37 protein-coding genes and 2 pseudogenes (2 of these 39 cut by a window edge) are annotated in these 57671 nt (G+C 61.9%); 11 read left to right on the top strand and 28 right to left on the bottom strand.

Features of this window, described 5'->3' with window-relative positions; translation table 11 throughout:
• Both WKV53_RS28715 and WKV53_RS28710 read right to left on the bottom strand, forming a co-directional pair.
• Positions 1 to 1111: pseudogene (locus WKV53_RS28715) on the bottom strand (LamG-like jellyroll fold domain-containing protein); its annotated part reaches 191 nt to the left of the window's first position; the annotation flags it as partial.
• Positions 1112 to 1159: 48 nt separating this feature from the next.
• Positions 1160 to 3394, bottom strand: a pseudogene (locus tag WKV53_RS28710) (LamG-like jellyroll fold domain-containing protein); the annotation flags it as partial.
• 981 nt (positions 3395 to 4375) lie between these two features.
• Here WKV53_RS28710 and WKV53_RS12965 point away from each other — a divergent pair.
• Positions 4376 to 7903: a LamG-like jellyroll fold domain-containing protein gene (locus WKV53_RS12965; RefSeq protein WP_341405025.1), complete on the top strand. Its 3528-nt coding sequence runs from the start codon at positions 4376 to 4378 to the stop codon at positions 7901 to 7903.
• Positions 7904 to 8045: 142 nt separating this feature from the next.
• Here the strand turns inward: WKV53_RS12965 and WKV53_RS12960 are convergent, their stop codons facing one another.
• Positions 8046 to 10172, bottom strand: coding sequence for a serine/threonine protein kinase (locus WKV53_RS12960; RefSeq protein WP_341405024.1), 2127 nt, complete (start codon positions 10170 to 10172; stop codon positions 8046 to 8048).
• A gap of 222 nt (positions 10173 to 10394) precedes the next feature.
• Positions 10395 to 10952 (bottom strand): ECF-type sigma factor, encoded by a 558-nt coding sequence (locus tag WKV53_RS12955; protein ID WP_341405023.1) that lies wholly within the window; start codon positions 10950 to 10952, stop codon positions 10395 to 10397.
• Positions 10953 to 11541: 589 nt separating this feature from the next.
• On the opposite strand from WKV53_RS12955, the gene WKV53_RS12950 reads away from it, so the two are divergent.
• The 5 genes from WKV53_RS12950 (at position 11542) to WKV53_RS12930 (ending at position 26793) form a co-directional block, all read left to right on the top strand.
• Complete coding sequence (locus WKV53_RS12950) at positions 11542 to 14406, top strand: RICIN domain-containing protein (protein ID WP_341405022.1); 2865 nt, start codon at positions 11542 to 11544, stop codon at positions 14404 to 14406.
• 5 nt (positions 14407 to 14411) lie between these two features.
• Positions 14412 to 17015 carry a LamG-like jellyroll fold domain-containing protein gene (locus WKV53_RS12945; RefSeq protein ID WP_341405021.1) on the top strand — a complete coding sequence of 868 codons (2604 nt, stop codon included), beginning with the start codon at positions 14412 to 14414 and terminating at the stop codon, positions 17013 to 17015.
• 430 nt (positions 17016 to 17445) lie between these two features.
• Entirely contained in the window at positions 17446 to 18159 is a 714-nt protein-coding gene (locus WKV53_RS12940) for a hypothetical protein (RefSeq protein WP_341405020.1), read from the top strand.
• Positions 18156 to 22052, top strand: coding sequence for an autotransporter-associated beta strand repeat-containing protein (locus WKV53_RS12935; RefSeq protein WP_341405019.1), 3897 nt, complete (start codon positions 18156 to 18158; stop codon positions 22050 to 22052). Before WKV53_RS12940 ends, WKV53_RS12935 begins: the two co-directional genes overlap by 4 nt.
• 493 nt (positions 22053 to 22545) lie before the next feature.
• On the top strand, positions 22546 to 26793 hold the full coding sequence (locus WKV53_RS12930; RefSeq protein WP_341405018.1) for a beta strand repeat-containing protein: 4248 nt from the start codon (positions 22546 to 22548) through the stop codon (positions 26791 to 26793).
• 971 nt (positions 26794 to 27764) lie between these two features.
• Here the strand turns inward: WKV53_RS12930 and WKV53_RS12925 are convergent.
• The 3 genes from WKV53_RS12925 to WKV53_RS12915 form a co-directional block, all read right to left on the bottom strand.
• Positions 27765 to 29339 carry a glycosyl hydrolase gene (locus tag WKV53_RS12925; RefSeq protein WP_341405017.1) on the bottom strand — a complete coding sequence of 525 codons (1575 nt, stop codon included), beginning with the start codon at positions 29337 to 29339 and terminating at the stop codon, positions 27765 to 27767.
• A gap of 248 nt (positions 29340 to 29587) precedes the next feature.
• Positions 29588 to 30337 carry a primase 1D-like protein gene (locus tag WKV53_RS12920; protein WP_341405016.1) on the bottom strand — a complete coding sequence of 250 codons (750 nt, stop codon included), beginning with the start codon at positions 30335 to 30337 and terminating at the stop codon, positions 29588 to 29590.
• A 4-nt stretch (positions 30338 to 30341) separates the two neighbouring features.
• On the bottom strand, positions 30342 to 32315 hold the full coding sequence (locus tag WKV53_RS12915) for a patatin-like phospholipase family protein (protein ID WP_341405015.1): 1974 nt from the start codon (positions 32313 to 32315) through the stop codon (positions 30342 to 30344).
• Positions 32316 to 32750: 435 nt separating this feature from the next.
• On the opposite strand from WKV53_RS12915, the gene ypfJ reads away from it, so the two are divergent.
• On the top strand, positions 32751 to 33647 hold the full coding sequence (gene ypfJ, locus WKV53_RS12910; protein WP_341405014.1) for a KPN_02809 family neutral zinc metallopeptidase: 897 nt from the start codon (positions 32751 to 32753) through the stop codon (positions 33645 to 33647).
• A gap of 385 nt (positions 33648 to 34032) precedes the next feature.
• Here ypfJ and WKV53_RS12905 read toward each other — a convergent pair whose 3' ends face one another.
• The 6 genes from WKV53_RS12905 to WKV53_RS12880 form a co-directional block, all read right to left on the bottom strand.
• Positions 34033 to 34755 (bottom strand): EI24 domain-containing protein, encoded by a 723-nt coding sequence (locus WKV53_RS12905; protein ID WP_341405013.1) that lies wholly within the window; start codon positions 34753 to 34755, stop codon positions 34033 to 34035.
• A gap of 316 nt (positions 34756 to 35071) precedes the next feature.
• Positions 35072 to 36211 carry a glycoside hydrolase family 43 protein gene (locus WKV53_RS12900; RefSeq protein WP_341405012.1) on the bottom strand — a complete coding sequence of 380 codons (1140 nt, stop codon included), beginning with the start codon at positions 36209 to 36211 and terminating at the stop codon, positions 35072 to 35074.
• Between the two features lie 81 nt (positions 36212 to 36292).
• Positions 36293 to 36763 (bottom strand): hypothetical protein, encoded by a 471-nt coding sequence (locus tag WKV53_RS12895; RefSeq protein WP_341405011.1) that lies wholly within the window; start codon positions 36761 to 36763, stop codon positions 36293 to 36295.
• A 70-nt stretch (positions 36764 to 36833) separates the two neighbouring features.
• On the bottom strand, positions 36834 to 40439 hold the full coding sequence (locus WKV53_RS28785) for a rhamnogalacturonan lyase (protein ID WP_445974771.1): 3606 nt from the start codon (positions 40437 to 40439) through the stop codon (positions 36834 to 36836).
• A gap of 59 nt (positions 40440 to 40498) precedes the next feature.
• A complete protein-coding gene (locus tag WKV53_RS12885) occupies positions 40499 to 41137 on the bottom strand; it encodes a DUF2625 family protein (protein ID WP_341405009.1) in 639 nt (212 codons plus the stop codon).
• Positions 41138 to 41208: 71 nt separating this feature from the next.
• Positions 41209 to 42972, bottom strand: a complete 1764-nt coding sequence (locus tag WKV53_RS12880) for a sodium:solute symporter family transporter (RefSeq protein WP_341405008.1) — start codon at positions 42970 to 42972, stop codon at positions 41209 to 41211.
• A 256-nt stretch (positions 42973 to 43228) separates the two neighbouring features.
• Here WKV53_RS12880 and WKV53_RS12875 point away from each other — a divergent pair, with 256 nt between their 5' ends.
• Positions 43229 to 43870 (top strand): hypothetical protein, encoded by a 642-nt coding sequence (locus WKV53_RS12875; RefSeq protein WP_341405007.1) that lies wholly within the window; start codon positions 43229 to 43231, stop codon positions 43868 to 43870.
• 430 nt (positions 43871 to 44300) lie between these two features.
• Complete coding sequence (locus WKV53_RS12870; protein WP_341405006.1) at positions 44301 to 45188, top strand: ADP-ribosylglycohydrolase family protein; 888 nt, start codon at positions 44301 to 44303, stop codon at positions 45186 to 45188.
• 11 nt (positions 45189 to 45199) lie between these two features.
• Here WKV53_RS12870 and WKV53_RS12865 read toward each other — a convergent pair whose 3' ends face one another.
• From WKV53_RS12865 to WKV53_RS12815, 11 genes are all read right to left on the bottom strand, one after another.
• On the bottom strand, positions 45200 to 45970 hold the full coding sequence (locus WKV53_RS12865; protein WP_341405005.1) for an SDR family oxidoreductase: 771 nt from the start codon (positions 45968 to 45970) through the stop codon (positions 45200 to 45202).
• Positions 45967 to 46797, bottom strand: coding sequence for a 5-dehydro-4-deoxy-D-glucuronate isomerase (gene kduI / locus WKV53_RS12860; RefSeq protein ID WP_341405004.1), 831 nt, complete (start codon positions 46795 to 46797; stop codon positions 45967 to 45969). Before kduI ends, WKV53_RS12865 begins: the two co-directional genes overlap by 4 nt.
• A 141-nt stretch (positions 46798 to 46938) precedes the next feature.
• Complete coding sequence (locus WKV53_RS12855; RefSeq protein WP_341405003.1) at positions 46939 to 47205, bottom strand: hypothetical protein; 267 nt, start codon at positions 47203 to 47205, stop codon at positions 46939 to 46941.
• Between the two features lie 183 nt (positions 47206 to 47388).
• Positions 47389 to 48087, bottom strand: coding sequence for a prolipoprotein diacylglyceryl transferase (locus WKV53_RS12850; RefSeq protein WP_341405002.1), 699 nt, complete (start codon positions 48085 to 48087; stop codon positions 47389 to 47391).
• Between the two features lie 7 nt (positions 48088 to 48094).
• Positions 48095 to 48430, bottom strand: coding sequence for a hypothetical protein (locus tag WKV53_RS12845; RefSeq protein ID WP_341405001.1), 336 nt, complete (start codon positions 48428 to 48430; stop codon positions 48095 to 48097).
• The gene (locus WKV53_RS12840) at positions 48427 to 48783 is read right to left on the bottom strand and encodes a hypothetical protein (protein WP_341405000.1); all 357 of its coding nucleotides are present in this window, start codon (positions 48781 to 48783) and stop codon (positions 48427 to 48429) included. Before WKV53_RS12840 ends, WKV53_RS12845 begins: the two co-directional genes overlap by 4 nt.
• Before the next feature lie 24 nt (positions 48784 to 48807).
• Entirely contained in the window at positions 48808 to 49170 is a 363-nt protein-coding gene (locus tag WKV53_RS12835; RefSeq protein WP_341404999.1) for a hypothetical protein, read from the bottom strand.
• A gap of 33 nt (positions 49171 to 49203) precedes the next feature.
• Positions 49204 to 49515: a hypothetical protein gene (locus WKV53_RS12830; RefSeq protein ID WP_341404998.1), complete on the bottom strand. Its 312-nt coding sequence runs from the start codon at positions 49513 to 49515 to the stop codon at positions 49204 to 49206.
• 79 nt (positions 49516 to 49594) lie between these two features.
• Entirely contained in the window at positions 49595 to 49948 is a 354-nt protein-coding gene (locus WKV53_RS12825; protein WP_341404997.1) for a hypothetical protein, read from the bottom strand.
• Positions 49945 to 51297 (bottom strand): radical SAM protein, encoded by a 1353-nt coding sequence (locus WKV53_RS12820; protein WP_341404996.1) that lies wholly within the window; start codon positions 51295 to 51297, stop codon positions 49945 to 49947. Before WKV53_RS12820 ends, WKV53_RS12825 begins: the two co-directional genes overlap by 4 nt.
• A gap of 9 nt (positions 51298 to 51306) precedes the next feature.
• Positions 51307 to 51639, bottom strand: a complete 333-nt coding sequence (locus WKV53_RS12815; RefSeq protein ID WP_341404995.1) for a hypothetical protein — start codon at positions 51637 to 51639, stop codon at positions 51307 to 51309.
• A 150-nt stretch (positions 51640 to 51789) separates the two neighbouring features.
• On the opposite strand from WKV53_RS12815, the gene WKV53_RS12810 reads away from it, so the two are divergent.
• Both WKV53_RS12810 and WKV53_RS12805 read left to right on the top strand, forming a co-directional pair.
• A complete protein-coding gene (locus tag WKV53_RS12810; RefSeq protein WP_341404994.1) occupies positions 51790 to 52767 on the top strand; it encodes a thioredoxin family protein in 978 nt (325 codons plus the stop codon).
• 327 nt (positions 52768 to 53094) lie between these two features.
• A complete protein-coding gene (locus WKV53_RS12805; protein WP_341404993.1) occupies positions 53095 to 55830 on the top strand; it encodes a helicase-related protein in 2736 nt (911 codons plus the stop codon).
• 87 nt (positions 55831 to 55917) lie between these two features.
• On the opposite strand, the gene WKV53_RS12800 is transcribed toward WKV53_RS12805, so the two are convergent.
• From WKV53_RS12800 to WKV53_RS12785, 4 genes are all read right to left on the bottom strand, one after another.
• Positions 55918 to 56508 carry a hypothetical protein gene (locus WKV53_RS12800; protein WP_341404992.1) on the bottom strand — a complete coding sequence of 197 codons (591 nt, stop codon included), beginning with the start codon at positions 56506 to 56508 and terminating at the stop codon, positions 55918 to 55920.
• Position 56509: 1 nt separating this feature from the next.
• Entirely contained in the window at positions 56510 to 57199 is a 690-nt protein-coding gene (locus WKV53_RS12795) for a hypothetical protein (RefSeq protein WP_341404991.1), read from the bottom strand.
• A gap of 29 nt (positions 57200 to 57228) precedes the next feature.
• Positions 57229 to 57354, bottom strand: a complete 126-nt coding sequence (locus WKV53_RS12790; RefSeq protein ID WP_341404990.1) for a hypothetical protein — start codon at positions 57352 to 57354, stop codon at positions 57229 to 57231.
• Between the two features lie 72 nt (positions 57355 to 57426).
• A protein-coding gene (locus WKV53_RS12785; protein ID WP_341404989.1) for a DUF3857 domain-containing protein crosses the window boundary here: on the bottom strand, positions 57427 to 57671 show its final stretch. 5824 nt of this gene lie beyond the right edge of the window; 245 of the gene's 6069 nt are visible here — the last part of the coding sequence; its start codon lies off the right edge, out of view — the gene reads right to left on this strand; its stop codon occupies positions 57427 to 57429.

Genomic DNA, 57671 nt, shown 5'->3' with positions numbered 1-57671 from the left:
GCCGGTCCTTGCGAATGCGCATGCTGAAGCCCAGGTAACTCTTGCTACCCGCCAGCCCCACCGCCGCCGCCGAAAGCCGGCTCGCCTGAGGCATCTGCCCGCTCCCTCCCGCTAGCGGATTCGAACCCTGCAGCCACTCGATCGCGTTGCTCAGCCCGTCCCCATCCGCATCCACCTCCGCACCGCTCTGCCCCGCGGTGAAGGCCTGGTTGATCGCCCACCAGTTGTAACCACGCGGCACCACCGTCGCGGCAGGCGGCACCGCCATCGCCTTCACCTCGTTCGCATTGAGCGCCCGCGTATAGATGCGGAAGTCATCGATCGCCCCGTTGAAAAGCGGATCCGGCCACTGGCTCTTGCCCAGGTAGTTCAGCGTCGGCGCCATGTTCGCCGGATCGATCGTGATCGCACCCGTCACCGCCGCCACGCCATTCACATACAGCGTGCCCGTATTGCCGGAAAGCACCACCACCACATGCGTCCACTCGCCCACCGCCGGCGACGCGGTCTCCAGCGTCTGCGGACTGGTATTCCCCGTCGTCGTGATCGTGAACCGCATCGTTCCATTGCCCGATCCCGGCGTCAGGAAGAAATTCTGCGTCGTGTTGTTGCCGAAGTCGAACACCCGCTGCCACGCATTCCCCCCATCCCACCGGAACCGCGCCACGAACGTGCAATCCGTTAGATCCGAGGCAATCCCCGACGGCAGTTGCAGGAAATCATCGGTCCCATCCAGATCCACCGCTTGGTCAAACACCCCCACCGTATAAACCGGCCCTCCCGTCGCCGTCGCGTTGATCCCGCCGACCGTCCCGCTCGCATTCCCATCCAGCTCCAGGTGCGCCCGCAGATCCGCCGGCGGCTGCACATTGAGCGTCAGATCCAGATCCGTCGAAATCACCCCGCCCGTCGTGGCCCGCACGCGGAAGGGCAGCGTCCCGCTGTCCGAACTACTAGGAACACCGGAGATCCGCCCATCCGCCTCCACCGTCAGCCACGCCGGCCCGCCCACCTTCGACCACGTCAGCGTCCCCGGCGAAACCGTCGCCGCGTTCGCAATCGAAGCCTCATAAGCCACCCCCGGCGTCGCCGTGGCCAGCACCAGCGGATTCACCGCCACCACCGGCGCATTGCCCGTCCGCAGCGTGTTGATCTCCGTCGCGGACAGCACCCGTTGGAAGACATTGAAGTCATCGATGCGCCCGCTGAAGTACGGATCCGCCGCATACATGCTCCGCCCCAGGTAATTCAACGTCGGCTTGATGTCAGACGGCTTGATTGTGATCCCCGTCTCGGTGTCCGCGAGGTTGCCATTCACGTAGAGCTTTCCCGTCCCCCCACCCAGCGTCACCGCCAGATGCGTCCATGTCCCGGTCGGCAGCACCGACGTCTCCAGCGCGCTCTCGGTGCCATTCTGATAGATCACGAAGCGCAGCGTGTTCGACCCCGACTTCGGCGTCAGGAAGAGATAGCTGCCCGTCCCATTCCCGAAATCAAAGATCCGCTGCCAATTGTTTCCACCACCCCACAGCACCCACGTCGCAATCGTGATCTCGTCCCCGGACGCGATCCCCTTCGGCAGCACCACATGGTCATCCGTGCCATCCAGTTGGATCGCCTGCCCTTTCTGCCCCGGCGCGTAAACCGGCCCTCCGACAAGCGTGGCATTCGCCGTGCCCGCCGCAGCCAGTGCATTGCTATTGAAAGCATACCTCGCCAGCGGATTGCCCGCACCCACCGCCACCGGAATCACGGCATCAGCAATCGCCCCACCACTGGAAGTCGCACGCACCAGCAACTGCCCCAAACCCGCATCCCCGATACGAGGCACCCCTGTGATCGAGCCATCCGCCGAAACCGAAATCCACCCCGGCCCGCTCAATTTGCTAAACGTCGCCGCCGGGCTACCTACCGCCAACTGCGACGCCAGCGCACCGCTGAAAAACTGATCCACCACCGGACTCCCGATCACCGGCGACGCCACGAACTGCGGCGCCATCGATACCGCCAGCGCGCTCACCTGCGCATCCGTCAGCGCATAGCTGTAGAAGCGCGCATCGTCTAACAAACCCGCAAACAGCGGATCCGGATACTGGCTCTTGCCCAGGTAATTCAGCTCGGTGCCGATCTGCGAGGGATTGTAAGTCATCGCCGCATTCGTGTTCACCAGCGCGCCGTTCACGAAGAGCTTCCCGGTATCGCCGGAAATCGTCACCGCCACATGCGTCCACACGCCCACGGGGAGCGTGGTGCCATTGAGCTGCTGCTCCGCACCGTTGTTATACTTGATTACGAATCGCAACGTGTTGTTCCCCGACCTCGGCGTCAGCATCAGGTTGTTCGCCTGCCCATTCCCCAAGTCGAAGATCCGCTGCCAATCATTCCCGCCGTTCCACTTCACCCACCCCGCGAAGGAGAAATCAGTGCTATCCCCCAGCTTCCCCGGCAGCATGAGGTAGTCATCCGTACCATCGAACGAAAGCGCCTTGCCATGCTTGCCCGCCACCAGCTTGGGCGTCCCATACACCACCGCGTTGTTACCGCTCTGCGTGTCGCGCACGTTGCCTTCAAAAAGATACGTGGCATTGCCCGAGTTCCCCGTGTTCGGCACCGCCTGCTGGTACGCCATCGGAGCCACGTGGTCGCGATACATGATGCCCATCGGCGTCAGCGCTCCCGAGTTGTTGTAAATCTGCCGGACCTCTTCCACCGCACTGTAGACCGAGTAGCGCTCGATCCACGGCGTGCTGTCCATCATGTTGACCATCGCCTCGATGACACTCTTGTTCTGATCGAAGGTCGGATCCGCATCCCCCGTCCAGTTCGCGCCGTTGTTGAACTCTGTCACCCAGATCGGCTTCCCGGTCGCGTCGTAGATGCTCTTCAGGTAATTGTAGAGATTCGTAGCCGCTCCCGAGGGATTATTGTTGTTGGGATAAGAGCGATAGTAGTGCACCGGCACATAATCCACCCGCTTCCCCGCAGCGTTCGCCTGGTTCATGAAATCCACGATCCACGAGTAGCCACCATCCGTGACCGCCGGCGCACCCACGCGCAGCCCCGTCCCTAACAACTCATCCCACTTCGCCACCGCATCGGTAGTCGACCCCTGCGGCGAGAGGTTCTTGTAGGCGTCCTCCACCGAGTTGTTAGGCTCGTTGAAACCCAGCACGTGATCCACCTGCTGCGTCTTGTAGACTCCCGCATTGCCAAGCCCCGGCCAATACGGCTGCTGCTTGATCAGCACATACTCCCAGTTCCGCGTGGAGTTCTGATTGTTGTTCCAGTTGTAGCGCCACGCCGCGTTCATCGCCACGGCATCCGTGTCACAAGTGCCCTTCTTGCTCACCCACCGCCACGGATAGACCCGCACGAAGCTCACCGTGCCATCCATGCCGCTCGGCATGAAGGACACCTCCAGATCACTATCCTGCGCCACGAAGTTCCGGCTCGCACCCGTGCCATTCTCATTCTCCGCAAAGGTCGCCGTGTAACCCCGCTTCAAAACAAAGGACCGCACGTTGTCGGCAAAAACTCCGAGCGCCTGATTGTTGTACTCCGTATAGGTGCTCAGCTTCGCCGAGGCCCCCGTCATCTGCGTGCCGGTGAAGACCTCCAGCGGCTTGAATGCGGCTCCCTGCGCCACCACCACCGCGCCATTGACGTACTGCACCACTCGCACATTCGTGTCCGCCACCGCCGTCGCCCCGTTCACCCGCAGCCGCGAGAGCAGCGTCGAGACCACGGTGGTCGGCGACACATTCTGGAAAAACACCCACGAGTCCTCCGAGTTCAGGTGGATTGTGCAGCCCGGAATCGGATCCCCGCTGCCGGTGATCGTCAGCTCGGAATGCCCCGTCATCGTCACCGTCGCCGAGGTCAGCGTCGCGTAGCTGGCTTTCTCATTGTCGAGCGTCTGCGCCCCTGCGCGACCGGCGAACACGAGGAACGCGGCCAGAAGGATCCGGCGCGGAAGGAGAAAAAAAGCGGACATTGAGTCTGGATTGGAGGTCGCCCGGGCGACCCGGAATTTGGGTTTCGGCCGGCTCGCGAGTCCGGCTTTTGACTGATTATCGTATTTTAGCTCAAGAACCCGACAAAGACGCACAATTTCACTGGCCCCCCTTTCTTCCGGAATTCCGTCGGGAACTGATGCTCCGAGGGTTGTGCGATTCTCACGAAAGAAAACACGTTTGACCCGTGGTATAAATTTCACACTGATGTCGGATTTCCGACCGGAATACCGCTCCTATCCGGAGAGGTGACCCGGGCCGTCTGCCGTTTCGGTGTTACCTTACCCAAGAACCCAAGCCCCATGTTGAAAACCCACCGGTCGAGCACTCGGCCCCAGCTTCGTATGCCCTCGTGCCCGGCCATGCCCGCGTCGCGAAAGGTCGCCGCATCGCTCGCCCTCGCGTTGGCCGCCGTCTCCCCGGCCAAGGCCGACATCACCTACTCCCTCAATATCGGTAATTCGGGGGAAGAGCAGCAGGTCGGCGCCTCCGTCACGACCGTCGCCGCCTTCCTCAATCAGGTCGGCTCCTTCAACAAGCACTGGAACGTCTACTACAGCTCCGGCATTCCCACCGCCCAGGCCAACTACAATGGCGACATGGGCTTCGGCGGCATCCGCAATGAACGCGTCGTTTTCCACGAAGGTTCCCACACCTTCGGCATGGGCACCCACGGGAACTACCCGGGCCTGATCGCCGGCGGCGTATGGAAGGGCAAGTATGGCAACCAAGCCGAGCTCGATACCTACCACGACTTCGGCGATGGCCTCCACGGCGACGGCCACGCCATCTGGCCCGGCGGCTTCAATTACGACAACGAGGACGGCTTCATCCAGCGCTACTGGCAGGCCCGCATCATGGCCGGCATCCGCACCGACATGGGCATCCTCTCCTACACCCGCGAGGCGCGGAATGAAGCCGTGGTGGTCGGCGATACCGCCGAGTTCCGCGTCGAGTCACCGTTGGCCGTCTCATGGCAGTGGTCTCGCAATGGCGTGAATCTCACCAATGGCGGCGACATCTCCGGCGCGAACACCGCCAAGCTGCGCATCGCCAATGCCAAGGCCACCGACGCCGGCACCTACCGCTGCACCGTCACCGGCGCGAATGAAACACTCATCAACCGCCCCCGCGAACTCTGGGTCTATCCCTCGTCGCAACTCGGCCAATGGAGTTTCAATGGCAATGCCACCGATAGCCTGAACTCGAATCACGGCACCGCCTTCGGCTCCCCCGCCTACGTCGCCGGACAAGTCGGCCAAGCCGTCGATCTCGATGGCACCGACGACTACATCGACCTGCCGGACGCGATGGGCCGCACCGCCGGCACCACCATCGCCACTTGGGTGAATTGGGACGGCGGCGGCGATTGGCAGCGCATCTTCGACTTCGGCACCGGGACCTACCAAAACTTCTTCCTCACCCCCAGGGCCGGCGGCGCAGGCATGCGGCTGTCGATCAAGGACGTCATCAATGGCAAAAACCAGGAGTATCAGGTCAATACCACTGCCCTGCCCACCGGCCAGTGGGTCCATCTCGCCGCCGTGATCAAGGGCGACTACATGACCCTCTACATGAACGGCAAGCCCGTCGGCTCCGCCTTCAATCTCGACGCCACTCCCGCCCACTTCCCCGCGACTAACAACTACATCGGCAAGAGCCAGTACGCAGACCCTCTCTTCAATGGCCGCGTCGATGACTTCCGCCTCTATGCCAAGGCTCTGAGCGGCGCGGAAATCTGGACCCTCTGGGGACAGAGCGCGAACCAGGCACCCGTCTTCACTTCAGACCCCATCACCCTGCCTTCGGGCAGTTCGCTGTCACCTTACACCGGGCAGACGCTCGCATCCTATGCCAGCGATCCGGATTCGAATCCCCTCACCTTCTCGAAGCTGAGTGGACCCGCATGGCTCACCGTCGCTGCGAATGGCACCCTCTCCGGCCAACCCACTTCGGCCGACGGCGGCACGAACAGCTTCGTCGTTCGCGTAACCGATCCCTCGGGCGCGACCTCGGACGCCACCGTACAAATCCCTGTCACCGCGCTTCTCCCCGCCCCCGTCACCACCAGCCTGACCGGCCCCGTCACCGATGCGGATGACGTCTACTACTTCTCTGGTAGTATTGCCGAGCCCGACACCATCAACGGCACCACCACCGCCACCGATAACGACGAGTCCACCTTCCTCGCCGAAAATCGCACGAGCAAAGGACAGACCTTCACCACCAAGTCGAATCCCCAGGGCTACTTCCTCCAGTCCTTCACCTTCCAGAATGTGAAGTGGCCGTCCGTCACCGCCCCCGGCACCGCCTATGACATCCAGCCGGGCGACCAGTGGGAGTTCCAGGTCGGCACCATGAGCGGCAATGTGAAAACGCCCATGCTGAGATACGCCGCCGCCTACGACGGCGCGGCTATCGTTGGCAGCGGCGATGCCGGCACCGGACGTTGGTTCACCTTCAATCTCTCCGGCCTCGGCATCCAGTTGGCCCCGAATACCACCTACTATTTCGAGGCCGCCCCGTTGTCCGGCGACCCCTTCTTCGAGCTGAATAGCTCGCGAACCGGCACCTACACCGGTGGCGCAGCCTTCCGCGGGAATGTCACCGGCACTCTCGGCACCAGCGTCATCCCGCTCACCGGTGACTACATCTTCCACGCGAATCTGGAAGCCAAGCCCAACCCGAATCCCTCCACTGTCGCCTACTGGAACTTCGAGGAAGGCACTTCCAACAGCTACGTCGCCTACAACCGCACCGCCGCCAACCAGTATGAAGGCAGCATCTTCGACCAGTCTGGTAACGCCAACAACCTCTCCGTCTGGACCAACAGCTGGGCCTGGTATCGCCCGCAGATCGCAGCACCCACCACGCCACAGACCGGCGTTGCGAATACCCTCAGCATGCAGAATGCCGGTGCCTATCCATCGCTCACCGCCATCAGCACCAGCCTGACAAGTTGGAGCCCGCAGCAGTGGACCATCGAGGCCGCCATCCGTCCCGATGACGCCACCAATGGCTACCAGACCTTCATCGGACGCGACAGCGTCGGCGCCTTCGCCGGAGAAACCGGCTTGGCCGCTTTCTATTTCCAGCTCACTCCCACCGGCGCCCTGCAAGTCTCCTTCAACGACGCCGCAGGCAACAACTGGAAGGCCACCTCCTCTGCCAATGCCATCCAGGACGCGAAGTGGCACGCCGTCGCCGCCACCTCCGATGGCCAGACGCTGAAGCTTTACTCGAAGAACATCACCAACGGCGACGCCAACTACACGCTTCTCGCCAGCACCAACATCTCCGCCAGCACCAACCCCGCACTCTCCACCGGTGCCGGCGATGGCGGCGACTGGGATCCCGGCGTCTTCACCGTCGGACGCGGCCTCTACAATGGCGGCCACACCGACCGCTACTTCGGCCACATCGATGACATTCGCATGAGCAATGGCGCGCTCGCCCCGGCTTACCTCCTCTACAGCCCGCTCATTCCCACCTTCGCGAATTGGATCATCGGCTATCCCGCCGTCGGAGCCCAGAACGGCTTCGATGACGACCCCGATCGCGACGGCCTCGCCAATGGCATCGAAGCCTTCCTCGGCAGCAGTCCCACCTCCAGAAACCAAGGCCTCCGCAACCTCGCCCGCACCGGTGCCACCACCCTCACCTTCCAGCATTCGCAGAATGCGTCGCTCCCCACCGACCTCACCGCGACCTATCGCTGGTCCACCGACCTCCAGAACTGGAACACCTCCGGTGCCACCCAAGGCGGAACCACCATCACCCTCACCCCCGCCCTCAATACCCCTCTAACAGGCACCACCACCGTCACCGCCAACATCACCGGCACCCAGCCTGCCAAGCTCTTCATCCAGCTCCAGGCCACCCAGCCGTGATGGATTGATTTAACGTAGGCGCGCTGGTGACAGCGCGGAACGGTCCCTCAAGCCCGGCCCACCCACAAGGTGCGCCGGGCTTCCCCTTAAGGGGTATCGACGTCCCGTCGACACCGCACGACCACATGTCCGCACTCCACCATCAAGGCCCCAGCGCCACCCCCGCCTCATCCACCAGCAGCTTCGCATTCACCCAATCAAACCAATACCCCCCAAACCCATCCCGGATCGCCCCGCTTCCCGCGATCGCCTTGTCAATCGGCTCATGCGCCATCTGGATCCCAAGCAACGCGTTCGCCTTCCGACCCTCCAGGCTATCGATCATCGCCAGGATCGACCGCACCGAAGCATCCTTCGGAAAATTCTCCCGCGGATACGATAGGCTTTGATGAAGCCACTTCGTCGCCTTCTGGAAATCCCCGTCGCGATAGCTCTTCAGCCCGAGCACGAAGCAACTCCAACCAGCGAGGTAAGGATCATTCGCGATCCATCCATTCGGATCGTTCACCGCCGATTCCACAAAGCTCGCCACTCTCGTCAGCTTCCGCAGCGTCTCCGGACTCGCCGGTTTCAAAAGCGATGCCTTCAACAATTGTTCCGCCACCTGCGGATTCTTCGTCCCGCCAAACCGCTGGATCGCAAAGTCCCGGAACGCATCATACTCCGCCATCTTGCCAGCGTAGCACAGCGCCGACGCCGCAGGCATGATGTGAAACGACACGCTGTTGTCATCCGAGTCATCCACCGATGTCCTCGCGTGAACAAACGACACAAAGCGATCCGCCGCAGGACCTGGCCGCCCCTCGCTCCAATGCCAATCCGCGACCTTGCGGAAACACTCGGCCGCCTCCAGCGACACCGGGGTGCGATCGATCGGAATCTCCGACAGCAGCCTGTCCGCCTCCGCGATATTACCGCGACCGAGTTGCACGGCAGCCGCCGCCACCTGCGCACGGAATTCCGCCGTTTCCCGGAGCTTCGTTTCCACCACCCGCGCTTCCTCGGCGACCCCGCTCAGCCGCATCTGCTCCTCACGCGCCGCCTTTTCCAAGAAGAACATCCGCATCGAAACCCCGAAGCCCGCCACCAGCGCCAACACCGATACGCTGCCAGCCGCGAATACCAGCTTGTTCCGCCGCACCAGCTTGCCCAGACGATAGCTGCGGCTCGGCGGACGCGCCATCACCGGCTCATCATTGAGCACCCGGATCACATCCGCCGCCAGACCATTCGCGGTATCATAGCGACGCCGGCGTTCCTTCGCCATCGCCTTCATCACGATCCAATCGAGATCACCCACCTTGTCACCGCCGTTACCTGACACCGTCGATGGCGGCGGCGGATCTTCTTCACGCAGGATGCGCCGCATTTCCTCGATCCCCGCCTGCGTCAGCCGCTTCGACTCGAATGGCGGCCGACACGCGACCAATTCATAAAGCAAGACGCCCAAGCTATAAATATCACTGCGCGTATCGATGTCCACCCCACCTTCCGCCTGCTCCGGACTCATGTAAGCCGGCGTCCCCACAAACTGCCCCACCACCGTGAATGTCGCATCTCCCGACGGACTCGCCGCCGTCGCCTTCGCAATGCCGAAGTCGATCACCTTCGGCTCCGCCACCCCGTCACGCGATCGCACTAGCACATTGGATGGCTTGATGTCGCGATGGATCACGCCCTTCTGGTGGGCATGTTGGATCGCCTGGCAAACCTTCACGAAAAGCTCCAGCCGTTGCCGCAGATCCATACCCTGCGCCGTGCACAGCTCCGTGATCCGCTCGCCATCCACCAGCTCCATCACAAAGTACGGCCGCCCCGATCCCGTCGCCCCCGCATCCAACACGCGGGCAATGTTAGGATGATCCATCAGCGCCAGCGCCTGCCGCTCCGCCCGGAAGCGCGCGATCACATTCTCCGTGTCCATCCCCAGCCGGATGATCTTCAGCGCCACCTTCCGCTTCACCGGCTCCAGCTGCTCTGCGAGATAAACCACCCCACAGCCACCTTCCCCGATCCGCTCGATCAAACGATAGCGCCCGATCGTCCCGCCAATCCCCTCGCTGCTGCCATCGGCCACAGCCTCGGGCCCCACCTCCGGCTGCAGGTCGAAGAAACTCTCCGCCGACGTTTCCAACCCTAACAGATCCTCCAGCTGCTTCCGCACCCCCGGATCCGCCGTCGCGATGAACTCCAGAAAGCGCTGCCGCTCCTCCGGCCGGGAAAACCCGGCCGCGGCGGAAAACAGCACCTTCTCGAGAAACGGTTCCATCAGCTCGTAACGTGACGAACGCCGCAAGCCGGAGCCATTGGCAATCCCCAAGTGTGGCCTCTCCTGCCGCCCCGGTCTCTCGGAAAATGAAGTCCCCATGCTGCTTGGTTCCTGCGCCATTGGTTCGCTGCCGGTCACCCCGGCCACTCCCTCATCGCATACCAGCGGATTTCCCTGCGCCGATCCGACAGCCCTTTCTCAACTTTCCGCAAAAAAAGAGGATCACCCCTCATCCCGGATCATCTGCAGCAGCTTCGTCCGCGCATACGCCCACTGCCTCTCAATCGTCCGCTCGGTCACCCCATCCATCTCCGCGATCTCCTTGTTCGTCAGCCCCCCGAAAAACTTCAGCGTGATCACCCGTGCGCTGTCCGGATCCCGCTCCTCCATCCGGTCCATCATCTCATCCACCAGCAGCACCCGCTCGTCCACCGACGGCCCCTCGATGTCCAGGTCCTGGATATCCAGCACCTCCTTCCCCTCTCCACGCTTCAGGCTCCCCTTCGCCCGCGCCCGGTCCACCAGGATTCGCCGCATCGCCTGCGCCGCCGCACGGAAGAAATGCGCGCGATCATTCCACTTCATCTCCTCATCACCGGACAGCCGCAGGTAGGCCTCGTGCACCAGCGCCGTCGCCTGAAGGGTCTGCCCCTCCCGTTCGGATGCCAGGCCGCGCGCCGCCAAAGCCCGCAGCTCGTCATACACGAGCGGGAGCAGCTCGGATGAAACTTGGCCGCCATGCTGGCTGGCGGCTTCGAGAATACGGCGGATGTCGTTCAAGCGAGGGTTTCCCCGTCTACTAAGGCTCAACGCGAAAGCTGTCCACTGGCAGTCACCTTTATCACTGCCATCACATTTTCCTGTCGGCTTTCGCGTCGCGATCTCGCCTCTTGGTATGGAATGGGCGGACCTTTCGATGGGTCGGGGTGTCCGTCCTACACTCTCCGGATACCGAGCTCGGGCTTTGCAAGGTACTCCGGTCGCTGCGCCCGGGTCGGGGATTGGGTTTCTCCCTCCGGGCGCAGCACCTCTTTCACCGGGAGCGCGGGATTCATTCCGCCCAATGAGGTTGTCTGACAAACATCAGATCACCCCTGAAGCGGCCTTATCTTTCGCCCTTCCACGCATCTCGTTGTCCTCAAGGGCACTCCGCAATCCCCACAAAAAGTCGGCGGATTTCCGAAATTTCGTAGTTCCCCGCGTCGGGTTTTCAAACCGGTTGGCGCTTCTTCAAACAGAAGGTCCTTAAAACGGTCCCTTCAAACCCAACCCGAACCCAAGAACCCAACCCTGCACTCCCGCGTGGGAGCGCCAACCGGATCGCATTCCCCTCCTTCACGGCGGATGCCTTCACGTCCCCTTGATCCGAATGAAAAAGGAAAAAGCCACTCTTCCGGCAATCATCCTCGCCCTTGGCGTGGTGGTGACGGCGTCCTACTTCGGGATCGCCCACCGCCAGGCACAGGCGTCCCGTGACTCCCTCACCCGCACCGCCGAGGCCACCTCACCCGCCGCCAATCCCGCGCCATCCGGCCCCATCATTTCGCAAGGCGCTCCCGCCAAGCACGTCCCGGACCGCGAACTCTTCGCCAGCACTTGGCAAAGCTCGCCGCGCGAATCCTTCGCTGCCTTTGCCACCTGGACCCGCGACTACCTCGACGCCTCGCCGGACGCACGCACCGCGATGCGCTCGCACGGCATCGAACTCGCCAAAGCCCGCCGCACCGTTATGGCCGGCCTGATCCAGACCGACCCGCGCGAAGCCATCGCCAACACCCTGCCCGTCGTCGTCCGCCAGCAACTCCCGCAGGAAATCCAGGCTCTGTTAGAAGACCGCATCTCCGACCGCGGCGACCTCTTCCGCGTGATGGGCGTCGCCAATCCCGGCGACAACCGCGTCATTCCCACCGTCGACCAAGCCGTCATCGCGGGAAAAACCTGGCAAGCCCATCGCTATGGCGACCGCGAGCTCACGCCCTCGCTGAAGGACATCTCCATCCACGGCATCTCGCTCGATGGCCACCTCGCCATCCTCGATAGCCCCGTCCGCAAGATGGAAACCGGCGAGACCGCTGCCGAAACCACCAGCGAATGCGTCGTCACCGGCGGCACCGTCGTCGCACCCGCCGACCCCGTCACGGAGAAAGCGCCACCCGCCGAGGTCACCACCATGCTCGTCGGCAATCACGGCTACGAGCTCTGCTGCCCCTTCTGCTCGGAAGACTTCGAGACCCGCATGGAGCGCTTCGAGCGCCAGCAGATGTCCGCGCTCCAGTCGGTCAATGCCATCGCAGGAGATGCCAGCCAGCCACGCTCGCTTTCCTCCAGCGGCGTCAATGGCAGCGCCGACTATCCCGGCAAACCGCCCTACGGCCTCACCCATGGCACCAATACCATGATCATGATGCGGGTCGATTTCCCGGACCACACCGGCAACCGCTTCACCGAGGCCGAGCTCAAGGGCAACGTCGATGACTGGGGCGGCGTCGATTGGATGGTGGACCGCTTCTCCTACGGCGTTTCTCAAGTCGCTTCGCCCACCATCACGCCGGTGCTGCGCATGCCGCACGACATGGCCTACTACAACAACGGGCCTTACTGGGGAGACATTCTCAACGACGCCGCCAATGCCGCGATCGCCCAAGGCTTCGATCCCTGGGCCGCATCCTGCCGCGTGATCATCCACGACGTGGTGCTGAAGGACTCCGGTGCCGCCGGCTGGGGCGGTGGCGGCGCCATCTGGTGCAACAACAACGTCGACAAGCGCCTGCTCATTCACGAGTACGGCCACGTCTTCTGGCTCCCTCACGCCAACTCCTGGCAGTCCAGCGATGGCAATCCTCTCTCCGCCGGACGTTGGCATGTCGAATACGGCGATGCCAGTGACCCGATGGGCAATGCCTGGGGAACCAACCCCTTCAACGACTACAACGCCTACTACAAGAACATGCTCGGCTGGCTGCCGGACACCGCGGTAGTGCCCGTCACCCACTCCGGCACCTATCGCGTCAATCAATTCGACGGCTGGGGCGATTGGACCAAGCCCGTGGTCCTCAAGATCACCCGCGACAATGACCTCGACCTCTGGCTCATGTTCCGCGGCGATGGCGTCCCACAGGGCAACTACAATACCGGTGCCTATATCGTTGCCGGCAATGGCGAGCGCTTCGGCGATTCCCACGTCCTCGACTTCAACAACACCAACGACGGCACCGACAACGCCCCTCTCGCCCAAGGCCAGACCTGGACCGATCCCACCACCGGCATCTCCATCACCACCGCCGGCCGCATGATGACCGACTGGCCCCACCACATGTATGTGAAGGTCGATTTCCCGGCGAACTACAACCAAGGCTACCGCGCCCTCGTGAATGGCGGCATCTACGCCCTCCGCAACAAGAGCTTCGATCAGGTCCTCACCTCGCCGAATCTCACCAACGGCGTGGAGCCCACCATCTCCGCCTTCACCGGCGCCACCAATCAGCAATGGATCGCCCAGCGCAACAGCGATGGCACCTATAGCTTCAAGCGCAATGGCTCCACCGACCTCTTCCTCGACATCGCTGGCAACGGCAGCGGCAACTACAACGAGGTCCTCCAGTGGACCTGGAACGGCGGCGATGCCCAGCGCTACGACGTCCTCAACTCTTGGGACGGCTACCTCAAGCTCCGCCACAAGGGCACCAACTCCCTCGTCACCGCCGACACCGCCGGTGGCAACTACGGCGACGTCATCCAGTATGAGGACTTCTCCGGCGATGAGGAAAAGTGGGAGCCCTACCTGTTAGGCATCAACGATGGTAACTACCGCCTCGTTCCCCGCCACGCACCGACCCGCATCATGGGCCTCCGAGGGCGAGCCACCACGGCCGGGACCCGCATCGAGCAACAGTACTGGGCCAACGGCAATTGGCAGCGCTGGACCACCCAGAACCTCGGCAGCGGCCAATTCCGCATCTACCCACAGGGCCAGCCCACCCTCTCGCTTACCATCCAGGGAGCCAGCACCACCGATGGCGCGAAGGCCGTCCTCGAAACCTACACCGGAGCCAGCCACCAGAAGTTCACCTTCACCTCCACCGGCATGGGCTTCGTTCGCGTGAGTCCCGTCCACGCGCCGGCCATGGCACTCGATGTCGACGCCTCCAGCAGCGCGGCCGGAGGAGACATCCAGCAGTTCACCTACTCAGGCGGCAACAATCAGCAATGGCGCTTCATCGACTCCGACCTCTGAAACCCATGAAAACCCTTTCCCTCATCGCCGCTGCTACCCTCGCGACTCTCCTCGCGCCCGCGGCCAACGCCCAACAGGCGATCACCATCGGTCCGAAGCACCGTTATCGCTTCGACAATGCCAGCGGCACCCTCGCCACCGGCACCCAGATCAATGACTCGATCGGCACCGCCCACGCCTTCGTCCGCGGCACCGGTGCCTCGGCCAATGGCACCGGCGTCCGCATCACCGGCGGCTCATCCGCCACCGCCGCCTACATCGACTTGCCGAATGCCACCGTCTCCGGCTCCGCGGAAATGTATCCCGGCTTCAGCGAAGCGACCTACGAAGTCTGGGTCACCGTCAACAGCAACCAGAACTGGTCGCGCATCCTCGACTTCGGAAACAACGCCATCGACGACGTTACCGCTCCCGGCGGCACCTTCAATGGCGCCGACTACCTGATGGTCTCCGCCAATATCGGCACGGCCAACAACATCCGCTTCGAGCGCGGCGGCCAATACCTCACCGGCGGCGCCCAGCAGGACATCACCGGTGCCACCACCCTCGGCACCCGCATGCACCTGGTGGCGACCTACGACACCACCTCGTCCGCATGGAAGCTCTACAAGAACGGCACCCAGATCGCCTCGATCGCCACCTTGCTCGGACCCAGCACCATCGATGACCTGAATGTCTGGCTCGGCCGCTCCAACTGGGCCGGCGACAACAATGCCGATGCCACCTACGATGAGTTCCGTAGTTACGACTACGCACTCAGCGCCCAGCAGGTGCTCGCCAACTACCAGGCCGGCCCCGAGGTCGTCCTGTCCGATTCGACAAATCAAGCGCCTGCCTTCACCTCGAATCCCTTCACCAAGCCAGCCGGCACCCTCGGCGTCGCTTACTCCGGCAGCATCGCCTCCGACGCGACCGACCCGAATGCAGGGGACACGCTCACCTTCAGCAAGACCTCCGGCCCCGCGTGGCTCTCGGTAGCCTCGAACGGCGCCCTCACCGGCACCCCGCCGAATGGCACCAGCGGCACGAATGCCTTCGTCGTTCGCGTCACGGACCAAGCCAACCTGTTTACCGAAGCCACGCTCAATATCACCGTCGGCGGCACCCTCCCCTCCGGCTGGACCGCCGCCGGCATCGGCGGCCCCGGCATCCCCGGAGGTGCTTCCGAAAGCAGCGGCACCTACACCGTCAGCGGCTCCGGCGCCGACATCAGCGGCACGGTCGACTCGTTCCAGTTCGTCTCGAAGACCCTGACCGGGGATGGCGAAATCCGCGCCCGCGTCACTTCGCAATCTAACACCAATGCCTCGGCCAAGGCCGGCGTGATGCTTCGCGATGGCAGCGGCGGCGGCTCGATCAATGCCTTCGTCGCCGTCACGCCCTCGAATGGCTTCACCTTCCAATCCCGCTCCGCCGTCGCAGGTGCCACCACCACCGTCGCCGGACCCGCCACGAATGCCGCACCTAACAACTGGGTCCGCCTCGTCCGCAGTGGCACCTTGCTCACCAGCTACGTCTCCGCCAATGGCACCACCTGGACCCAGGTCGGCACCGCCACCCTCACCATGTCGAGCAGCGTCTCCGCCGGCCTCGCCGTCACCAGCCACAACAACAGCGTGCTCGGCACCGCCACCTTCGACAACGTGGTCGTCACGCCATTCCCATCCCCATGGGTCAGTGCCGACATCGGCACCACCGGCTTGCAAGGCAGCGCCGAATACTACCCCTCCGCCTTCACCGTGAAAGGCGCCGGCACCTTCGGCGGCACCAGCGATGCCTTCCGCTACGTCTATCAGACGCTCACCAACAACGGCACCGTCATCGCCCGCGTCAGCACCTTGCAAAACACCGGTGCCAATGCCCGCGTCGGCATCATGATGCGCGATACCCTAGCCGCAAATTCCGCCATGGCCGCCCTAACAGTTACCGGCACCGGCGACTGGCGCTGGCAGCGCCGCACCCTCGCCGGAGGCTCCGTGTCCACCACCAACAGCAGCACCGGCACCGCGCCGAATATCTGGGTGCGCCTCGCCCGCAGCGGCTCCACCATCACCGCCTCGCGCAGCACCAATGGCACCACCTGGACCACCATCAGCAGCTCCACGGTGGTCATGTCCACCACCTGCTACGTCGGCATCGCCGTCGCCAGCGGCAGCACCACCACGCTGAATACCTCCGTCATCGACAACGTCTCGGTCACTCCGACCTCGCCACTCCTCCAGCCATCCCAGGACCTCGACTCAGATGGCCTCGCCGATTCGTGGGAAAGCCTTTACTACACTCCGGCTCAATACAGCCCCTCCGATGACCCCGATGGTGACGGCCAGACCAACGCCGACGAATACGCCGCCGGCACCAGCCCGATGAGCGGCACCGACGCCACCCGCCTCCGCATCCTCACCGCATCGCCCGCCGTCTTCCAATTCAATGGCAAGGCCGGCCGCTCCTACGCCCTCGAACGCATGGTCACCACCAGCGGCTCCGAATGGACCCAGGTCCAAACCACCGGCACCTTCGCCGTCGATGGCACCCAGCAAATCACCGATCCATCGCCCCCGGCAGGCCGCGGCATCTATCGCCTCCAGATCAATCTCATAGGTTCGCCATAACGAGATCACATACCTCAAGGGCCGGCCGGGATCTCCCCGCCGGCCCTTTTCTTTCCCACGTAGCGACACCTCCTCCCATGTAGCGGCGCGTCTACGACCGTCGCTGACTAGCGGCAACAAGCCGCATCGTGAGACCCTCGCCCAACGTTCGCAAAACGTAGCGGAAGGACTGCGTCCTTCCGGCTTCTCGCGCCCCGCCAAATGTCGCCACTCCGATCCGCCCATCCGCCCATCCCACTGGGACCGCGGGATTCATCCCGCTTGGACAGTAGGCTCACCAATCAGGCGACGCCTTGTTTGCAAACCCCCTTCCCCAAAACCCTTCATCCCCCTGTCGGGTTACGCCGCGAAAATTCGATTCTACTAAAGAGCCTCCGCCTCGCCCACGCGCCAGCTCCCCGCAAGACAAACCCATGTCCTGCCCAAACCCATGTCTTCCACATCCTCATCCGATCGCCGTGCCCTGCCCCTTGCACTCTGCGCGCTCCTGCTCGTCGCGGTAGCAGTCAAAGTCACGAGCCATCACTCGGAAGCACCACCTTCACCCACGACCGCAGCTTCATCGAAGACCCAGGCTCCTTCCACCCAAGCCCCTTCAGCCCCCGAGCAAGTCACCCTCCGCCCGCTCCCCGTCTCCCGCACCACCGCCGCCCACCAGTGGACCGATGCCGACGCCACCCAGCCGCCCGTTATCGAAAAGATCGCCCACAACTCCGACGAGTTCGTCCGCCTCGTCGAAGAGAACGACCGCATCAAGCGCCGCCAGCTCGTCTATCGCTCCCAACCCGCGTGGCAACTCGTCGAGCAATCACGCGCCACCGGTGAGCCCATCCGCACTCTCACGCTCCCATCCCTCGATGGCCAGGAAGTGCAAGTCGAAGTCACCAGCACCGACCTCGATCCCTCCGGCCTGAGCGGCTCCTTCAGCGGCCACGTCGCCGGCCACCAGAAGTCTCTCGCCACCCTCGCCTTCATCCGCGGCCGCGAAGCCTTCACCGTCGTCTCGCCGGACGATGGCCTCTACCTGCAAGGCCACCCGCGCGAACCCGGCGAGCTCCTCGTCGCCAGCTTCGACCCGGACAAATACCTCAACGTCCCCGGAGCCGAATCCATCAAGGACCTGCCGACCATCCCTTCCAAATGAAGCCCTCCTTCCTTCTCCTCGCTTCTCTAACAGGCTCCCTCTTGGCCGGCCATGTCGAGGCTGCCGCCGAAGCGGACCTCTTAGTCGCCTATGATCAAAGCCACTCCTCATCCGTCGGCGGCCAGGACAATGCAAACGTGCTCGCCTTGAACGCCGTCGCTGGCAGCAACGCGGTCAATGAACGCAGCGGCACCGGCGCACGCGTGCGAGTGGTCGGCTACTACCAAGCCGCCCAAGCCAGCTACCAGCGCACCTCGAAGGGTGGCTTCGTCAGCTGGATGTCGACCTACGACTCCCGCCTCTCCGATGTTGTTGACGCCGGCAATGCCCGCGGTGCCGACTTGGTCACCTTCCTCTGCGTCTCCACCGCCGACGGAGCTGCCGCCGTCGCCGAGCAGCCGGGTCGCTATTCATGCTTCGATCCCGGACAATTCTGGGCCGCCGTCGTCGCCCACGAACTCGCCGGCCACAACTACGGCTGCGACCACCGCGGCGGCCGTGCCGTCCCCGGATCGAAGACCGTGATGATGCACAACTACTGCGATGGCGGTGGTGCCACGCCACCCTACTTCTATTCGAACCCTAACATCTGGCTGAACAGCAACCGGCTCGTCGGCGATACCAGCTGCCTCGGTGCCACCGTGAATGGCGGCGACAATGCCTACCTCATCAGCACCACCTGCCAAGGCGTGGCGGATCGCAATGCTCGCGTGATCACCTCGCCGAATCTCGGCAGCGTCACCCGCCGCTGGTCCTTCAATCAAGCCGCAGCAAACGCACCCACCGGCACCACCGTCACTGACTCCGTCTCCGGCACCGCGCTCGCCACCGTGCAAGGCAGCGGCGCCACCTTCACCGGCACCGGACTGAAGATTCCCGGCGGTGCCTCCGGCAGCGGCGCAGCTTACCTGCAACTTCCCGCCGGCGTCCTCTCGACCTACACCAATGCCACCATCGAAATCTGGGCCAAGACGATCTCGGTTCAGAACTGGGCACGCCTTCTCGACTTCAACAACGGCACCGCGAACTACCTCACGCTGACCGCCGCTCGCGGCACCAATGGCAGCGCCCAGCGCTTCGAATCCATCGTCGGCGGAACCGCCGTCACCCTCGATAGCGACCTGCCCACCGCAAACAACGCCCTCCATCACTACGCCATCGTCTACGCCAGCACCGGTGCGGGCACCGGCCGTTGGACCTGGTATCGCGATGGCGATGAAGTCGCCTACCTCGATGTCGCCTACGCCCTCACTTCATTCCCCGACGTGAACAATTGGCTCGGCCGCTCCGCCTATGGCGCCGACTCGCTCGCCAACTGCGAATACTCCGAAGTCCGCATCAGCAATGTCGCCATGACCCGCGACCAAGTCGCTGCCAACGCTCGCCTCGGCCCGAACCGCACCATCACCAGCGCCAACCTCACCGGCGACGATGCAATCGGCCAATCCTCCTTCAATGCCATCGGCCTCTGGAGCGATGGCGCCGCACCCAGCGCCGGAAAAAGCTACGAAACCTTCGGCTTCCGCCTCCGCACTCCCGCCGATGGAACCTCGCGCACCTTCGCCGGCCAATCGCTCAAGCTCACCGGCGGCGGCCTCACCTGGAAGGGCACCGGCAATAGCACCATCACCGCAAACGCCCTCACTCTCGCCGGCACCGATGGCGAAGTCCTCAATGCCGGCTCCGGCACCTTCACCCTCGCCGGCAATCTAACAGCCCAAGCGGATGAGACCACCGTCCGCGCCGCCAACGGCCCCATCAATCTCACCACGAATCTCAGCGGCAACGGCTCACTGCTCCTGCTCAACAACACCGTCACCCTCAGCGGCACCAATACCAGCTACACCGGCAAGCTCACCGTCGGCGACGGCCGTTTCAGCGGCCTCTCCATCGACTCCGAAGCCCGCCTCGGCCCCAACCCCGCCACCTTCACCGCCGACCAACTCACGCTCAACCGCGGCGTTCTCTTCACCTCCGGCAACATCACGATCGACGATACCAACCGCGGCATCCGCATCGGCGCCAGCGCCGGCCTCTTCAATGTCGCCCCCAACACGACTCTGACGATCGCCTCGCCCCTCACCGGCACCACCTCCGGCGACACCCTTCTCACCGCGCCCATCTATCCGAATCCGGTCTCCAGCATGCTCATCAAGGAGAACACCGGCACCCTCGTCTTCACCCATCCGAACAACTGCCACGTCGGCGAGATCATCATCAATGGCGGCACCCTCCGCCTCGATGGCGCAGGCCGCTTCAACAATGGCGACACCCCCATGCCCGTCGTCATCAATGGCACGCTCAATCTCAACACCACTGGCAACCAGGCCTTCGGTGGCGTCATCTCCGGCGCGGGCACCTTCCTGAAGAACAACACCGGCACCACCACCCTCTTCGCCGCCAACACCTTCTCCGGCCCCGTCACCATCAATGCCGGCACCCTCTTCGCCAACGCCGCCAACGCCGCCACCAATCGCGCGTTGAGCTACGCCGGCGCCATCACCGTCAATAGCGGTGCCACCCTCCGCTCCAGCTCGAATGCCCTCTTCGGCTGGGACGGCACCCAGGCCAAGCCCGTCACGGTCAATGCCGGTGCCACCATGACCACGAACGCCGCCAACGATGACGTGAACGTCGGCACCATCACCCTCAACGGCGGCACCCTCGCCTCCGGCGGAGCTAGCCCCGCCTGGGGCTCATGGAACTTCAAGCGCGTCACCGGCGGCAAGATCGTCGCCACCGACAACTCCCTCGTCACCGCCATCAACATCGGCCTCGGCACCAACAACACCGTCGAAGTCGCCGCCAACAAAACCCTCACCGTCAGCGGCACCATCACCGACCTCACCAGCGAAGGCGTCTCCGCCCTGGTGAAGAGCAATGGCACCGGCACCCTCGTCCTCAGCAATGCCAACACCTACACCGGCGTCACCACCATCAATGCCGGCACGCTGAACCTCACCGGCTCCCTCGCCGCTGGCAGCGCTGTCACCGTCGCCAACTCCGCCACCCTCACCGGCACCGGCACCGTCAATGGCTCGCTCTCCTTCGCCACCGGCGCCATCCACGCACCCGGCAATCCCACTGGCACCCAAACCGTTGTCGGTACCCTCGCCTACGCGAATGGCGCACGCGTCCGCTGGTCCTTGCCCTCTAACAGCGACACCACCGGCATCGCCAACCGCACAGCCGCCAGCACCGTCAATGTTACCGCCGGAGCCGTCATTGACCTCGTCCTCAATGGCGCAGGCAGCACCGTGAACTTCACCGACACCTTCTGGACCCAGCAGCGCATCTGGAACGTGATGAGCGCGTCTAACAAAACCGGCGACTTCACCCTCGGCACCGTCACCACCGATGCCGGCTCACGCCCCGCCGGCGACTACGGCACCTTCTCCCTCCAACAAAGCGCCACCTCGGTTTCTATCGTCTTCACGCCCACTCCCCCCGTCGTCACCTCCCCCACCGATCTCTGGCGTCAGGCAAACTTCGGCGCCCAGTGGACCAATCCAGCCATCTCCGGCGATGACATCGACGGCGACAAGGACGGCCTGAACAACCTCCTCGAATACGCACTCGGCTCCGATCCGAACAACGCTGACGCCTCCATCGCGCCGCAAGCTTCCCAAGTCGGCAACAAGCTCCGCATCGCCTTCCACCGAAATACCGAAGCCTCGGACATCACCATCACCGTCGTCGCCGCGGATCAGCTCGCCGGCCCATGGACCGCCATCGCCACCAGCACCAATGGAGCCGCCTTCGTCCCCGTCGCAGGAGCCACCGTTCAGGAGCAGGGCAATCCGCCGCTAAAATCCGTGCAAGCCGAGGACATCTACCTCATCCCCGACCCAGCACATCCGAAGCGCTTCCTCCAGTTGGAAGTCCACCGCTAACCGCCCGCCCAATGACCGCGACGCAGCCGCCCTTGGACTGCTGCGGTCATCCGCAGCTTTCCGAATGCACGGCAAGGCACTCTGTTAGATCCGGATGAACGGCCCTCGCAAGCCGTGGCATCACCCTTCCTGGAACATCTCATTTTAAACGGAACCCGAAATCTGTTAGAATGAAGGTCTCTTCCTGCATTCAGATTTCGGACCTTTCGCGATTCGATCAAACGACCACCACATTTCAAATGATCTAACCGCGTCCTCCTTTCTTCACACGGAAAGAGCGCTTTCCCGCATCTCATCGCGCTTAAAACAAAGCCGCTGGAACCCTTGATTTCCCTCGGTTTTGACCGGGCAAACACGTTCCAAAGCCAACTTCGAATGTGACGGGATTTTCTCGTTTTTCGATGTCGGGTTCGCAGAGGCGTTCCCGCTCCTTCCTCTACTGGAGACCTCCGGCACGACCCGCCGGCTCCAGCAGTTGAAGCCCAATTAAACGATGAAGAACGCAACGACCCGCACGTCCGACCTCCGCATCTCCTACGCCACCTACCTCCGCCTCAGCCTCGGGCTGTCCATGGTAGGACTCGCTACCCAACAAGCTCATGCCGACGCCACCTGGGTCGGCGACTCCGGCCAGAATTGGAACACCGCCGCCAGCTGGAGCAGCGATCCCGCAAACCCGACCGGTAACTATTTCATCAATACCGTCACCGCCGGAGTCTTCCCCATCATCAGCGCGAACTCAGCGTTCACGCCCGTCGACCTCTTCATCGGCAATGGCGCAGGTGCAAGCGGCCGTCTCGACCACACCGCAGGCACCGCCGCCTCGGGCAATGGCAACTGGACCTTCGTCGGTTCCAATGGTGGCACCAGCGGCACCTTCAATATTGCCAATACCGCGGCCACCGGCGGCACCCTCACCGGATTCGGCCAGGGCTCCGGCAGCTTCACCACCGGCCGCCTCAATGTCGGCGGCGCCGAGTTCAATGGCAACGGCACTGGCACGCTCAACATCAACACCACCGGCACCATCACCGCGACCGCCGGCTCCGGGACTTGCTTCCAGGTCGGTGTAGGCACCACCAGCGTCGGCACCGTCAATATGGACAGCGGCACCATCAATGCCACCGGCGGTGAAGTCTGGGTCGGTGGCGCAGGCACCGGCACCTTCAATCAATCCGGCGGCACCCTCTCGTCTAACAGCTACCTCGTCATCGGTCGCGGTGACACCAGCGCGAACCCCGCCAGCGGCACCTACAATCTCAGTGGCGGCACCGTGAATGCCGCCACCACCGGCGGCGTCGCCGTCATCGCGTCGTCGCGCAATGCCACCGCCACGCTCGCCGTCAGCGGCACCGGCACCTTCAATTCCACTGCCGGCATCTACGTCGGCGAAGGCTGGCAAGGCACCGGCACTGCCAATGGCACCCTCAATGTCTCCGGCGGCGGCCTCGTCAATACTGCCACCAATACCGCCAACGGCATCAACATCGCCGTCCAGGCCAACTCCACCGGCACCGTCAATCTCAACGGCGGCACCATCCAGACCGCCATCGTCAAGAAGGGCGCCGGCAACGCCACCTTCAACTTCAACGGCGGCACCCTCAAACCCACCGCCGCCAGCACCACCTTCATGACCGGCCTCTCCCAGGCCTTCGTCAATGCAGGCGGTGCCATAATCGATTCTAACAGCTTCGACATCACCATCGGCCAGGACCTGCTCGATGGCTCCGGCGGCCTCACCAAGAACGGTGCCGGCACGCTCACCCTCACCGGTGCCAATAACTTCACCGGTGCCACCACCGTGAACACCGGCACGCTCACGTTCGCCGCCAAGCAATCCTCCATCGGTTCGCTCTCCGTTGCGAATGGCGCAGGCCTCCGCGTCCAGGCCTTCGACACCTTCACCACGCCGGTCCTCCCGACCGCCCTCACCCTGGCAAACGGCAGCGCGCTCACCTTCGATTTCAATTCGCTCAACTACAGCGCCTCCACGCCACTCGCCACCACCGGCGTCCTGAATGCCAGCGGCACCGTCGCCGTGAGCCTCCTCAATGCCGGCAATCTTCCTTCCGGCACCCACAAGCTCATCGGCTACAGCAGCTTCACCGGCGGCGGCACCTTCAGCGGCGCGCCCTTCACCCTCGGCACCCGCAGCTCCGGCACCCTCACCAATGCCAGCGGCGCCCTCAGCCTCACCGTCACCGCCAACTCCCCGAAGTGGAGCGGCCTCGACAATGGCAACTGGGTCGTCGGTTCCACCGGCTCTAACAAAAACTGGAAGCTCATCACCGGCGGCGCCGCCACCGATTACATCGATGGCGATGTCGTGCTGTTCGATGACTCCGTCACCACCGGCACCACCAACGTCAATATCTCCGCAGCCAACGTCAGCCCGGCGACCACCACCTTCAATAACGACACCAAGAACTACATCCTTGGCTCGACTGGCGCCTTCGGCATCGCAGGCACCGGCCCGTTCACCAAGAGCGGCGCAGGCGCACTCGTCATCACCAGTGCCAATACCTACACCGGCCTCACCAGCATCGCCAGCGGCTCCACCCTCACCCTCGGCAATGGCACCACCGGCAATGACGGCACCATCGCCAATACCAGCGGCGTCGCCAACGAAGGCACCCTCGCCTTCAATCGCTTCGGCTCCACCACCGCGAACTATCTGATCAGCGGCAACGGCTCCGTCACCAAGACCGGCCCCGGCACCCAGATCCTCACCGCGGCGAATACCTACTTCGGTGGCACCACCGTCAATGCCGGCACCCTCCAGATCAATACCACCGCGGGCGATGCCGCCAATGGCACCTTCAACCTCGGCGGCGGCTCCTTCCTGGTGAACCTCGGCACCGGCACCAACTTCGGCTACGCCCCGCAGATCAATCTCAACGCCGCGTCCACCTTCGGCAATGCCTCCGCTGGCTCGAACACCACCCTCGAAGGCCAGATCAACTTCTCCGGCACCGTCAACGGCAACAGCAACGCGCTGAACATCGCCAACACCGGCCTCGCCCGCCTCTACATGAATGGCACGCTGACCGATGTCAGCCAGATCAACGTGCTCTCCGGAGCCATGGGCTTCGACCTGAATGCCGCCCAGAGCCGCGGCACCTCCCCCGTCGATATCGCCAGCGGCGCATCGCTCTGGCTCGCCGGCAACAACGTCACGCCCGTCGTCAATAACCTCACCTTCCACGGTGGCAGCGGCATCGGCACCAAGGGCGCACTCTACTACGAAGGCGGCACGCCAAACCCCGCCGCCCTCACCGGCACCGTCCAGCTCGCCAGCGGCACCACCGCCACCGGCGCAGCCTTCGCGGCCGATACCATCACCATCGATGGCGTCGTCAGCGGCACCGGCGGCTTGAATGTCACCAGCGGCGGCCTCTCGCTCGGCGGAGCCAATGGCTACTTGGGCGGCACCACCGTCACCCTCGGCCGCGCCATCGCGAAGACCAGCACCGCCTTCGGCACCGGTGCTGTCGCCACCTCCGCCGCCACCGGCGTGCAGGTCCAGCTCGGCGCAGGCGTGAATGTCGCCAATGCCCTCACCCTCGGCGGTGCCAGCTTCACCGGCCAGGGCACCCTCTACGTGCCTACCGGAGACGCCACCTCCTCCGGCGCGATCAGCATCACTGGCGACACCACCACCGGCGGCCACTTCGCCACCGGCGGCGGCACTCTCACAGTGAGCGGCGCTGTCACCTCGTCCGTTCCGGTGAAAGTCCGCAATGGCATCGTCGCCTTCACGAATGCCGCCAGCAGCTACACCGGCATGATCGTCCAGCAGGGCACCGCCAAGCTCGGCGTGAACAATGCCATCCCCACCGCTTCCACCGTCGACCTCGGCGTCAGCGGCGCGGCCATCCTTGACCTCGGCGGCTTTAATCAATCCCTCGCCGGACTCACCAAGAACACCAACGCCGCCACCGTCACGAACAGCGGTGCCAGCGACTCCACGCTGACCACCACCGGCACCACGACCTTCAATGGCGTCATCCAGAACGGAGCCACCCACAAGACGGCCCTCACCGTCGGCGGCGGCACCCTCACCCTCGGCGGTGCCAATACCTTCACCGGCAATGTCACGGTCAATACCGGCCTCACCCTCGCCGATAACGCCCAGCTCCGCTTCACCCCGGGACCGAATAACCTCGTCAACTCCATCGGCGGCAATGGCACCCTCACGCTCGATGGTGACTTCGTCATCGACCTCGCCGGTGCCAGCGTCGCCAACGGCAATACCTGGACCCTCGTCAATGTCGGCTCCCTCACCGAAACCTTCAGCGCCACCTTCAGCGTCGTCGACTTCACCGAGAACGCCAACGTCTGGACCAAGGTCGACGGTGCCAATACCTGGACCTTCAGCGAAGCCACCGGTGTCCTCAGCCTCAGCGTCGGTGCCAGCGGCTACGGCAGCTGGGCCACCGCCAATGCGGGCGGCCAGACCGAAGACCAGGACTACGATGGCGATGGCGTGAAGAATGGCGTCGAGTTCTTCTTCGGAGCCACCGGATCCACCTTCACGGCAAATCCGCAGCTCGTCTCCGGCACCATCACCTGGCCAAAGAGCGCCAGCTTCACCGGCACCTACAAGGTCTCAACCTCCACCGACCTCGCCACCTGGGCCGACGTCACCATCAATGCCGTCGATAACGGCACCAGCGTCTCCTACACCCCAGTCGGCGGCCAACAGAAGCGCTTCGTCCGCCTCGAAGTCACCCCGAACTGATCCCGCTCCCGGATCGCCGCGCCCGGTGGCTTGTACCAGCCGCCCACCGGTCGCAGCCACTCCCGTTTCCTCCCCAAATCCGCTCTCCCCCGACCCGGGGCGAGCGGATTTTTGCGTTTCCCGGTCGGGTTTTGACCGCCGATCTCGATTCTTCCCAAGAAGACCTCCCGCTCCCACCAGGCGGAAATCGCCACCCCACACCACGCACGGAAACCTTCTTCCGTCCCCGTGGTTTCATCCTCCACTGCCCTCCGTCGCCCCCGCGAAGGGAAATCTGCCTGCCTCCTCCATGAAGATTTCCTGTCCCCAATGCGACCATGCCCTCGAAGCATGCCGCAGCCTCGCCGGCTACTCGATCCGCTGCCCCAATTGCCAGCACCCCGTCGCCGTCCCTCGCGAAAACAAGACGCCCTCCCCGACGGCTCCCGGCCAAACTGAGGCAAATCCGCCCTCCCCGCTCGTCCAGCCCCGGAGCGCTCAAGGTCGGTAACGAGCCGCGGGGACTCCCCCACAGCCCAGCAGTAGGCTTTTCCCCAAGCTGTAGGCTTCCCCCCACAGCCCGAATCCGAGGGCACGTGGCCCCTCCTCCAATCGGACACGCAGGCAAAGACGTGCCCTTCTCCCAAGGACGTGCCCTTCCTCCCCTCTACGTTCCTCCACCCTCCCAGCGCCAAAGGCGCGCTCCATACCAGCCTAGGCCGCAAGGCCTAGGAACAGCCGCCCCGTCCCATCGAGGGCCAAAGGCCCGACCCATCCGGAGCAATCCCCCACAGCCCGGATTCAAGGACACATAGTCCCGCCTCCAGCCGGACACGCCAGCAAAGACGACTCTTCCACTGATCACCGATCACTGAATCACCCGGCACAATGCCTTTCCTCTTCCTGAAAACTGAACGCAGCAGTCGCGATAGCGACGATCATTCCTCCGCGAAGCGGCATGACGCGTGGACCGGAGGTCAACACTAGCAAACTCACTTCCCCGCCTTCTCCTGCCCATACGCAACCGGCGACACCTCATCCCGATACACCTCCCCCGCCGCCGTCAGCGACCCATCCTTCCGCTTGATCTCCCGCACCTCCTCCACCCAATTGTAAAACGCGTACCTCTCCACAAACGGCGCCTTGTCCAGCATCTCCACCATCTCCCTCACCGCATCCCGCTGCTGCTTGTCATTCGGATCCGGCTCCTTCGTCCAGTTCGCGCCGTTGTTCCACTCCGTCACCCAGATCGGCCGCTTCGTCCGCTCATGGATCCCCTTCAGGTAATCATGGAACTGTTGCGCCGCCCCCTTCGCATCCCCCGGATTCGCAAACGCCCGGTAATAATGCACCGCCACGAAGTCCACCCGCAGCCCCGCCGCATCCGCCTTCTCCATGAATTGATACAGCCACCCCAATCCCCCATCCGATGTCGCCGGCGACCCCAGCCTCAATCCGGTCTTCTCCAACTCCGGCCAACCCTGGATCGCCTCATCCACCGTCATCTTCGCCTGGTCCGCCTTGTCCGGCTCATTGAAGCCTAACAAGTGCAGCGAACCCCGCACCTTCCAATCCTGGTTCAGCCCCGGCCAAAACCGCTTCTGCTTGATCGGCACATACTCCATGTCCGCCGATGAATTCGTCGAAATGTTCCAGTCATAGAACCACCCCAGGTTCAGCCCCTGGTGAATCCCACCCGCGATCCCCTTCTTGCTCGTCCACCGCCACGGGAAAATCCGCACGAACCCCAGCCCCTTGTCCAAACCCGCCGGCAGCGACTCGATCTCCAGGTCATGATCCTGCGCCACATAGTTCCGGCTCACCCCCGTCCCATCCTTCTTCTCCGCGATCGTCAGCATATACCCACGCTTCAGCCGGATCGATCCCACCGTCATCCCCTCCACCGCACCCTCCTGCTCATAGCACCGCATCGGCATCGAGGCCCCCGCACAACCCTTCTGCAGGAACACCGTCATCGCCGGAAAATCCGCCCCATGCGGAATCACCACCGCACCCAGCCCCCCATACTGCGCCACCCGCACATTCTTACCCACCTCTGCCGGCGACCCATACACCCGGATCTTCTCTAACAAATCCGAAGTCACCTTCGACGCCGCCACCTGGTCGAACACCAACCAGGCATCCGGCGACGTGAAATTGAACCCACCCGCCAGCGAACTCACCGCCTCCGTCACGTGCAGCTCCGATCCTCCCCCCAGCTCCACCACCTTCTCCCCCGCCTTCGCCAAAGTCCCGGATTTATAGCCACCCTTCGTCGTCAACGACGTCTGCTTCGGAAACGAAAACGGCCGCCCATTCCCCGCCTCCATCTCGAACACATGCACCTGATCCTCCGGACTGAACTTCTCGATCAGGAAGTCCTTCCGCACCCCACCCGTCCCCTCCAAGGTCACCGCCCCCTTGTTCATCCCCACATACTCCGCCTCAAACGGCGCCCCACTCCCCACCAAAGCCCAAGGCCTCACCGCCGCCTCCGCGCCAACCGAGACGAACAGTGAAAGCGACAACACCACCAAACCGGAACTCCCCGCAAGAAGCCGGCGCATTTGAAAACGGGAACGAATGGGTTTCATGAAATCCGAATGGGAGGAACGGAGCGGCAGACATCATGCCCACACCGCCCCGGCTGCGAAACCATGAAGAGCGTCAAAAGTTTCCACTCCCCCCCTTTCGTGGGGGGATTCCGCACCTGCCGATGAAATAACGGAATTCCCCCGCGAAACCCGACAGATACCCGCTAATTCCCCTGCTCAACGGGCCTCTGCTTCATCCGCAAATACTGCGAAGAATGGACCTAGTCTTCTCGATGACTGTCGACCACGAACCTCAGCCGCGGAAGACGAGGTTTGTTAACCGAACTGCTCAAACGTAGAGCGCACGCCCCTTCAAGCAGCTGGTGTGTAACATATCGTGCATCCACAATGGGAGAATACAGAAGCGATCGAGTTAGGAGCCCTCGAAGCTCGGCCTCGCCCAAAAGCTCAAGACCGATAGAATGGTATGACTCACCCGATGACATCACTATCACCGGACTCCGGTAGATTTCGATGCAGACATCTGACACGAGCCGATCGTTCCTAACCGACTCTGGGCAATGAAAATCCAAGAACGGCAAATGCTTCAAAGCTCCACCACACACTTCAATCCCGGAAGAAATGGAGAGATTACAACCATCAGGTGGATTGTTCGAGAACTCGACAAGACGTCCTCCTAGGGCCTCTTGGCGTGAAATCCGGCATATTGAACTACGGTGAGATTGGTGGAACCTTGCCTCGCCCAATAACCGACTGAAGTCGAGAGACTCATCAAAACAGGAGAGGAGCAGTGCCTCCCAAAACGGCATGCCTGTTTTTTTTCGAAGAGACAAAGCCTTGCCCAACACGGCCTTCTCTTTCGGATCAAATTCTAGACGATCTTGCAAGAGGGGCGGATGCCGATATGCAAATGCGTGGATTGCGGAAACCTCAGGATTTTGAACCACCAACCGCTCGAAGATCTCCGCCGTCGTCAATCCATCCTCCAGAGCCGAAAGCTTAAGCTTCATCAGATCAAATAGTTGGAAGAGGTCGGACTGCGCGCTCAATATCGCGGAAGCGAGTATGATCGAATGCCACCATCCGTTCCTCAGGCGGACGCTTAACAGCAGTGATCGTCACTCTTTTAAGAGGTATAGGAGCAGCAGGAAGTTCAACGCCAACACCCCTAACAACTACTGCCCTCACCTTGGAAATTCCATTGTTAAGACAATATAGAAATCTCGTGTTTCCCTCAAGGGCAACAAAGTCCAACCCTGCAGGTTCCACAACTGGCGGCGTCACAATCGAATACGTACCGTCTCGAAGAGAAATTTGAGCAGGCTCAAAAAGCTCAAGCCCGGCTTCGGAGTAGCTTTCCACCAAGGATCCAATTTGCTTGTAACGAAACGCCCTTACAAATCTCGAAATGAGATGAATTCTTGAGATTTCAATTTCCTCAATTGAAAGCCTTACCTCCGGATCCCTGTAAAACGGAACGTTAGTTTTGAGAAGCTCCAATAAAGTCGACTCATCCGAGGAACTCATTTTCGGTTGGAAATTCATTCCGTCAAAGGCGCTATTCAGACTGAATTTATCTCCAAGAGCGGAGACGGCGGTCTGATCGATACGCCCGCTGTAGTATCGAGCAAGCGGCTCGTAGTCCGACTTCTCTCCGCGGAAAATCAGTGCAGCTGAATCAACCGCTGTAGCATCATCAAACAAGAAGCCTTCAAATGCCAAAGAAGGGACCACTTTGAGTTCTACACCCATCCCGTCCAAGAACCCTCTCCGCTGCTTTTCTTTAGGGCCTTCCGACGAACATCCTCCCAACGGCGTAGTAAACACAGTCACCTGAATCCCGGTTTTTTTCCAGTTCAGCACCGTCGGAAATAGCTCCCAGAACCATTTGGTATCCCTCATCGCAATCCTCACACTCTGACGTACTGAGTTCAATCGTTCTGCGACGGCGAGGAATGCCTCATGCTCGTCATAAATGATAGAAACACCTGATCCCGCACCCTGGGAATTGAGCAGCTCTTCCGTTATGAATTTGTGCGCGGTTCTTTGACCGCTTTCTATCAAAGAATTCACTTTCCCGGCATCCATGCTATCAAAATCCGTGGCCTGAATAGCCCCAGTTGGTATCACAATTTTAGCGATGTTCGGAGTAAACGAAAGCTGCACATCCATTCCTCCATCGACAGCCAATGAAGCCACCTGAGATGCTAGTTCCTTCGCATCGCATGCTCGATTTTGCTCCTCTGTCGATTCGAGCATAAAAAGCAAAACACGCTTCGACTGTCGGCCTCTTTTAGCTGCGCCATTAAAGAGAAAGTGCGGTATATTGCTAACAACTCCACCGTCGACTAGCAAGGTTGCCCCCTCTTCAACCGGCTGAAAAAAACCAGGAATGGAGCACGAAGCTCGTACTGCATGGGCGACACTCTGGTTTGGCGAAGCATGGTTACTCCAAACCCTTGGCTTCATTGTGCTGAGATCTCCTGCAACCACATGAAGTGGCATCAGCAAATCGCTGAAAAGCACAGGTCCACTCGCTTTGCCGATGAGATCCCTCAGACATTCCTCCACCCATTCGCCTATTTTTTCCGAACTGTTGAGTCCTCCCATCCTAGCGAATTTGACCGCGGCTCTTCCCATTTCACCCTTGAAAGGAACCCATTGGGCAAGCCACACACGCTTTCGGACCTTAGTGAAGGTTGATTTTTTTGGGCTCTTGATCAGAGTGGTGAAATCGAGTTCTCGGAGTTTTCCGAGCAAATATTGTGGCTCGGCTCCCGCCGCAATAAGGGCTGCAACTATTGATCCAGCAGATGTTCCTGCGACTTCGGAAAAGCGCACTCCTAACTTGAAAGCTTCATCATAGGCTCCGCCCAAGGCTGCCGCCCGACATCCTCCACCTTGGAAAACCCCGATACAGTCCGAATAGAACCGCGTTTTATAGATCGTGTTAGATTCGTTCATCGGATCATTTGGCAAAAAATGCATCAGGAGGATATAGTGCCAGCGAGCGAAGATTGGGGCTCCAGCTATGGTAATTAGCAATCGCAGAAAAGGAGAATTCTCCCGTAAAAAGCCGTGGGAAGCATATCGCTTCAAAACACCCGATCTGGATGCGCTTGATTGCCTTCTGCATCCACACCGGCAGAAGCCTGAACGGCGCCAACGCTTTTGCCAGCACGGCTCCCCAATTGACCCTTCGGAGAATTCCTCTCGGACTCAATTAGATCGAAAAACCCCGCGCACAAGCCTCCCTCAAGAGAGCAGATCCTCGCGCACTTGTTTTTTCCTAGAAAAAGGCCTGAATGGCATTAGTCCCTACCAAGAGATCTCCGCGAAAATCTTCAGATACCAAGATATCGACCTAGCGACCGTGCCGGGTCCAGTATCGGACCGTTAGCCGCAAACAAACCACCTACGACCATGGAATGGAAAGGAAACCGGGAGAGTGACAACGTGGACGACGCACGGGGCAGGACCTCCGGGGGCGGCGGCGGCATCGGCGGAAGCGGCGCCGCAATCAGCCTGCTCTCGTTCATCGGCCGGACCTTCGGCATCAAGGGCATCATCGCGGGGATCGTCGTGGCCTTCATCCTGGTCCAGTGCCACATCATCGATCTGAGCACCCTGCTCGGCGGCGGATCCATCGGCCCGGCACAGACGACCCAGGTGAGCAAGGAGGATGAGGAGCGCTTCCACTTCGTCAAGGTGGTGCTCGCGAGCACCGAAGACGTCTGGACCAAGGAGTTCGCAAGGATCGGCAAGAAATACGAGCAACCGAAGCTGCAGGTTTACCGCGGGCGCACCCAAACCGCCTGCGGCACCGGCGAGGCGGCAATGGGCCCCTTCTATTGCCCCGGTGACCGCGACGTCTACATCGACCTGAGCTTCTACGATGAACTGGAGCAGACCTTCCACTCACCCGGAGACTTCGCCCAGGCCTACGTCGTCGCCCACGAGGTGGGTCATCACGTCCAGAACCTCCTCGGCATCTCCGACAAGGTCGCCGCGATGCGCGGCCGTCCCGATTACAACGAATACTCCGTTCGCCTCGAACTCCAGGCTGACTACCTCGCCGGCGTCTGGGCGAATCACTCGCAGCAAACCCTCAAGCTCGATCGCAGCGACATCGAGGAAGCCATGCGCGCCGCCAACGCCATCGGCGACGACGCCATCCAGAAAAAGATGCAAGGCCGCGTCGTCCCCCACTCCTTCACCCACGGCACCTCCGAGCAACGCACCCGCTGGTTCCAGAAAGGACTCCTCAGCGGCAAGATCGAAGACGGCGACACCTTCTCCATGCCCTATAAGGATCTGTAAGCCTCGCCGTCCCGTGCCGAGACCGGCCGGTCAAAGCAAGGCGCCGATTACCAGGCATCTTCCGTGGGAGTGCAATCGTTCACGCCAAGCGGCAAAAGAATCCAACCGCGAAATCACGCGAAACAGCGCGAAATCTGTTAGAATAGACTCTTCTTCCTGCCTTTAGATTTCGCGCATTTTCGCGTTCTTTCGCGGTTAAATGAGATGCCGGAAGTGATCAAAGAGCTGGCTTTCATTCGCGCCTATTGGCGTCCATTCGCGGTTAAAAACCCATCCAGCCAGATCCTTCTTCATCCGCGCCATCCGTGAAATCCGCGGTCAAATCCTCCACCAGCCCCGTGCCTTTCCACTGATCACCGATCACTGATCACTCGGCACTTCCGCCTCACCCCTCCGGCAACCTCGCCTCGCCCGTCTCCACATCGTGCGCCTCCAAATATAGCAACGTCCCCGCCACGATAAACACCGGCAGGAACACCACATTCAAAAACGGCACCAGCGCCGCCGCAGCCACCACCGCCCCCAAGCCAATCATCCCCTTCGGATGACTCCGCGCCAGCGCGATCCGATCGGATAGCCGCCGCGCACTCCTCCCCGCCGGAATCGTGAAGAACGAGAAGCCCATCACAAAGGCACTCCACACGAAAACAAACACCGGCCCCACCACCGGCACGAAGCCGACCACCAACACCGGCAGCGTCAGCCCCAGCAGGATCACCGACTGCACCGCACTCAGCGCCGTTCCCTTCAAGAAGCCGCGAAACCCCGCCGGCTCCGGCGCATACTTCCCCCGGTCCCTCTCCACCGCAGCGGAAATGTAATCCTGAAACGGATTCGACAGCAGCAGGAACACCCACGCAAACGTCCACCCCAACAGGAACAGCAGCGCCAAGCCCGCGAACGCCTCCAGCCCCGTGATCAGCCAGCCGCTATAGTCCCCCTTCGGCATCCACCCCACGATCAGCTCCCTCACCGCGCCAAAGGCAAACCAGAACGCCAGCGCATCCAGCACCAGCGTGATCACCAACGGCGGCACCAGCCACAACAAGATCCCCGGCCGCCGCCGCAAAATCCCCAGCGCCGCCGGCACTGAACGAACACCGTGCACGAAAGAAAGCGGAGAAGGTCGCGGAGGCCCAGACATGAGCGATGAGGGAGGGGAAGCCATCGATCTCCCATCCTCCAACCACCCGCCGGACGATTGAAGTATAAAAACGCCCGCCTTCTCAAACGGCGGAGCCGTCCCTTCATCTTCGTAGGCGCATTGGTTACAATGCGGAAGCACCGAACTGCCTGCTCACAGGACCGCTCCGCGCGCCACCAACTCACCCCTCAATCGCATCCGCGCCATCCGCGAAATCCGCGGTTAAAAATCTCCTCTCCGCGTTCCTCCGCGACCTCTGTGCCTCCGCGGTTAAATCCTCTCACACGTCCCACTCACCCTCCACCTCCCAAGCACCTCTCCACTCCACCACCGGCAGCCCATGTCGGAACACCACCGGCAACCACACATACCTCCCATCGATCGCATTCCCCGGCCGCCACCGATCCGCCATATAAACAAACGCATCCCGCTTCCCCACCACCGGCAGGACAAACGTCGGCTGCGACTCAAAGCTATTCGCGATCTGCGCCCCGCTGCCCAGACACGGATTGCCATGCTCCTCCCACGGCCCCCACATCGACGCCGCCGAACTCAGCCGCGCCGTATTCGGCGCCCAACCCGTGCAATCCGACGTGAACAGCCAATACCTCCCGCCCCACTTCATCACCGCCGGAGCCTCATGAAACCTCCCCGGAAAGATCCGCACATAGCGCCCCGCCGGCTTCGTGAAAGTCTCATCCAGCAGCGACACATGCAGCGTCCCGTTGTTCTCCGAAGCATAGACCTGATACGCACACCCATCGTCATCCACGAACAAGGTCATATCCCGCGCCATCTGCCCGCCCTCAAAGTCGCGCCGAAACACCACCTCCCGCGGATACCACGGAAACGGAGCCCCACCCAAACCCAGCGCCGCCAGCTCCTGCTCCTCACGCTCTGTTAGAGTCCGCTTCCACTCCTCCGCCACATTCTCCGGCCACACCCCCGCATTCGGCCGCAAGCTATGCAGAAACCGATACGGCCCCGCCACCGCATCCGCGACCGCCACCCCGCTCCGCGCCCCACCATACCCGCCACCCTTCGGCTCCAGGTGAAACCACATCACGAACTTCCCCGTCCGCGCGTTAAAAATCACCTTCGGCCGCTCCAGGATACACCCGCTCGGAATCTCACTCCCCGGCGCATCATCCACCGCCAGCGCGATCCCCTCATCCCGCCAATCCGTTAGATTCTCCGACGCATAAACATGTACCCCCACATGCGCCCGATTCCCCTCCTCGCCTCCGATCTTGTGCTCCCCGAACCACCAATACGTCCCCTCATGAAACAACACCCCACCCCCATGCGCATTGATCGGCACGCCATTCCCATCATTCCAAAGTTCACCAGGCCGGATCATCGTCAAAGAGATCCATGCATCCTCCCCGGCGCACCACGCGATGCCAAAGCCGCTTTCCATGGAGAGCATCCATGGCAGGAACCTTCAAAGGCAGGGACCTTTCTCCGAAAGGTCCGGCTGGGGACGGCCTCGAGTTGAACCTCACGACCCACCACCACCCGAATTATTATTCGAAGCCGCCCGCCGCCACAGCAGCGCCGTCAGCCAGAACCCAAACGCCACCAACCGAAAATCCCCCACCTCTCCTTGGATGGACGCCCGCCGCGTGAACACATGCGCCGGCCGGATCGCCACGTTCACCCGCTCACCCTCCAGCAACATCGATCGCCCGAAAGCCGACTCCGCCCTCAGCACCGCCTGCCCTCCACGACCATCGATCTCAAAGGTCCTCCGGAACGCCGATACCTTCTGCGCGACAAACAGCGTCCCCGCATTTCCCTCAAGTCGCCAGCGCCCGCTCCAAAGCCCCTCCTTCACCACATTGAAGGACTCGCCATCCACCCACAGGCTCCCCTGCTCACCCATCCACCGCAGCTCCGTCTGGGCCCCGTGACCGGCGCAGCTCAATTCGTAGTTCCAAGAGCAGATCCCACGCGGAAGACATTCAATCACGGCACAAGCCTGCCTCAAAACCATCGTCCTCCGCCATGGTGATTCCCACGGAAATTTCCACACCGAAATCTCACTCGTCCTCACTCACGCGCAACCGCATGAACCGCTTCGCCCGCCCAACCGCTTCCAGCACATCCTGAACCACCACCAGCCCGGCCGCGTTCGCCGCGCCCGTGCTGCTCCAGATCGAAACCATCGCCCCCAGCGAATCCCCCGCCTCCACCGAGTAAGTCAGCGTCGGATCCGCAATCCGCTGGAAGCTCAAGCCCATCCGTCCCCCCGAAAGCTGCGCCTGCGGAAGCAGACTCAACGCAAACGCCTGCCCGGAAGTTCCGCCCAGCGCGTACTCCATCAGGTTCGACACCCCGTTCCCATCCGGATCCGCCAATGGCCCCGCCGAAGTCGGCGGCGCATTCACTCCGAAGCGCTGCGCCGCCCACATCTCGAAAGCCGACTGCGGCTCTGTTAGAATGAGATCAATGCGTCCCGCCTGCACCGCGAAGCTCGCCTCCAAACTCGATCCCACCGGCCCCGACCACGTCAGTTGCGGCGTCCCGCTCAAGCTCCCCGAATACTGCAACAAGGGATAAGTCCCCGCAACCAGCGTCGCTCCCAGCTCCTCCGCCACCACGGTCACCGGCCCCGACAACGTCACATTCCCCGCCACCGTCAGCCCGCGCGTCAATGCCGGCGTCACCGCAATCCCGAGCTTCGCATTCGCCGCCAACGTCAGCGTCCCTCCGAGCGATCCCGTCCCCGCAAGCGTCGCCCCACTCGAAACCGATACCGCGCTATTCGCCAGCGATCCATTCACCACCATCGATCCCACCTGCACCTGCGTCACCCCGGTGTAGCCATTCGCCCCGCCCATCACGAGCCGCCCATTGCCCGCCTTCGTGACAGCGGTGGTGCTATTCCCATTCGAAACCACACCATCGAAGACCGTGTCGTGATGATTGCCACCGATCGTATAGGTCACCGCCACATTGTTCCCGCCTCCGGAGGCACCCGAGAGCACCGCCCCCGCCTGCCCTGTCAACGACCCCAGCGCAAACGCCGACCCCGAGCGCGCATTCAAGCTGCGCGTCCCCAGATCGAAATCCGCCGCGGCAGAACCGCCTGAACCAAAGAACCGGAACGACCCACTGCCACCGAAACTGAACTTCCCCGCGAAACCCGTCAGCGCGCCCTCCAGGTCGAAGACACTCGTCGCCGCTAGCGTCAGCGTGCCACTCCCCGAGATCGCCTTCACCCCATGGCTCCCACCGGAGTTCCCTCCCGAAATCACCGCGTCGCTTTCCACCGCGATGCTATTCGGCACCGTCAGCGCCCCCGTCGCCAGCGTCCCACCACGTAGCGTAACGGTCCCCGTGCCCAGCGCATTCGCATTGCTCAGCGAAATCGTGCCCGCCTTCAGCAACGTCCCACCCGAGTAGCTGTTAGCCGTCGAAAGCGTGAGCGTCCCCGTCCCCCGCTTCTCCACCGTGCCCGTTCCCGCAAGCGACCCCGCTCCTGTTAGAGCGAGCGCATTAACATGATCCGCCACCACCGATCCCGGACTCAGCGCCGCACCAATCGTGATGATCCCCAGCGCCGACGTATCGTCAAATCGCACCGCATCTCCCGCAATGAACGGCACCTGCGACGCATCCGAAACCACCCTGAAATTCACCGCACTCGCATCCCAAGTCTGCGATACCGACCCCGTCCACACCACATCCCCCGGCAAGCGTGGCAGTGAGATCGACGCCGTCGTGATATTCGGCATCGGCGGCGTCGCCATGTCCTGCCCGACAAAGAAAGAAGGATACGGCGGCTGGTTGTAGCCCACGTTTTGCCACGCCAGCGCCACCCGATACTGGGGATCATGCAGAAACGTTCGCAGCCGCCGACTCGACGAACTCGTCGGAGTGAAAAGCAGCAGCGCCGAGCTATCGCTCTTCCGGCAGATCAACTCCTCCCGCCAATCGCCGAGGAAGTCACCGGACAAGCACGGATTCGCCTTCGTTCCATTGTTATCCGTCGCGCCATACTCCCACGCCTGCAGCACATTCGAGCGACCATAGGTCGTCGTGTTGATGTCCGAAATCACCGTCCCATCCAACGTCTCGCGCAACACATCCGCATCCCACCAGATGCCGAAGTTCTGGTGCATGTTCCCCGGCTTCGCGCCGAGGATCGCACCCGTCGTCGAGTAAATGTTCCCATCGCTGCTGTTCCACGACTCCGCCCCCGGCGAAGCCGGATCGATGTCCATGATCACCCCGCGTCCCGTATCCGCCGTCGCTGGCGTGGAATAGATGATTGCACCAGTGGCCGCATCACGAAACGAAGAGCCGCGGTTTCCACTGCTCCCCATGTCCTCATGGACCGCGAACACTTCCAGCCCCGGCCGGTTCGGATCGAAGTCGGAAACGTGCAGCGTGTCTCCATGCCCCAGCCCCGTCGAATACAGCCCGGTGCCATCGTCATTCACCGCCATCGAGCCATAAATGATCTCCTGCTTCCCATCGCCATCCACATCCGCCACGGACAGCTGGTGATTCCCCTGACCCGCATAGGCCGTCCCATTCGGAGCATCAAATTGCCAGCGCTTCGTCAGCTGCCGGTCCCGCCAATCCCACGCCGCAATATGCGTCTGCGTGTAGTAGCCGCGGCACATCAGCAGCGTCGGCCGCGAGCCATCGAGGTAGGCCACGCCCGCCAGGAAACGATCCACCCGGTTGCCATAGCTATCCCCCCAATCCGAAACCGTCCCGCGCCCCGGCGTGAAATTCGTCGTCGCAAGCGCCTTGCCTGTTAGACCGTCGAAGATCGTCAGATACTCCGGCCCGCTGAGCACATACCCACTGGAGTTCCGGTAGTCCACCGTCGCACTATCCCCGGCCAGCAGGATATTGTTCCCCAGCCCGTCGATGCTACCCGGCGCCGTCTTCATCGCCACCTCCGCACGACCGTCACTATCCAGATCATACGCGATGAACTGCGTGTAGTGAGCCCCCGCACGAATGTTCTTCCCCAGATTGATGCGCCACAGCCGCGTCCCATCTAGGCGAATGCCATCCAGATAAACCTCCCCCGTATAGCCACCCTGCGAATTGTCCTTCGAGTTCGAGGGGTCCCACTTCAGCACGATATCCAGATCCCCGTCGCCATCCAGATCCGCAGGCGCAGCGTCATTCGCCGAGTAAGTGTAGGCCTCCCCCGACGGCGTCGTCCCACCTGCAGGCGGATCCAGCGGAACGCTCAGATAAGGCTGCACCGCCACTCCAGCCGGCAAGGTGAAGGACTCCGATGGCGCCCCCATCACCCCATCCACCACCGGCCGCACGTAGTAGGAAATCGTGCTGCCAAAGGCACTGCTCCCCGGCGTGTCCCGATAATCCGTCGTGTTGCTGATCGGCGTCGTCGTCAGCTGAACCACCGCCGCGCCACCGATCGACCGGAAGACATGAAACGTCGTCGTATCCGGATCCAGCCCCAGGAACCGCCATCCCACATACGCCTGCGTCGAACTCGTCCGAATCGCCACCACCCCGCGATTCAGATTCTCCATGTGCATCTGCGCACACAGCGGCGACGCGATCGCGAGCAAGCCACAGCCAGCAAGCAAAGCGAGCCAACCGGATCTCACGCGCCGGACTTGGGTTTCAGCGGACATTCGACCAAGCATCATCGCCCGGAAACCGACCCCGCGCCATCACCCGAATGGAGGTGACGGGCTCAGCTCCTGCGTCATCCCAATTGCCGGGCCGCATCCATCTGAAATCCCCACGCTTCGGCCACAGGCACATCCTTGATCTCACCCGGAGGCAGCACGCACTCCGTAGTCCACAGCGGCGGCCAAAAGAACAAGCAACGATCCGGCCCCAACCCTGCGATGGCACTCTCGCAACCCGGCCAGATCATGTCGTCATAGAACCCTCGGAAATCGGAGCAGGCCCAGACCAGGAACTGGCTGTAGGTGCACTCCAGCTCCACCCAATCGAGGCTTCGCGGAGAAAAATAGAAGACCTCGCCCTTCCCGGGTCCCAGTGCTCCTCCATCCAGGGCGAAGAATCCTCCGAACGCATCGTCCGCCACCAAGTAGAACCCCGCTGTCCGTCCCTCATTCCATTCCGGCAAGCTGCGAGGAATGGCGGGGCAACCCGAACCGAGGATTCGCACCCAGCCATCCAGCACGCTGATCCCGCCCGTATGATAAACGATCGCACCCATCGGCGAACGGGTTGTCACTTGGCAGCGATACAGCGCGTCCGCAGCCGTCTCCGATGGCGGATGCATCACGCATCTCCCGGGGTGTGCTTCCACCGCCTCCCGGACGAAGGGCAAGGCGGAGTCCTGAATATCGACGAGCTCTTCGATGGATCGCATGGGCACTAGCTTGGGAAGGTCTAGGATGAGTGACCGCCGGCATCAACCATCCTTCTTCTGGCACCGTCCCCTTACTCTCGCCGCGCCACCTCCACCACCGTCCTTCCCGCCCTCCTCAACAACACCCCCACCACACAAAACGTCCCCCCCACGAACAAAAACGCCATCCGCCCGCCCAATGGATTCGGAATCGCCATCAGCATCAGGATAAACACCCCATACGCCAGACACATCGTCCCCAGCAGCCGATACACCGAAGTCTGCACCTCCCCCACCCCATGCTCGTCCACCGATGTCTCCAGCTTCTCAAAAAATCCCTCGATCCGCTCCCGCTCCTCCACCGGCGCCTGCTTGTAAAAGAGACTCGTGAAGAAGAACCACGCCGACCCCACCACCACCGTTCCCCCCATCGTCGTGATCCCCAGCTTTAGATACGTCTTCTCATCCCCGTTCAGCGGCTTCTCCCATCCCATCACCTGCTGGAACCACTCCGGCGTGCAGACCTTCCCAATCGCCCAAGTCGCCGCCCCCGCCACCAGCGCCGTGCTCCACGCCGACCAACCCGGCGTGCGCCGGTAGAACAGCCCGTAGATCAACGGCAACGCCAGCGGCATCAGGAAGTAGGCCGCGAGCTGGTTTACGAAGTCGAACAGGTTCGTGTCCCGGATCTTGTTAATGTAGAGCGCGAACAAAATGATCACCGCGCCAAAGACCAGCGTGCAAATCTTCCCCGCCACCAGCAGATGCTTCTCGGACGCATCGGGCCGCAGCACCGGCTTGTAAAAGCTCCGGATCGCAATCCCCACGTTCTTGTTCAGCCCCGCATCCATGCTCGTCACCGTCGCACCAAGCATCGCCGAAAGCAGCAAGCCTAACAGCCCCTGCGGCATCACATCCATCGCCACCGAGACAAAGGCCGCCTCATGCGGCTGCTTCAGGTTCGGAAACTCCGCCGCCAGATCCGGATGCAGGATTGTCGCCGCCATCGATGGAATGAACCAGATCAGCGGCCCCACCAGCATCCCAACCAATGGGATCAGCACCATCTTCCGCGCATCCGCATCGCTCCGCGTCATCAGGTACATCGTCGAGCGCTCGATGTTGTTCTCGTCGGAAAACTTCAGCCACAGCGTCCCCAGGCACCACAGCACGATCAACTGCGGCCTCGCCAATTCACCCCAATGGAAATGCGCGCTCGGCACCTTCTCCATCAATCCCCCCAGCCCCCCGATCTCCGGCCGCACCAGCACCATGATCGCCGTGCAGATCGTGATCGTCATGATCAGGAACGCCTGCACGAAGTCACTCGCCAGCACCGCCCACGAACCACCGGCGAAGGCCACCAGCGTCACCACCACGCCCAGCGCGATCAACATCACATTCATGTCCATCGCGAACACCGATGACATGAACACCCCGATCGCATTCAGCCCCAGCCCCGCGAAGAACAGCAGCAGCGGCAACTTGATCCACGTGTAGAACTGCTCGTTGAAAGGCCCGAACCGAATCCGCACCGCCTCCATCCACGTGATCACCCGCATCCGCCGGAACCGCACACACGTCCACCGCATCGCAAAGATCAGCGCCACGATCGTCGCGTAGAATACCAGCAGCACCAGCGTCCCCGTCTCATACACCTTCCCCGCCGCCCCCGTGAACGTCCACGCACTGAAGCTGAAGATCCACGCCGACGCCCCCGTCAACCACCACGGCATCGCCCCGCCCGCCCGGAAGTAGTCGGACGTGTTCTTGCTCATCTTCCGGAAACCCAGCCCGATCGCCAGCATGAAGACCAGGTACACCCCGATGATGAGGTAATCGAAAGTGGTGATCATCGTCGCGGGTTCATGGATCAGGAGAGGGTTCAGACTCCCGGAGAACGGACATCAAAACGCCAACCTCGCCCGGAACCCGCACTGGACCTTGGTTTCCATGGTTAGCACCCCGGCTCGGCGACGTCACGCTGCGCCTTCGCGGCTACCCGTCATTCTTTTTCCCCGGTTCAGTTATCGCTGGAATCATCGCCAGGATTGCAACGTAATCATAAGGCATCAGGCGATCCTATCCTCGCCTTAGCACTGCCCTACCGCCATGAACCGGCTTTTCCTGTTCGCCACGCTGATCGTCTCACAGATCCTCCCACTTGCCGCGGACTCCGGCGGCCCCTACCTCGCCGTGCCCGACGCGGCCGAATCCGAAAAAGGCCCCGTCTTTCAGATTCCTCGTGAAGAGAAGCCGCTGCGACACTTCCTGACCCACATGCCGGAGTTTCAGATCAATCAGAAGCTTCAGGAGCCCGAGAGCTACACATGGAAGCCCCTTGCCGGGTACTACGCTGCGCTGAGTTCATTGGGCCATGATCCCAGAGGCCAAGAACTACTCTGCATCCGCTACGTTTCCGACAAGAACATCGATCTGGGCCTCGTCTTTGCGGAAAGCATCCTGATTGTAACCAGGAAAAACGATCCCGGCCCAGAGCCCAAGCTATGCATTCCCGTTCTATACGCCACTGCCTTTCCGGGCCTACACTACGATTGGACTGCCAATGACCTGAAAAGCGAACGCTCTGGAAGCTTCAAGATAACCGGCTTCATCGGCGGCACCGGACACTTTCTAACAGAGATTTTCATCCGCTGGCAGGACGGGAAGTTCGTGAGATTCGAACCAAAGGCACCAGCAGAGCCAGATGCCGCTTCGTCTGAAGCCGATGATTCAAAGGATCCCTCCGAGTAATTCTCGAAGCAGTCGCAACGACATGAACTCTACTCCGCCTGCATCCGCCTCTCGACTCCCCTTGGAAACGGCACTTCGGCTTTACTGGAAGTACATGATTGGAGTCGCTGTGTTCCCTCCGGTCTTTTTCCTGGGGCTGAGTGTTTTCCATATGCCCGTGCCAGCGATAATGGCTCTCTTCTTCGTGGTGTCGGTCTTCGCAGTTTGGCCCTATTGGAGGAAAAGGGCGCCATTCACTTATTGGCTTGTTGCAATGGCAGTCTGGATGACCAGCACGACGTTGTCGGTGACACTCCTCGGAATTCTTGGGCTTATGGGAGTCAAGGTTGAAGGATGATTTCGGAATACCATCGCCACGCCACCTTATCCCGATATCGACCAAGAAGCTGCACCCATCCGTGATGCCGACCATTGCTGTAATATTCGTAACATGACTCCTACTGAGAGAGCCATCGAATCGATCCAAGGGCTTTCAGTGGGCGATGCCCTTGGGCAATGCTTCTTCAGCCTTCAGGCCGACCTTGAAGAGAGGGTCCTGCGAGGGGATTATCTGCCAGAAGCGCCATGGCACTACACCGACGACACGGAGATGTCTCTCTCGGTTCTGTCGATGTTGCTGAATCTCGGTCGCATCGACCAAGACGCCTTGGCGATGAGCTTTGCCCATGGCTACAGTTATGACCGGGCATATGGGCCAGCGATGCATCGGGCCCTCATGAGGATCCGCGAGGGAGAGCATTGGCGATCGGTGGCTTACTCGCTCTTCGAAGGCCAAGGCTCCTACGGAAATGGCGCTGCCATGAGAGCCGCGCCGATCGGGGCTTACTTTGCGGGTTCTGACGACTTGGTCCGGCACCATGCAGCACTGGCTGCAGAGGTGACCCACGCTCATCCCGAAGGAATCGCCGGTGCCATCGCAGTAGCCGTGGCGGCCAGTGTTGCGTGTGATTTGCGCGCCGCGGGAAGGCCTGCTTGCCACGAAGATTTCCTGAATCGGGTGGCAGAGCTTGTCCCGGAGAGCGAGGTTCGATCCCGGCTTTTCAAGGCGCGGGAAATGAGCTCTGTTGGGTCCATCCAGTTCCCCGTGTCTGTCCTTGGCGCGGGACACGAAATGTCCGCGCAGGACACCGTTCCATTTGCCTTGTGGTGCTGCGGCCAATCCCTGGGCGACTTCGAGAAAGCGATCCGGCTGGGTTTGCTTGGCGGCGTGGATCGGGACACGATCTGCGCCATCATCGGCGGCGTGGTCACTTGCTACACCGGATCAGCTGCCATCCCTGAGGAATGGATCAAGCGTAGGGAGCCACTGCCGGAATAGGGCGAAAGCCATCACCTCCCCATCCACCCGCCATCCACGACGAGGATCTCCCCGTTCACATAATCCGAAGCGGCACTGGCCAGGAAGATCACCGGACCCTTGAAGTCATCCGGCTCGCCCCACCGCCCCGCAGGTATGCGTGAAAGGATCGCCTGCTCCCGCGCCGGATCATTCCGCAGCGCCTCGGTATTATCCGTCGCAATGTAGCCCGGCGCGATTGCATTCACCTGCAAGCCCTTCGGCCCCCATTCATTCGCCAGCGCCTTCGTGAGCTGTCCGATGCCACCCTTCGACGCTGCATAGCCCGGGACATTGATCCCGCCCTGAAAGGTCAGCAGCGAAGCCGTGAAGATCACCTTCCCCGATCCGCGCTCGATCATCCTAGCCCCAATCTCGCGGCTCAGCAAAAACGGCGCATTCAGGTTCACGTCAATCACGTCGAACCACATCTCATCCGGATGCTCCGCCACCGGTGTCCGTTGGATCACCCCGGCGTTGTTCACGAGGATGTCCGGCACTCCCTGCTCCTCCAGCACCTTCGCCGCGAAAGCCTTCACCGCAGCCCGATCCGCGAAGTCGCATCGATACGCCGTGAACCTGCGACCATGCGCAGTCACCGCTTTCTCAATCTCACTGCCGCTTTCCTCCAGCGAAGCGCTCACCCCGATGATATCCGCCCCCGCCTCCGCAAGCCCCTCCGCCATCGCAAACCCGATGCCACGCTTGCATCCGGTCACGAGAGCCGTCTTCCCGGCCAGAGAGAATTTGGAGAACACGCTCATCGCAAATCCGAAATCGCGATCTTGTCCATGTCAGTGAACGCCTGGTTCTCCCCACCCATCGCCCACACAAATCGATACGCCGCCGTCCCGCAGCCGCAGTGAATCGACCACGCCGGCGAAAGCACCGCCTGCTTGTCATGCACCCACAGCGGCCGCGTCTCATCCGGCTCGCCCATCATGTGCAGCACCGCATGACCCGCCGGCACATCGAAGTAGCAATACACCTCACTCCTCCGCAGGTGCGTGTGAGCCGGCATCGTGTTCCAGATGCTCCCCGGCTTGAACTCCGTATACCCTAGCACCAGCTGGCAGCTCTTGATCCCGTTCTCATGGATGTACTGGCAGATCGTCCGCTCATTGCACTCCTCCTTGCTGCCCAGTTCCACGCGATTCGCATCCGCCGGCGTCGCCTTCGTCGTCGGGTAAGCCGCATGCGCCGGATAGCTGATCAAATAAAACTCCGCCGGCTCCCCCGCATCATCGCTGGCAAACGAAACCACCCGGCTCCCCCGCCCGATGTAGAGGCAGTCGCACTTCTCCAGCTCATACATCGTGCCGTCCACCGTCACGGAACCCTTGCCCGCAAAATTCATCACCCCGATCTCCCGCCGCTCGCAGAAATACTGCGCCCGTAGTTCTTCGCCCGCATCCAACTCCAGCGGCACAGCCCCCGGCACCGCCGACCCCACGATCGCCCGATCCAGATCCGTATAAACCAAAGTCAGCTTCCCGGGCTGGAACAACTCCTCCACCAGAAAAGCCTCGCGCAGCGAAGCAGTGTCGAGAGCGGCGGTTTCGTTCGGAGACGGGGCGTGGATGACTCGCATGGGATGAGAAAATTATGGAACCGCCAGAACGCCAGTGACGCCAAGCCGGAAGACCCGCCATTCAACGAATCCCCGCCCACCGGAAAACACCCTGTTTGCTATCCATGGAAAGCCATTGAAGCGAGCCGCAAACCGACCCGGTCAGCACGAGATCTTGATGCCACCTGGCCCGAGCAGAAAAAGCACAAGCAAGAAGATCAGCACTGGAACGAGAACGAAAACCTGAATCAACGAAAACTGCCAAGCGGCGGCCGAACGCTTCTCAATCCGAATCTCCCCGCTCGCGACCTGAAGCCGGGCCTCCAACATCCCAATCGCAACCGTGGATCCGACAGTCACGAGCAGCCACAAGGCGACCACACTCTTGCTCACACCCCTCAGAAGCACCGCCAATCCGATCGCGGCCACGATCGCCACACACGTTGGCATCAGCCAAAGCACGAAACGATAACAAGCGATCGCCGAATTGGACGGTGGACGGTCCGGAGGTCTCTCATAATCCGGCCGCTGCAACATCGCATTTCACCAAAGCGGACTAGCCGCCCAAGGTCACGAAAATTTGCGCTTCTTCCAAGCGAGAGGAGCTTCCTGTTAGCCAGGAAAACCCGCGTCCATTGCCTGCACCTCCTGAGCTATCCCGCGCCGCCTCCGATAAGCCACCCCCGCCGCAATCACTGTCGCCAGCGCAATCAACTGATACCCGGACAATCCGCCAAAAGGCTTCGGCGTCGCCCGCAGGAATTCATGACCGAAGCGGAAGAGCCCATACGCCATCAGATACAGATGAAAATGCTGCCCCGTCTGCCAGCGCCTCGCCTTCATCACCAGCAGTGCCACTAGCGCCAACACCTGAAACCCGATCTCCACCTCAACCGCCGGCCACCTCCCGAACGAACACTCGATCCCCAGACAACACCCCGCATACAGACAACCGATCCTCCCGAGAATCAGCGGCACCGGCAGCAGCAGCGCAAATCGATCCCCCGTCACCGCCCGATACCCCATCGACCGCTTCACGATCTCCACTCCCGCCCAACCTCCGGGCAGTGCCCCGATGATCGACTTCCCCGAAAGCCACAGCTGCCACCGCAGCGGATGATGGAAATGCATCCACCCCTCCGAGAGCAGGTAGGCGATCTTCGCCCCCGCAAACGCCCCCACCAATCCCCCGAAGTAAATCAAAGGCAGCCGCCCATCCGTCTTCGAAACCCGGAACCAATACACCGCTCCGATGACGATGCCGAGCAGCAGCATCAATGCGTAAACAGGAGAACCGGAAGGCGTGGGCATGCAGATTTCAGAATCCTGTCAGCAACAACCATATCGCCGCGAACGCCGCAAGGTTGGCCGGGACGAACATGAATTGGACCATCACAAAGGTCACCATCGACCCAACCGCCTCCCCCACCTGCGTCGGCCGCAGCTTGTACTCGAAAAAACCCAGCGCGAAGGCAAAGGCGATATTGAACAGCCACCAAGGCCACAGGAGAAGCTTCACCCACCACCCAAACTTGGGCGCCAGCCACATGCCCGCGACCGACGAAGTCACCACCACGCAGGTCGGCATCATCCACACCATCCGGCGATACCAGACAATGGCGCGGTTCGGCGGCGGAAGGTACGGGCTCATCATCGAATCGAGCGATAGTCAAAAGTCGCCGCACAAATGGCATAGACCAGAGCGAAAGTCATGACCGGCACAATGACAACGATCTGCAAGATCAGGTAGGTCGCCAGCGTCCAGCCACGCCCCGCCTCAGGGGATTCAGGCGAAACCCTGCGCTGATGGCAACTCAAGCGTGCATCGAGATGGCCCAGCGAATTCAGCACGAACAAACCGCCTCCCACAGCCGCACTCGCACCAATCCCCCCTCCGATCACAAGTCCCAGCGCGATCAACACGGGAACAACCAGCGACGGCAATAGCCACACGATGAAGCGATACCAACCAATGGCGCGGTTCGGTGGCGGAAGGTTCTCATTCATCGGCGAGCGAACTCTCCCATCCCATCAAAAGCCTCCCATCAGACAATATCCGAACGCGATCACACAGCTCATGAGCGGCACCACGATGAACTGCAGCGACACGAATTTCACAACCTTGGCCGACTCGGACTGAGCCGCCCGTCCCGGCCTTGGTGAACGCTCCAGCTTCGCCTCGAAGAACCCGATGCCCGTCGCGGCGGCGATATTGAAGACAAACCAGACCAGGACGAGAAGATCACCGCCCCTGAACCTCGTTACGTTTGCCAACCACCCCAACCCAATGGCGCTCGTGATCGCCACACACGTCGGCATCATCCACAGCACGAAGCGATACCAGCCGATTGCGCGATTGGGCGGTGGGCCTCCGTCATACGGTGGTTGCGACATGGCTTCTGATTTCAGGGTGGAATTTCCGGATCATCACCTCACCAAATGAAAAACCAAGCCCGCAAACACCATATAGAGGAACAGCAACCCGGGGATAACAAAGACCTGTGCCACCACAAAGTTGAACGTCTCTACGGCAAGATTCGCACGCGGCGCATCCAACTTCACCTTCCGCTGCTGACAACGCAACCGTGCATCGAGACTCCCGATGGCGATCGCCGAAACCAAGGTCACCAGGATGCAGGCGAGCATACCATAGTCGAGCATACCCTGCCGCAACACCGACCCCGATCCAAGCAGACTCAGTCCAAACCCTGTCGTGGCGAAGATGACCGTCGGCATCATCCACAGGATGAATCGATACCACCTGACCGCTAGGTTCGGTGGAGAAAAGCCTGGGTCCATCGCGGTCCGGGAAAAGCTTTCAAACGTGAAGCCCCGTCACCGCACAGAATGCGAACGCAATTGCACACCACACGAGCGGGACGACCAGTAGCTGCAGCAAGATAAAGCGCGCCATCTTCATGGGAATCTGCGCCTCCGAATCACCCGGCGGAATCTCCCGCTGCTGGCACTGCAAAAGCGCATCATAGTGTGCGAGGTAGCCCAACGCTCCGATAGCGACGACCAACAAAATCGGCACCAGAAACGGAATCGCGACGGAAAACATGAAAACGGGACCAATCACCAGAAAGGGAAGAACGCACGAAGGCATCATCCACACGATGAATCTCTGCCAGCCGATATTGCGGCCCGATTGTTTCAGCGGCTCATTCATGACGCATCCGGAAACCCGGAATAATACCTGCAGAAAGAATCCAGCTTCCCATCCGGCCGGATCACATGCGTGCAGCAGCGATCGATCCGATCCTGATCCCACGTCCACGCATCCATGAAGGGCTTGATGAAAAGCCGGAACGCATCCCGCTCCTTCATCTCGAACCGATGAAGGATCTCTCCCAGCTCCGTATTCTCACACCCGCACTGGATCAGATCGGACAGTTCATACCGCACCTTGTCCCGCAGGAAGCCCTGCACACTCGCGAAGTCGATGAACTCGGAAATGCTCCGCACCCCGATCGGCGTCCGCAGCAGATACCCGATCGTCGCACAATTCGGATCCCCGCACGGCAGCGGCGTGAAGTCCTCATACTTCAGCCTCCCTCCCGACTGCTCCACCGCGCCAATGATAATGTCCGCCGTATTCAGCCGCTCGCCACCAATACCCGGTCGCCTGCCGGAGAGAAACATCGGCTGGAAGGAAACCCCGCGACAACACGAGTAGCGCAGCCCTTCCCCGATCGTATCCCACAGATGCGCCACATTCTCCGGCGTCACCGTCATCGCCAGCGTGAAGGGGATGCCCTCCCGCTCGCAGCGATCCATCACCGCGCGCTTCATCTCGCGGAAATCACCACCACGCAGCTCCCGTTGCCCCGCCTCCTGCGGACCATCGTATTGCAGATACAGCTGGAAATACCCCCGCCGCGCCCGCGTCCCCAGCTCCGTCAGAAACCCATCCTCCTTCCCGATCCTCACCCCATTGGTATTCACCAGGCAGTAGTCGATTCCCGGCTCCGCATGAATCCAATCGACCAGCTCGAAAAATTCCGGATGCAGCGTCGGCTCCCCACCGGAGAGCTGCAGAATCTCCATCTTCCCCTTCCGCTCGATCACCCCGCGAATCCGCCCTTGCAGCGACTCCAGCGAGTGCGCCTTCAGCCGGTCACCCGCCGCTCCCACCGGCGAATCCGCGAAACAAGTCGGACACGCCAGATTGCATGAGTCCACGATCTCGATCAGCGCCAGACACGTCGATAGCACCTCCACCGCCGGATCCGTGGCTCCCGCATTCCGCCCGAGCGTCCCATCCCGCCCGGCCGGATCAGCCGAGCACGCACACCCCGGCCCGCATGCATTCGCCGGATCACCCTTCGCCAGCCAGTAGAAGCGCGCATCGCTGGAGATGCACGCCGTGTGCTCGCCGTGATCCGGACACTCCCGCGTCAGATACACCATCGCTGGCGTCCCCGCCGTCTTCCACACCTCCGCCGGAGCCGGCTTCTGGCACTCCGGACAACGCGAGGTCGTCTGCTTCAGGATCTCTTTGAAAACGCGCGGCCGCATGGGTCAAGGTCAGCGATACGGGATCAAACAGCAGCCGAACCACACCGCCAGGCACAGGACAATCTGCCCGAGAATGTAGCCGATCGTCGTCAAAACCAGCGACCGCCCGCTGTAGCGGACACCCCAGGCCCGCACGAAGAGCACCGAGGTCACCAGGATCGCCACCAGCCCCACCGGCAGCATTACCAGGAATTCCGTCCCGTAGCTCGAGCTGTGCGCCGCCGCATTGCGCGCGATCAGGCTCCCGAAGCACATGATCGCCGGCGGCAGCAGCAGCGCCAGCCACAGCTTCTCCTTTGGAATTTCCGGTGGCGGGGTGGGGACTTCCGGTGCTTCTTCCATCGGTCGCAGATTCTCCGGATTCCTCACTAAGCCGTCCAGCCCGTCCTGTCGTTCTTTTCACCGCACTTTCCGTGAAATTCATGGAAAAAGCGTGCGTCCTGCATCGCTCTGGGCTCGTCTCCCGGAGACTCACCCGTCCCACGATACCTCATGAAAACCAAATACATCCTCGCGGCCGCCTGTGCCGCCCTCGCCAGCTTCTCCCCCGCCTTCGCCGGCGGTGAAGGCTGGACCCCCGATTTCGCCGCCGCCAAAAAGCAGGCCGCCGCTGAAAAGAAGGACCTCCTCATGGACTTCACCGGCTCCGACTGGTGCGGCTGGTGCATCAAGCTCAATGACGAGGTCTTCAAGCACGATGAGTTCAAGGCCGGCGTGAAGGACAAGTTCGTCCTCGTCGAACTCGACTACCCTCAGGACAAGTCCAAGCTCTCCGAGGAAACCCAGAAGCAGAATGAAGAGCTTCAGGGCAAGTATTCCATCCAAGGCTACCCCACCATCCTGCTCTGCGATCCCGAGGGCAAGCCCTTCGCCAAGACCGGCTATCAGGAAGGCGGACCCGAAAAATACGTCGCCCATCTCGATGAGCTGCGCGCGAAGAAAGTCACCCGCGACAAGTCCTTCGCCGATGCCGAAAAGGCCGAAGGCCCCGCCAAGGCCAAGGCCCTGGTCGCCGCACTCGACGCCATGGAGCTCGAGGACGAAATGGTCGCCGCCTTCTACCCGACCGTCGTCGATCAGATCAAATCCTCCGACCCGAAGGACGAGACCGGCTTCGGCAAGAAGCTCGCCGCCAAGCAGAAGTTCGCCGCCTTCGAGGAAGAGCTGAATGGCTTTGCCGCCAAGAAAGATCACGAGGGCGCCCTTGCCTTCGTTGAAAAGTCCGCCGGCGAGTTCGAGGGCGACCAAAAGCAGCAGATCGTCGCCACCAAGGCCATGATCTACGCCCAGATGGGCAAGTTCGACGAAGCGATCAAGGCCATCGACGAAGCCAAGGCGGTCGCTCCCGACAGCGAAATGGCCGGCCAATTCGACGGCTTCAAGAAGCAGCTCGAAATGGCCAAGGAGAAGAAGGCCAAGGGCGGCGACAAGGAAGAGGAAGACGACGAAAAAGAAGAGGCAGACCAATAAGCCTCGCCTGTCACTCCATCGATATTTCCCAAAGCCGTCCGGACTCGCTCCGGGCGGCTTTTTTCTTTGGCAGGGATGGCTCTCCGAGCCGTCAGGCTTCTGGCGGATGTGCCAGCCCGCGGGATACAGTCCAAAGTGTAACCCATGTCCCCGCACGTCTGTTACCCATCTACCCGGTCTACACACGGAGAACGGTTCCCAGCCCGTTCCCCCCCATCCGCCAAGACCACAACCAAGCCGCCTACGGGGTTTCCCCCGCCTGCATTTCCCGTTCCCCGTGCTTGCCGAGTCGCGCTGCACGCGTAGGGTGCGCGCCCCTTTTCACGAATGCCTGCCACCTCTACCTGGAAACGCGGCCAACGATGGGTCAGCGATAGCGAACCCGAACTCGGCCTCGGCATCATCCTCGACGGCTCCCACGGACGCGTCGAAATCGTCTTCCCCGCCGCAGGCGAGCAGCGCTGCTACGCCATCGATACCGCGCCGCTACGCCGCGTGAAGTTCCAGCCCGGTGACCGCATCACCACTCACGAAGGTGTCGAGACCACCGTCGACCAGGTCCGCGAGGAATTCGGCCTCCGCATTTATCAAACCCCGTCCGGCGAGGTCACCGAAGCCCAGCTCGCTGACTCCATGTGCTTCAGCAAGCCGGACGAGCGCCTCTTCGGTGGCAAGCTCGATGACCCCGGCGAGTTCGACCTCCGCGGCGAAGCCCTCCGCCGTCGCGCCGAGATGCGTCGCTCTCCCGCCCGCGGCCTCGCCGGCGCACGCGTCGATCTCATCCCGCACCAGCTCTTCATCGCCGATGAGGTGGCGAATCGCCTCCAGCCCCGCGTCCTCCTCGCCGATGAAGTCGGCCTCGGCAAGACCATCGAGGCCTGCCTCATCCTTCATCGCCTGCTAATCACCGGCCGCGCCTCCCGCGTGCTCATCCTCGTTCCCGAGCCGCTGGTTCACCAGTGGTTCGTCGAGCTCCTGCGTCGCTTCAATCTGACCTTCGATCTCTTCGATGAAGAGCGCTGCATCGCCATTGAGGAAGGCGATCCGGAGACCAATCCTTTCCTCGATAGCCAGCTCGTCCTCGCTCCTCTCGACTTCCTTGCGGACGACGAAGCCCGCGCCACCCAAGCCCGCGAAGCTGGCTGGGACGTGCTCGTCGTCGATGAAGCGCATCACCTCGACTGGACACCCGAGGAAGCCGGCGCGAACTACGAGGTCGTTCGTACTTTGGCCGCCCGGACCGAGGGTCTGCTCCTCCTCACCGCCACCCCGCAGCAGCTCGGACCCGAGGGCCACTTCGCGCGCCTCCAGCTGCTCGATCCCGGCCGCTACCGCGACCTCCGCCAGTATCGCGAGGAGACCCGTCAATACGAGGAAGTCGCCGATCTGGTCGACACCCTCACAAAAGGCGGCGAAGCCAGTGAGCGCCTTGGTGCCCTCACCGCAGGACGCCCGCGCCTCCTGAAAGCCGCCGCCGATTTCCTCCTGGAGAAGGAAGGCTCACGCGAGCGCCTCATCCAGGATCTTCTCGACGGCTGCGGCATTGGCCGGGTCATGTTCCGGAATACCCGCGCCCGCCTAGGCGGCTTCCCGGAGCGCCTTCCCCTCCTCGCCGCACTCAAGGGCGACGACGAAATGGCTACCAAGGTCGCTTGGCTCACCTCGCTGTTAGAAAAGCTCCCGGCCGAGGAGAAGGTCCTCGTCATCGCCAAGACCCGCGAACTCGCTGAGCAAATCATCGAGTCCCTTCGCGATACCACCGGCTCCGTCGCCGCGCTCTTCCACGAAGACCTCACGCTCATCCAGCGCGACCGGAATGCTGCCTTCTTCGCCGACGAAGATGGTGCCCGCGTCCTCGTCTGCTCCGAGATCGGCAGTGAAGGCCGGAACTTCCAGTTCGCCCGCCACCTCGTCCTCTTCGATCTCCCGGACAATGTCGATCTGTTGGAGCAACGCATCGGCCGCCTCGATCGCATCGGCCAGCGCGGAACCATCAATATTCACGTCCCCTACCTGAAGGGCACCGCCGAAGAAACCCGAGTCCGCTGGATTCACGAAGGCCTCGATGCCTTCCGCTCCAGCCCGCAGGGCGCCGCCGAGATCCAACGCGAACTCGCCGACTCTCTCGACGAGGCCTTGGCAAACCCGAAGAAGCTGAAGCCCCTCCTCACCGAGACCGAAGCCTGCCGCGCCCGCATCTCCGAACGCCTGGCCCGCGGCCAGGACCGCCTGTTAGAACACTCTTCCCACCGTCCTGAACAAGCGGCGAAAGCCATCGCCACCATCAAGTCATGGGACGATGACGCGGAGTTCGAGGACTTCCTCCTCCGCCTCTTCGAGCACTGCGGACTCCACATCGAGGAGCTCAGCCGCCGCCGCTACTTCCTCCTCCCCGGCAATCTCAAGTCGGACGCCTTCCCCGCCCTGCCGAACGAAGGCATCACCGTCACGCTCGATCGCCAGCGCGCCCTCGAGCGCGAACAGGAAGCCTTCCTCACCTGGGATCATCCCATGACCCGCGCCGCCCTCGACCTCCTGTTAGGCTCGGAAGCCGGCAATGCCTCCTTCGGCATTTGGGAATCCCCCTCGGAAAAGCGCATGCTCTTGGAAGCACAGGTCGTCGTCGAATGCGTCGCCCCCGCCCGCCTTCACGTCGAGCGCTTCCTGCCCCCCGTCCCGCTCCGCATCGCCGTCGATCACACCGGCGGCGACCAGACCGGCGATGCCGCCCTCGCCTCCGCCAAGCTCCGCCGCGGCGACCCCGCTAGCCTCCTGCGGAATGAAGCCGTGAAGCGCAAGGTCCTCCCCACCATGCTCGAGCGCGTCCGCGACCTCGGCACCGAAGCCAGCAGGGCAGTCATCGAGTCCGCCCTGCAAACCATGCACGCCCAACTCGACAGCGAGATCTCCCGCCTCAAGGACCTCGCCGCCATGAACGACCACGTCCGCCCCCAAGAGGTCGACGCACTCGTCGCCCGCGAACAAGAACTCGCCGCCGCCATCAAGTCCGCCCGCGTCCGCATCGACGCCGTCCGCCTCGTCTGGAAAGCCCCCGCCGTCTAACACACTGGCAGCGCCGGTCTTCAGGCTGGCAGGAATGGTCTCCACAGGCGGCATAAACTCCGTGCCCGCAGGGGACCATCACGCTCCTTATCCCTCCCCTCGCAAGCCACGCCGCCAAAGCTGGGCCTCCACATAGCACCCGGCCCAGCCATCACGCTCCTCGTGCGCACGGATCATCCTGTCGATCCCCAGCCTTGAATACTCCTCCCGCAGCTCCGCGAGCGTGAAGAGCCGCCCCCAAAAACTCTCACGACTCCAATCCGTCGGCGGCTGGTAAAAGAGTGCCGGAGCATCGGCCCCATAGACCGTGACCAGATGAGCGTGGTCAGGATACATGAAGGTAAGCTCCTTCTCTGAAAATCCTGACACCTCCATCTCGATCTTCCGCCCCTCCCGGAACATCGTCAGCGTCTTGTCGAAGCTTCCCAGAACCGCGAAGTAAGGCCGCCCTTCAGGAACACAACCGAACTTCTCGGAATACGCCCGGATCAGGAGATCATCCGCTTCCCGCCGCCATGCGAGAAAGTCAGGCCCCATCGCGAAGCGATTGAAAGCAGTCGTCGCGTTCTCTTCCTCGCTGACAAGCTTCCTCGCATCCTCCTCGCTGAGGTCGCAGATATTCCGGAATGGTCCGCGGTCCGCCTCGAAATAGTGCGTGATGTATTCAGGCAGGCCCATGCTAGTTCTGATACCCCACATAAAGCCACGCCCGCTGCTGCTCCTCGCTCACCGCCATCGTGATCCACTCCACGCTTTGGTCCTCGGGCCCGTCGATGAATCTTCTGAAATAGCCTCTCGTTCCCTCCGGCACCACCATGTCGCCACCAAGACCGCGATTGGAGAAAAACGGATCTTTCCCCAAGGATCTCCTAAGGTCGACTTCCTTGTCTTCCTGAAGCCCCAGCGACGACGCGATTCGCTCCGCATCGGCGGACGTCACGTGGAAAGAAAGCAGCCAGCGCCTGGCGAGGAAGGAATCGAAACCCGCCACTTGCACGTCGGACACAATTCCCTCCGCCGCAGGCACCACTCTCTTCAAACGAACCTGTGGAATGCCATCGTAAACGCCGGTCCCGATTCCCAGCGCTAGCAACACCGCCCCGCTGATGAGAATCGCCTTCCCGCTAAGCAATCGCGGCCAATAGCCCCGGCGCTGGAGAAAGGAAGCGACGGAAGAAGCGACGATCGCGAAAGTCAGCAGCACGACTGCTATCACACCTGCCATAAGTGCGATCCAAGGCGCGCTGATTCCCCGGAACTCAGGCGTGGACAACGACAGCCAAAAGAGCGAGGCGATTCCCGCCCATGCCATCCCGCATCCACCAAAAATGGCCGCGGTCAGGTTCGGGCGCGAAGCTTCGTCGGTCATGACCTGTCGATCGATCCTCTAACGAGGCTTCACTCCATCTTCTCTAGCTCCTGCCCGGCATCGATCTGCAACCTCTCCTCCGCATTCGGCTCCACCGTCCTCACACACGAAGCAAACGGCAGCATCGCCAGACCAATCAGTAGCACACGAAACATACATCATCCTTCCAAGCCCTTCGGAGCACTCCAAGCACGAAGTGCTCCCACCCTTTCGCCTCACCAGCCCCCTCACTTCCCCGCCTCCCCCAGCGACTTCAGCAGCTGCGCGGCTTCCAGGAATGACGACCCCTTGAGGGTCCCCTCCTGCATCACTTTTTCAAGATGAGGCCGCGCAAGCTCGGGCTTGCCCATTCCCACTTGAGCCACCGCGTTGAGATAGTGCAAGCTGGTGTCATCATCGCCCATCCGGTCCTTCACCGGATCAAGCGCGGCGAGCATCCCCTGCCAATCTTTGCTGAGCCGCGCCACACGCG

The organism is Luteolibacter sp. Y139, assembly GCF_038066715.1.
GTDB lineage: Bacteria > Verrucomicrobiota > Verrucomicrobiia > Verrucomicrobiales > Akkermansiaceae > Haloferula > Haloferula soli.
Note: the sequence above shows the minus strand (reverse complement) of the source record. Positions and strands in the feature narration are given on the sequence as shown.

What these genes read in the sequence shown, in the direction of transcription:
- WKV53_RS12965 (WP_341405025.1), top strand. Translation starts at nt 4,376, where the DNA reads ATGCCCGCGTCGCGAAAGGTCGCCGCATCGCTCGCCCTCGCGTTGGCC.
- WKV53_RS12960 (WP_341405024.1), bottom strand. Translation starts at nt 10,172, where the DNA reads ATGGAACCGTTTCTCGAGAAGGTGCTGTTTTCCGCCGCGGCCGGGTTT.
- WKV53_RS12950 (WP_341405022.1), top strand. Translation starts at nt 11,542, where the DNA reads ATGAAAAAGGAAAAAGCCACTCTTCCGGCAATCATCCTCGCCCTTGGC.
- WKV53_RS12945 (WP_341405021.1), top strand. Translation starts at nt 14,412, where the DNA reads ATGAAAACCCTTTCCCTCATCGCCGCTGCTACCCTCGCGACTCTCCTC.
- WKV53_RS12940 (WP_341405020.1), top strand. Translation starts at nt 17,446, where the DNA reads ATGTCTTCCACATCCTCATCCGATCGCCGTGCCCTGCCCCTTGCACTC.
- WKV53_RS12935 (WP_341405019.1), top strand. Translation starts at nt 18,156, where the DNA reads ATGAAGCCCTCCTTCCTTCTCCTCGCTTCTCTAACAGGCTCCCTCTTG.
- WKV53_RS12930 (WP_341405018.1), top strand. Translation starts at nt 22,546, where the DNA reads ATGAAGAACGCAACGACCCGCACGTCCGACCTCCGCATCTCCTACGCC.
- WKV53_RS12925 (WP_341405017.1), bottom strand. Translation starts at nt 29,339, where the DNA reads ATGCGCCGGCTTCTTGCGGGGAGTTCCGGTTTGGTGGTGTTGTCGCTT.
- WKV53_RS12920 (WP_341405016.1), bottom strand. Translation starts at nt 30,337, where the DNA reads ATGAAGCTTAAGCTTTCGGCTCTGGAGGATGGATTGACGACGGCGGAG.
- WKV53_RS12915 (WP_341405015.1), bottom strand. Translation starts at nt 32,315, where the DNA reads ATGCATTTTTTGCCAAATGATCCGATGAACGAATCTAACACGATCTAT.
- ypfJ (WP_341405014.1), top strand. Translation starts at nt 32,751, where the DNA reads ATGGAATGGAAAGGAAACCGGGAGAGTGACAACGTGGACGACGCACGG.
- WKV53_RS12900 (WP_341405012.1), bottom strand. Translation starts at nt 36,211, where the DNA reads ATGGAAAGCGGCTTTGGCATCGCGTGGTGCGCCGGGGAGGATGCATGG.
- WKV53_RS28785 (WP_445974771.1), bottom strand. Translation starts at nt 40,439, where the DNA reads ATGATGCTTGGTCGAATGTCCGCTGAAACCCAAGTCCGGCGCGTGAGA.
- WKV53_RS12885 (WP_341405009.1), bottom strand. Translation starts at nt 41,137, where the DNA reads ATGCGATCCATCGAAGAGCTCGTCGATATTCAGGACTCCGCCTTGCCC.
- WKV53_RS12880 (WP_341405008.1), bottom strand. Translation starts at nt 42,972, where the DNA reads ATGATCACCACTTTCGATTACCTCATCATCGGGGTGTACCTGGTCTTC.
- WKV53_RS12875 (WP_341405007.1), top strand. Translation starts at nt 43,229, where the DNA reads ATGAACCGGCTTTTCCTGTTCGCCACGCTGATCGTCTCACAGATCCTC.
- WKV53_RS12870 (WP_341405006.1), top strand. Translation starts at nt 44,301, where the DNA reads ATGACTCCTACTGAGAGAGCCATCGAATCGATCCAAGGGCTTTCAGTG.
- WKV53_RS12865 (WP_341405005.1), bottom strand. Translation starts at nt 45,970, where the DNA reads ATGAGCGTGTTCTCCAAATTCTCTCTGGCCGGGAAGACGGCTCTCGTG.
- kduI (WP_341405004.1), bottom strand. Translation starts at nt 46,797, where the DNA reads ATGCGAGTCATCCACGCCCCGTCTCCGAACGAAACCGCCGCTCTCGAC.
- WKV53_RS12850 (WP_341405002.1), bottom strand. Translation starts at nt 48,087, where the DNA reads ATGCCCACGCCTTCCGGTTCTCCTGTTTACGCATTGATGCTGCTGCTC.
- WKV53_RS12845 (WP_341405001.1), bottom strand. Translation starts at nt 48,430, where the DNA reads ATGATGAGCCCGTACCTTCCGCCGCCGAACCGCGCCATTGTCTGGTAT.
- WKV53_RS12840 (WP_341405000.1), bottom strand. Translation starts at nt 48,783, where the DNA reads ATGAATGAGAACCTTCCGCCACCGAACCGCGCCATTGGTTGGTATCGC.
- WKV53_RS12835 (WP_341404999.1), bottom strand. Translation starts at nt 49,170, where the DNA reads ATGTCGCAACCACCGTATGACGGAGGCCCACCGCCCAATCGCGCAATC.
- WKV53_RS12830 (WP_341404998.1), bottom strand. Translation starts at nt 49,515, where the DNA reads ATGATGCCGACGGTCATCTTCGCCACGACAGGGTTTGGACTGAGTCTG.
- WKV53_RS12825 (WP_341404997.1), bottom strand. Translation starts at nt 49,948, where the DNA reads ATGAATGAGCCGCTGAAACAATCGGGCCGCAATATCGGCTGGCAGAGA.
- WKV53_RS12820 (WP_341404996.1), bottom strand. Translation starts at nt 51,297, where the DNA reads ATGCGGCCGCGCGTTTTCAAAGAGATCCTGAAGCAGACGACCTCGCGT.
- WKV53_RS12815 (WP_341404995.1), bottom strand. Translation starts at nt 51,639, where the DNA reads ATGGAAGAAGCACCGGAAGTCCCCACCCCGCCACCGGAAATTCCAAAG.
- WKV53_RS12810 (WP_341404994.1), top strand. Translation starts at nt 51,790, where the DNA reads ATGAAAACCAAATACATCCTCGCGGCCGCCTGTGCCGCCCTCGCCAGC.
- WKV53_RS12805 (WP_341404993.1), top strand. Translation starts at nt 53,095, where the DNA reads ATGCCTGCCACCTCTACCTGGAAACGCGGCCAACGATGGGTCAGCGAT.
- WKV53_RS12800 (WP_341404992.1), bottom strand. Translation starts at nt 56,508, where the DNA reads ATGGGCCTGCCTGAATACATCACGCACTATTTCGAGGCGGACCGCGGA.
- WKV53_RS12795 (WP_341404991.1), bottom strand. Translation starts at nt 57,199, where the DNA reads ATGACCGACGAAGCTTCGCGCCCGAACCTGACCGCGGCCATTTTTGGT.
- WKV53_RS12790 (WP_341404990.1), bottom strand. Translation starts at nt 57,354, where the DNA reads ATGTTTCGTGTGCTACTGATTGGTCTGGCGATGCTGCCGTTTGCTTCG.